The organism is Ruegeria sp. HKCCD8929, from assembly GCF_013031405.1.
In the GTDB taxonomy this organism is placed as follows: Bacteria; Pseudomonadota; Alphaproteobacteria; order Rhodobacterales; family Rhodobacteraceae; genus Ruegeria.
This window is the reverse complement of record NZ_WPZY01000002.1, coordinates 395,645-450,068: the sequence shown is the minus strand read 5'-3', so window position 1 is coordinate 450,068 and position 54,424 is coordinate 395,645. Positions and strand designations below refer to the sequence as shown.

At 63.0% G+C, this 54,424-nt stretch carries 55 protein-coding genes, 3 tRNA genes and 1 pseudogene (2 of these 59 cut by a window edge); 27 read left to right on the top strand and 32 right to left on the bottom strand.

All coding sequences use genetic code 11. The features are described 5' to 3' along the window. Together GOX53_RS04850 and ftsW are read right to left on the bottom strand one after the other, a co-directional pair. A protein-coding gene (locus GOX53_RS04850; RefSeq protein ID WP_171173937.1) for a UDP-N-acetylglucosamine--N-acetylmuramyl-(pentapeptide) pyrophosphoryl-undecaprenol N-acetylglucosamine transferase crosses the window boundary here: on the bottom strand, positions 1-830 show its 5' portion. Its footprint begins 268 nt before the window's first position; the window shows 830 of its 1,098 coding nt (coding positions 1-830); its start codon is at positions 828-830; the stop codon falls past the left edge of the window. After that, a complete protein-coding gene (gene ftsW, locus GOX53_RS04845; protein ID WP_171173935.1) occupies positions 830-1,993 on the bottom strand; it encodes a putative lipid II flippase FtsW in 1,164 nt (387 codons plus the stop codon). The genes GOX53_RS04850 and ftsW overlap by 1 nt, the downstream gene beginning before the upstream one ends. A gap of 130 nt (positions 1,994-2,123) precedes the next feature. Here ftsW and GOX53_RS04840 point away from each other — a divergent pair, with 130 nt between their 5' ends. After that, positions 2,124-3,314, top strand: coding sequence for an NAD(P)/FAD-dependent oxidoreductase (locus tag GOX53_RS04840; protein ID WP_171173933.1), 1,191 nt, complete (start codon positions 2,124-2,126; stop codon positions 3,312-3,314). Between the two features lie 66 nt (positions 3,315-3,380). On the opposite strand, the gene murD is transcribed toward GOX53_RS04840, so the two are convergent. The 9 genes from murD to mraZ all read right to left on the bottom strand — a co-directional run bounded on the left by murD (position 3,381) and on the right by mraZ (position 14,637). Next, positions 3,381-4,775, bottom strand: a complete 1,395-nt coding sequence (gene murD, locus GOX53_RS04835; RefSeq protein ID WP_171173931.1) for a UDP-N-acetylmuramoyl-L-alanine--D-glutamate ligase — start codon at positions 4,773-4,775, stop codon at positions 3,381-3,383. A gap of 72 nt (positions 4,776-4,847) precedes the next feature. Further along, positions 4,848-6,797 (bottom strand): tetratricopeptide repeat protein, encoded by a 1,950-nt coding sequence (locus GOX53_RS04830; protein WP_171173929.1) that lies wholly within the window; start codon positions 6,795-6,797, stop codon positions 4,848-4,850. A gap of 173 nt (positions 6,798-6,970) precedes the next feature. Then, on the bottom strand, positions 6,971-8,053 hold the full coding sequence (gene mraY / locus GOX53_RS04825) for a phospho-N-acetylmuramoyl-pentapeptide-transferase (RefSeq protein WP_171173927.1): 1,083 nt from the start codon (positions 8,051-8,053) through the stop codon (positions 6,971-6,973). Between the two features lie 27 nt (positions 8,054-8,080). Continuing rightward, on the bottom strand, positions 8,081-9,484 hold the full coding sequence (murF, locus tag GOX53_RS04820; protein ID WP_171173925.1) for a UDP-N-acetylmuramoyl-tripeptide--D-alanyl-D-alanine ligase: 1,404 nt from the start codon (positions 9,482-9,484) through the stop codon (positions 8,081-8,083). Then, positions 9,481-10,962: a UDP-N-acetylmuramoyl-L-alanyl-D-glutamate--2,6-diaminopimelate ligase gene (locus tag GOX53_RS04815; protein ID WP_171173923.1), complete on the bottom strand. Its 1,482-nt coding sequence runs from the start codon at positions 10,960-10,962 to the stop codon at positions 9,481-9,483. Before GOX53_RS04815 ends, murF begins: the two co-directional genes overlap by 4 nt. Positions 10,963-10,984: 22 nt before the next feature. Then, on the bottom strand, positions 10,985-12,772 hold the full coding sequence (locus GOX53_RS04810; RefSeq protein ID WP_171174034.1) for a penicillin-binding protein 2: 1,788 nt from the start codon (positions 12,770-12,772) through the stop codon (positions 10,985-10,987). After that, positions 12,769-13,137 (bottom strand): cell division protein FtsL, encoded by a 369-nt coding sequence (locus GOX53_RS04805; protein ID WP_171173921.1) that lies wholly within the window; start codon positions 13,135-13,137, stop codon positions 12,769-12,771. The genes GOX53_RS04810 and GOX53_RS04805 overlap by 4 nt, the downstream gene beginning before the upstream one ends. Further along, positions 13,134-14,129, bottom strand: coding sequence for a 16S rRNA (cytosine(1402)-N(4))-methyltransferase RsmH (rsmH, locus tag GOX53_RS04800; protein ID WP_171173919.1), 996 nt, complete (start codon positions 14,127-14,129; stop codon positions 13,134-13,136). The genes GOX53_RS04805 and rsmH overlap by 4 nt, the downstream gene beginning before the upstream one ends. A gap of 4 nt (positions 14,130-14,133) precedes the next feature. Beyond that, entirely contained in the window at positions 14,134-14,637 is a 504-nt protein-coding gene (gene mraZ, locus GOX53_RS04795) for a division/cell wall cluster transcriptional repressor MraZ (protein ID WP_171173917.1), read from the bottom strand. Positions 14,638-15,591: 954 nt separating this feature from the next. On the opposite strand from mraZ, the gene GOX53_RS04790 reads away from it, so the two are divergent. Continuing rightward, complete coding sequence (locus tag GOX53_RS04790; protein ID WP_171173916.1) at positions 15,592-15,816, top strand: DUF1127 domain-containing protein; 225 nt, start codon at positions 15,592-15,594, stop codon at positions 15,814-15,816. Between the two features lie 440 nt (positions 15,817-16,256). After that, a complete protein-coding gene (locus tag GOX53_RS04785) occupies positions 16,257-17,105 on the top strand; it encodes an endonuclease/exonuclease/phosphatase family protein (protein WP_171173914.1) in 849 nt (282 codons plus the stop codon). 9 nt (positions 17,106-17,114) lie between these two features. Here the strand turns inward: GOX53_RS04785 and GOX53_RS04780 are convergent, their stop codons facing one another. Beyond that, positions 17,115-19,517, bottom strand: a complete 2,403-nt coding sequence (locus GOX53_RS04780; RefSeq protein WP_171173912.1) for an ATP-dependent helicase — start codon at positions 19,515-19,517, stop codon at positions 17,115-17,117. 187 nt (positions 19,518-19,704) lie between these two features. On the opposite strand from GOX53_RS04780, the pseudogene GOX53_RS30265 reads away from it, so the two are divergent. From GOX53_RS30265 to GOX53_RS04765, 4 genes and pseudogenes are all read left to right on the top strand, one after another. Beyond that, a pseudogene (locus GOX53_RS30265) lies at positions 19,705-20,487 on the top strand (GGDEF domain-containing protein); the annotation flags it as partial. Positions 20,488-20,602: 115 nt separating this feature from the next. Further along, complete coding sequence (locus tag GOX53_RS29750) at positions 20,603-20,770, top strand: hypothetical protein (RefSeq protein ID WP_254446476.1); 168 nt, start codon at positions 20,603-20,605, stop codon at positions 20,768-20,770. 39 nt (positions 20,771-20,809) lie between these two features. Continuing rightward, positions 20,810-21,973 carry an alpha-hydroxy acid oxidase gene (locus GOX53_RS04770; protein WP_171173910.1) on the top strand — a complete coding sequence of 388 codons (1,164 nt, stop codon included), beginning with the start codon at positions 20,810-20,812 and terminating at the stop codon, positions 21,971-21,973. A gap of 121 nt (positions 21,974-22,094) precedes the next feature. Next, positions 22,095-25,532: a pyruvate carboxylase gene (locus GOX53_RS04765; protein ID WP_171173908.1), complete on the top strand. Its 3,438-nt coding sequence runs from the start codon at positions 22,095-22,097 to the stop codon at positions 25,530-25,532. A 60-nt stretch (positions 25,533-25,592) separates the two neighbouring features. Here GOX53_RS04765 and GOX53_RS04760 read toward each other — a convergent pair whose 3' ends face one another. Further along, positions 25,593-25,742 (bottom strand): hypothetical protein, encoded by a 150-nt coding sequence (locus tag GOX53_RS04760; RefSeq protein ID WP_171173906.1) that lies wholly within the window; start codon positions 25,740-25,742, stop codon positions 25,593-25,595. 151 nt (positions 25,743-25,893) lie between these two features. On the opposite strand from GOX53_RS04760, the gene GOX53_RS04755 reads away from it, so the two are divergent. The 3 genes from GOX53_RS04755 (at position 25,894) to GOX53_RS04745 (ending at position 26,792) form a co-directional block, all read left to right on the top strand. After that, positions 25,894-25,968: transfer RNA gene (locus GOX53_RS04755), tRNA-Gly, on the top strand. Positions 25,969-25,999: 31 nt separating this feature from the next. Next, positions 26,000-26,074 (top strand) — tRNA-Gly (locus GOX53_RS04750). Positions 26,075-26,189: 115 nt separating this feature from the next. Further along, complete coding sequence (locus GOX53_RS04745) at positions 26,190-26,792, top strand: hypothetical protein (protein ID WP_171173904.1); 603 nt, start codon at positions 26,190-26,192, stop codon at positions 26,790-26,792. A 6-nt stretch (positions 26,793-26,798) separates the two neighbouring features. Here GOX53_RS04745 and GOX53_RS04740 read toward each other — a convergent pair whose 3' ends face one another. Beyond that, positions 26,799-27,038, bottom strand: a complete 240-nt coding sequence (locus tag GOX53_RS04740; protein ID WP_171173903.1) for an Lrp/AsnC family transcriptional regulator — start codon at positions 27,036-27,038, stop codon at positions 26,799-26,801. Between the two features lie 173 nt (positions 27,039-27,211). Between GOX53_RS04740 and hisB the strand changes: the two genes are divergently transcribed. Further along, complete coding sequence (hisB, locus tag GOX53_RS04735) at positions 27,212-27,799, top strand: imidazoleglycerol-phosphate dehydratase HisB (protein WP_171173901.1); 588 nt, start codon at positions 27,212-27,214, stop codon at positions 27,797-27,799. Between the two features lie 54 nt (positions 27,800-27,853). Further along, positions 27,854-28,492 carry an imidazole glycerol phosphate synthase subunit HisH gene (gene hisH / locus GOX53_RS04730; protein WP_171173899.1) on the top strand — a complete coding sequence of 213 codons (639 nt, stop codon included), beginning with the start codon at positions 27,854-27,856 and terminating at the stop codon, positions 28,490-28,492. A gap of 55 nt (positions 28,493-28,547) precedes the next feature. Here the strand turns inward: hisH and GOX53_RS04725 are convergent, their stop codons facing one another. Next, positions 28,548-28,934 (bottom strand): DUF2147 domain-containing protein, encoded by a 387-nt coding sequence (locus GOX53_RS04725; protein ID WP_171173897.1) that lies wholly within the window; start codon positions 28,932-28,934, stop codon positions 28,548-28,550. 134 nt (positions 28,935-29,068) lie between these two features. On the opposite strand from GOX53_RS04725, the gene hisA reads away from it, so the two are divergent. Next, complete coding sequence (hisA, locus tag GOX53_RS04720) at positions 29,069-29,794, top strand: 1-(5-phosphoribosyl)-5-[(5-phosphoribosylamino)methylideneamino]imidazole-4-carboxamide isomerase (RefSeq protein WP_171173895.1); 726 nt, start codon at positions 29,069-29,071, stop codon at positions 29,792-29,794. On the opposite strand, the gene GOX53_RS04715 is transcribed toward hisA, so the two are convergent. Then, on the bottom strand, positions 29,791-30,237 hold the full coding sequence (locus tag GOX53_RS04715) for a DUF302 domain-containing protein (protein ID WP_171173894.1): 447 nt from the start codon (positions 30,235-30,237) through the stop codon (positions 29,791-29,793). The genes hisA and GOX53_RS04715 overlap by 4 nt on opposite strands. A gap of 119 nt (positions 30,238-30,356) precedes the next feature. On the opposite strand from GOX53_RS04715, the gene hisF reads away from it, so the two are divergent. The 3 genes from hisF (at position 30,357) to GOX53_RS04700 (ending at position 32,104) form a co-directional block, all read left to right on the top strand. Beyond that, positions 30,357-31,118: an imidazole glycerol phosphate synthase subunit HisF gene (hisF, locus tag GOX53_RS04710; RefSeq protein ID WP_171173892.1), complete on the top strand. Its 762-nt coding sequence runs from the start codon at positions 30,357-30,359 to the stop codon at positions 31,116-31,118. Then, complete coding sequence (locus tag GOX53_RS04705) at positions 31,115-31,432, top strand: phosphoribosyl-ATP diphosphatase (RefSeq protein ID WP_171173890.1); 318 nt, start codon at positions 31,115-31,117, stop codon at positions 31,430-31,432. The genes hisF and GOX53_RS04705 overlap by 4 nt, the downstream gene beginning before the upstream one ends. A gap of 96 nt (positions 31,433-31,528) precedes the next feature. Continuing rightward, a complete protein-coding gene (locus GOX53_RS04700) occupies positions 31,529-32,104 on the top strand; it encodes a hypothetical protein (RefSeq protein ID WP_171173888.1) in 576 nt (191 codons plus the stop codon). 4 nt (positions 32,105-32,108) lie between these two features. Here GOX53_RS04700 and GOX53_RS04695 read toward each other — a convergent pair whose 3' ends face one another. The 4 genes from GOX53_RS04695 to rlmB all read right to left on the bottom strand — a co-directional run bounded on the left by GOX53_RS04695 (position 32,109) and on the right by rlmB (position 34,400). Further along, positions 32,109-32,579, bottom strand: a complete 471-nt coding sequence (locus GOX53_RS04695; RefSeq protein WP_171173887.1) for a CoA-binding protein — start codon at positions 32,577-32,579, stop codon at positions 32,109-32,111. A gap of 198 nt (positions 32,580-32,777) precedes the next feature. Beyond that, positions 32,778-33,188, bottom strand: a complete 411-nt coding sequence (locus tag GOX53_RS04690; protein WP_371810252.1) for a YHS domain-containing (seleno)protein — start codon at positions 33,186-33,188, stop codon at positions 32,778-32,780. A gap of 135 nt (positions 33,189-33,323) precedes the next feature. Continuing rightward, positions 33,324-33,614, bottom strand: a complete 291-nt coding sequence (locus GOX53_RS04685) for a hypothetical protein (RefSeq protein WP_171174032.1) — start codon at positions 33,612-33,614, stop codon at positions 33,324-33,326. A gap of 12 nt (positions 33,615-33,626) precedes the next feature. Continuing rightward, positions 33,627-34,400, bottom strand: a complete 774-nt coding sequence (gene rlmB / locus GOX53_RS04680) for a 23S rRNA (guanosine(2251)-2'-O)-methyltransferase RlmB (protein WP_171173883.1) — start codon at positions 34,398-34,400, stop codon at positions 33,627-33,629. 116 nt (positions 34,401-34,516) lie between these two features. On the opposite strand from rlmB, the gene GOX53_RS04675 reads away from it, so the two are divergent. Further along, positions 34,517-34,600, top strand: a tRNA-Tyr gene (locus tag GOX53_RS04675). A 79-nt stretch (positions 34,601-34,679) separates the two neighbouring features. Here the strand turns inward: GOX53_RS04675 and GOX53_RS04670 are convergent. The 5 genes from GOX53_RS04670 to GOX53_RS04650 form a co-directional block, all read right to left on the bottom strand. Further along, the gene (locus GOX53_RS04670; RefSeq protein ID WP_171173881.1) at positions 34,680-35,198 is read right to left on the bottom strand and encodes a DUF2478 domain-containing protein; all 519 of its coding nucleotides are present in this window, start codon (positions 35,196-35,198) and stop codon (positions 34,680-34,682) included. 71 nt (positions 35,199-35,269) lie between these two features. Then, the gene (locus GOX53_RS04665) at positions 35,270-35,935 is read right to left on the bottom strand and encodes an NnrU family protein (protein WP_171173879.1); all 666 of its coding nucleotides are present in this window, start codon (positions 35,933-35,935) and stop codon (positions 35,270-35,272) included. Positions 35,936-36,039: 104 nt separating this feature from the next. Then, positions 36,040-38,106 carry a proline/glycine betaine ABC transporter permease gene (locus tag GOX53_RS04660; RefSeq protein ID WP_171173877.1) on the bottom strand — a complete coding sequence of 689 codons (2,067 nt, stop codon included), beginning with the start codon at positions 38,104-38,106 and terminating at the stop codon, positions 36,040-36,042. Then, complete coding sequence (locus GOX53_RS04655) at positions 38,103-39,155, bottom strand: betaine/proline/choline family ABC transporter ATP-binding protein (protein WP_171173875.1); 1,053 nt, start codon at positions 39,153-39,155, stop codon at positions 38,103-38,105. Before GOX53_RS04655 ends, GOX53_RS04660 begins: the two co-directional genes overlap by 4 nt. Positions 39,156-39,164: 9 nt before the next feature. Next, the gene (locus tag GOX53_RS04650) at positions 39,165-40,115 is read right to left on the bottom strand and encodes an ABC transporter substrate-binding protein (protein WP_171173873.1); all 951 of its coding nucleotides are present in this window, start codon (positions 40,113-40,115) and stop codon (positions 39,165-39,167) included. A gap of 382 nt (positions 40,116-40,497) precedes the next feature. Here GOX53_RS04650 and GOX53_RS04645 point away from each other — a divergent pair, with 382 nt between their 5' ends. From GOX53_RS04645 to GOX53_RS04635, 3 genes are all read left to right on the top strand, one after another. Then, the gene (locus GOX53_RS04645; protein ID WP_171173871.1) at positions 40,498-40,920 is read left to right on the top strand and encodes a PaaI family thioesterase; all 423 of its coding nucleotides are present in this window, start codon (positions 40,498-40,500) and stop codon (positions 40,918-40,920) included. Between the two features lie 59 nt (positions 40,921-40,979). Then, entirely contained in the window at positions 40,980-41,642 is a 663-nt protein-coding gene (locus tag GOX53_RS04640; RefSeq protein WP_171173869.1) for a DNA-3-methyladenine glycosylase I, read from the top strand. 144 nt (positions 41,643-41,786) lie between these two features. Further along, entirely contained in the window at positions 41,787-42,470 is a 684-nt protein-coding gene (locus tag GOX53_RS04635; protein WP_171173867.1) for a hypothetical protein, read from the top strand. 1 nt (position 42,471) lies between these two features. Here GOX53_RS04635 and GOX53_RS04630 read toward each other — a convergent pair whose 3' ends face one another. Next, complete coding sequence (locus tag GOX53_RS04630) at positions 42,472-42,873, bottom strand: cytochrome c (protein ID WP_171173866.1); 402 nt, start codon at positions 42,871-42,873, stop codon at positions 42,472-42,474. An 18-nt stretch (positions 42,874-42,891) separates the two neighbouring features. Further along, complete coding sequence (locus GOX53_RS04625) at positions 42,892-43,308, bottom strand: cytochrome c (protein ID WP_171173864.1); 417 nt, start codon at positions 43,306-43,308, stop codon at positions 42,892-42,894. A gap of 141 nt (positions 43,309-43,449) precedes the next feature. Here GOX53_RS04625 and GOX53_RS04620 point away from each other — a divergent pair, with 141 nt between their 5' ends. Beyond that, entirely contained in the window at positions 43,450-43,887 is a 438-nt protein-coding gene (locus tag GOX53_RS04620) for a DMT family transporter (protein WP_171173862.1), read from the top strand. On the opposite strand, the gene GOX53_RS04615 is transcribed toward GOX53_RS04620, so the two are convergent. Together GOX53_RS04615 and GOX53_RS04610 are read right to left on the bottom strand one after the other, a co-directional pair. Next, positions 43,871-44,557 carry an ABC transporter ATP-binding protein gene (locus GOX53_RS04615; protein WP_171173860.1) on the bottom strand — a complete coding sequence of 229 codons (687 nt, stop codon included), beginning with the start codon at positions 44,555-44,557 and terminating at the stop codon, positions 43,871-43,873. The two genes, GOX53_RS04620 and GOX53_RS04615, sit on opposite strands and share 17 nt — an antisense overlap. After that, positions 44,550-45,836 (bottom strand): ABC transporter permease, encoded by a 1,287-nt coding sequence (locus tag GOX53_RS04610; protein ID WP_171173858.1) that lies wholly within the window; start codon positions 45,834-45,836, stop codon positions 44,550-44,552. The genes GOX53_RS04615 and GOX53_RS04610 overlap by 8 nt, the downstream gene beginning before the upstream one ends. Before the next feature lie 296 nt (positions 45,837-46,132). Here GOX53_RS04610 and GOX53_RS04605 point away from each other — a divergent pair, with 296 nt between their 5' ends. Next, complete coding sequence (locus tag GOX53_RS04605; protein ID WP_254446458.1) at positions 46,133-46,468, top strand: hypothetical protein; 336 nt, start codon at positions 46,133-46,135, stop codon at positions 46,466-46,468. Positions 46,469-46,624: 156 nt separating this feature from the next. Here the strand turns inward: GOX53_RS04605 and proS are convergent, their stop codons facing one another. Then, a complete protein-coding gene (proS, locus tag GOX53_RS04600) occupies positions 46,625-47,965 on the bottom strand; it encodes a proline--tRNA ligase (protein ID WP_171173854.1) in 1,341 nt (446 codons plus the stop codon). Between the two features lie 168 nt (positions 47,966-48,133). Here proS and GOX53_RS04595 point away from each other — a divergent pair, with 168 nt between their 5' ends. The 5 genes from GOX53_RS04595 to GOX53_RS04575 all read left to right on the top strand — a co-directional run bounded on the left by GOX53_RS04595 (position 48,134) and on the right by GOX53_RS04575 (position 53,111). Continuing rightward, on the top strand, positions 48,134-48,670 hold the full coding sequence (locus GOX53_RS04595; protein WP_171173852.1) for an FAD-dependent oxidoreductase: 537 nt from the start codon (positions 48,134-48,136) through the stop codon (positions 48,668-48,670). Next, positions 48,670-49,644 (top strand): isopenicillin N synthase family oxygenase, encoded by a 975-nt coding sequence (locus GOX53_RS04590; protein WP_171173850.1) that lies wholly within the window; start codon positions 48,670-48,672, stop codon positions 49,642-49,644. The genes GOX53_RS04595 and GOX53_RS04590 overlap by 1 nt, the downstream gene beginning before the upstream one ends. A gap of 88 nt (positions 49,645-49,732) precedes the next feature. After that, on the top strand, positions 49,733-50,824 hold the full coding sequence (locus GOX53_RS04585; RefSeq protein WP_171173848.1) for an AI-2E family transporter: 1,092 nt from the start codon (positions 49,733-49,735) through the stop codon (positions 50,822-50,824). After that, a complete protein-coding gene (locus GOX53_RS04580; protein WP_171173846.1) occupies positions 50,825-51,502 on the top strand; it encodes a DnaA/Hda family protein in 678 nt (225 codons plus the stop codon). Between the two features lie 64 nt (positions 51,503-51,566). Further along, positions 51,567-53,111, top strand: a complete 1,545-nt coding sequence (locus tag GOX53_RS04575; RefSeq protein ID WP_171173844.1) for a Ppx/GppA family phosphatase — start codon at positions 51,567-51,569, stop codon at positions 53,109-53,111. Positions 53,112-53,125: 14 nt separating this feature from the next. On the opposite strand, the gene GOX53_RS04570 is transcribed toward GOX53_RS04575, so the two are convergent. Both GOX53_RS04570 and GOX53_RS04565 read right to left on the bottom strand, forming a co-directional pair. Next, positions 53,126-53,545, bottom strand: a complete 420-nt coding sequence (locus GOX53_RS04570; protein WP_254446457.1) for a hypothetical protein — start codon at positions 53,543-53,545, stop codon at positions 53,126-53,128. Further along, positions 53,542-54,424, bottom strand: partial view of an endonuclease/exonuclease/phosphatase family protein gene (locus GOX53_RS04565; protein WP_171173842.1) — the 3' portion only. The gene runs 131 nt beyond the window's last position; the window shows 883 of its 1,014 coding nt (coding positions 132-1,014); the start codon falls outside the window, past its right edge — the gene reads right to left on this strand; its stop codon occupies positions 53,542-53,544. Before GOX53_RS04565 ends, GOX53_RS04570 begins: the two co-directional genes overlap by 4 nt.

The following is a 54,424-nucleotide window of genomic DNA, read 5'->3' as shown; positions in this document are numbered from 1 at the left end:
CCGATCACCGAGATATCCGCCACGCTGGAGGCGCCTGAGCGGCTGATCACCAGCTGCGCCTCGGACATGCGGCGCGGCACATCCTGGAAGAAAGGTTTCACCTCGGCCTTGATGCCGTGTTCGGCGTAATAGGCCGCGACCCGCTCGCCATCCTCATTCCGGGCCTGATGAGCAACGCGCACATATTGGCGCAGGTCCTCGGGCAGCGAGGCAACCGCACCCGGCACCTTGTCGCTGAGGATGCGCGCACCCTGCGAGCCGCCCATCACCAGGATCGACATCGGATACTCGCCCGGCGGGATATAGCCCGCCGCCGCCCGGTCCAGCACGGCGGCACGCACCGGGTTGCCCACATGAACGCCATCGGCGCCCTCTGGCAGATCGGTGGGCCAGGCGCCACAGGCCACATGCGCGACCCGGGTGGCAAAGATCTGGTTCACCCGTCCCAGAATGCCGTTCTGTTCGTGGATCATCCGCGGCACGCCCAGCATCGTCGCTGCGCCCAATGCCGGGATCGACGGATACCCGCCAAAGCCCACGACAACGTCCGGCCTGTTGCGCAGCATCTGCAAGGCCATGCTGGTCACGCCGCCCGCGATCCTCGGCGCCACCATCGCCTTGGCCACCGGCCCGCCGCGCGCGAAGGTGGCGGATGATGCCTCGACAATCTCGGTCGTATGGGGAAAACCGCCGGTGTACCGCGCCCCACGCGCATCGGTGGACAGGCGCACGCGCCAGCCACGATGCAGCATCGCCTCGGCCAGCGCCTGCGCCGGAAACATGTGGCCACCGGTCCCGCCCGCTGCAATCAATATGTAAGGTTGCGCCATCATCCCCGTCCGCGAAGAATGTCACCCAACTCGCCTTGCGGCCGCGTCCGCGTAAAGGCCAGCAGCATACCGACCGCGATCCCGCCCGCAATCAGGGACGAACCGCCGTAACTGACGAAAGGCAGCGTCATGCCCTTGGCGGGCAACAACCGAACGGCCACGCCCATGTTGATCATCGCCTGCACCCCGAACATGCAGGCCAGCCCTGTACCCGCGAGGCGGATGAACATGTCCCGCTCGCGCATCAGCCGCAACAGCGAGCGCACCACCACAAGCGCATAGAGCGCGATGATGATCAGCACCAGGATCAGGCCGTACTCTTCGGCCGCGACCGCGATGATGAAGTCGGTATGTGCGTCGGGCAACGACCATTTCACCTGCCCCTCGCCGACACCCACGCCGAACAGCCCGCCCTCGCGGATCGCATTGGTGGCATAGCCAAGCTGGGTGGTCGGGTCCACATCCGGGTTCAGGAACCCGTCGATCCGGCGCGCGAAATGCTCCGAGTTCGAATAGGCCAGCATACCGCCCAGCACCACGACAGCCGCCATGCCCACCAGCAGCAGCATCGGCGCTCCGGCCACGAAATACATCACGCCCCAGCCGAACAGCATCAGACAGGCCTGCCCGAAATCCGGCTGCATCACCAGCATCGCCACGATCGCCATGCACAGCAGAAAGGACCAGAGCCGCCCGGGCGGCCCGTTGATCTCCTGACTGGCGGCAAAGAGCCAGGCAGCGACCACCACGAAACCGGGCTTGAGAAACTCCGACGGCTGGACCGAAGCAAAGCCCAAGCTGTACCACCGCACCGCGCCTTTGCCGAAATCGGTGCCAAAGACCGGCAGCAGCGCCAGCGCCACGAAGGCGCCCAGAAAACCCAGCACCGCCAGCCGCCGCACCAGCGTCGGCGACATCATCGAGGTCAGCAGCATCGCCACCAGCGCCATGACGCCGAAAAAGGCCTGCCGCTCGACATAGTGAAACGGATCGAACCCGTTGCGCGCCGCCAGCGGCGGAGACGAGGCAAGCCCCAGCAGCAGCCCCACGACGAACAGCAGCATCACGCAGGACATCGACCATTTGTCCAGCGTCCGCCACCATTTCGGAAGGATTGGTTCGCCGCGCTGGTCCGGGACCGCGCCATACACCATCTCAGTCATGAGATTACCGCCACTATCTGCCTCGTAAACGTCCCGTTTTCGGGATCTGAGCCAGAGTCTACAGGCAAATTCGCTGTCAGACCAGCCTCTTCCTCTTGTCATTGGCGTCAAACCGCGCCAAGGGCGGGGCATGAGGTTCGACACGATCATCCTGGGTGCAGGCGCCGCCGGCATGATGTGCGCCGCCCATTGCGGCGGCCGCACTCTGGTGATCGATCACGCCCGTGCGCCCGGGGAAAAGATCCGCATTTCCGGCGGCGGGCGCTGCAATTTCACCAACATGTTTGCCGAGCCCGCCAATTTCCTGTCGCAGAACCCGCATTTCTGCAAATCGGCACTGGCGCGCTACACGCAATGGGATTTCATCGACCTGGTGAACCGCCACGACATCGCCTGGCACGAAAAGACGCTGGGGCAACTGTTCTGCGACGGCTCCTCGAAACAGGTCGTGGCGATGCTGGTGGCCGAGTTGGAGCGCACAGGGGCCGAGCTGTGGCTGCACACCGCGCTGAAAGACCTTCACAAGACCGAAAGCGGCTTCGCTCTGGAGGTCGAGCGCGAAGGCCAGCGCCAGGCGCTCACCTGCCGCGCCCTGGTGCTGGCCACGGGCGGCAAGTCGATCCCCAAGATGGGCGCCACCGGGCTGGCCTACGACATCGCACGCCAGTTCGCCCTGCCGATCACCGAAACCCGCCCCGCGCTGGTCCCCTTCACCTTCAGCGATGGCCGCTTCAAACCGCTCTCCGGCGTGTCCATCCCCGCCCGGCTCTCGAACGCACGCACCTCCTTCGACGAAGCGCTGCTCTTCACCCATCGCGGCCTTTCCGGCCCATCGGTGCTGCAACTCTCCTCCTACTGGCGCGAGGGCGAGGAGATCACCGTGAACCTGATCCCCGATCTGCCGCTGCTCGACACGCTGCGCGATCAACGCCAGAACTCCGGCCGCAAGGCGCTCAGCACCGAACTGGCCCGTCACCTACCCGCAAGGCTGGTCGAGGCGCTGAAATCCGACCTGCCGCTCGACGGCAACCTGGCCGACCAGCCAGACGCAAAGCTCGAAACCCTCTGCACCGCCTTGGCCAACTGGCGCCTCACCCCGTCGGGCACCGAGGGCTACCGCACCGCCGAGGTCACGCTGGGCGGCATCGACACGGATGCATTGTCCTCAAAAACCATGGAGGCCAAATCCGTCCCCGGTCTCTACATCATCGGCGAGGCGGTGGACGTCACCGGTTGGCTCGGCGGCTACAATTTCCAATGGGCCTGGTCCTCGGGTTACGCTGCTGGAACCGCCATCGCCGCCCGCACGCCCGCACCCTGACCCCTTCATCTTTTCCCAAATACTCCGGGGGAGCCGCGCCCCGCGCGGCGGGGGCAGAGCCCCCAGCTACAGCCGCCGCCGCACCTCGGCCACGAAATCCTCACCGCGCTGTTCGAAATTGTCATACTGATCGAAACTCGCCGCCGCAGGCGCCAGCAGAACCGTCTCCCCCTCCTGCGCGTCGGCCATGGCCCTCTCGACCGCCGCCGCCATGGTAGTGCACACTTCGGCCTCGGCCTGCAACTGCATCGCAAACCCGGCTGCCTCGCGCCCGATCACATAGGCCTTGACCACCTCCCCGGCCGCCCCGTTCAACGCAGACAGCCCACCTTCCTTCTCCAAACCGCCACAGATCCAGCGAATGCGCTTGAACGCGCTCAGCGCCTTGACCGCAGCATCCACATTGGTGGCCTTGGAGTCGTTCACGTAAGTAACCCCGCCCGCCTCGGCGATGATCTGGCTGCGATGCGGCAGACCGGGATAGGAGTGCAGCGCCGACTCGATCACCTTCGGCGCCAGCCCCAGCGCGCGGCAGGCCGCATAGGCCGAACAGGCGTTCTGGTGGTTGTGACTGCCCGGCAACCCCTTGATCTGGCGCAGATCGATCGAGGCCGCCTGCCGTCCCTTGCGATACTCGGCCAGATACCCCTTGCGGGCAAAGACCTGCCAGCCGGGCCCGGTCAGCTTGCGTGCCACCGACACCCGGATCACCCGGTCATCGGCAGGGCCCTCGGACATCTGCCCGGCCAGAAACACGCCCTCGGCCTCGTCCACACCGATCACCGCCCGGTCCGGCCCGCCTTCGGCAAAGAGGCGCCGCTTGGCCGCGAAATACCCGCCCATGCCGCCATGCCGGTCCAAGTGATCGGGCGAGAGATTGGTGAACACCGCCACATCCGGCGTCAGCGCCCGCGCCAGATCTGTCTGATAGCTGCTGAGTTCCAGCACCACGACCGAGCCATCGCCACCGGGCTCGATATCCAGCACCCCGCGCCCGATATTGCCCGCCAGCTGCGACGGGCGCCCCGCCTCGGTCAGGATGTGATCGATCAGCGCGGCGGTGGTGGATTTGCCATTCGATCCGGTCACCGCAACCACGCGCGGCGGGGTATCGAGGCGGTTCCACTCCGCCCCGGCAAAGCTGCGAAAGAACAGCCCAATATCGTTGTCTACCGGCACGCCGGCCTCTTGCGCGGCGGCCACGACCGGGTTCGGTTCGGGGTAGAGATGCGGAATGCCCGGCGAGACGATGAGCGCAGAGACACCCTCGAACGCCCCTTGCCGCCGCAGATCGGTGCAGGCAAAACCCTCCGCCTCCGCCGCCTCGCGCGCCTCCCGGTTGTCATCCCAGCACACCGGCTCGGCGCCACCGGCCCGCAGCGCCCGTGCCGAGGCCAGACCCGACCGGCCAAGCCCCAGAACCGCAACCTTCTGCCCTGCAAACCCTTTGACCGGGATCATCCGCGCACTCCATCCTCGCCACCTGCTGCGGGAACCACCCTGTACAGACAGCAGGCCGGAATGCAAGCAAGGCTAGCCGGGCTTGCTGGCAAGGAAGGCGTCCAGGTTCTCGCGCGCGCCTTTTGTATGGGGATGCTCTGCTCCAAGGGCCTGTTCAAGAATCTCCAATGCCTCCAGAAACAGCGGTTCGGCCTCGTCATAGCGGCCCGTCGCATGCAGCAACATGGCAAGGTTGTTGAGGTCGACGGCGTAACCGGGATGCGCGGTACCAAGCGCTTTGCCATCAATCTTCAGCACCTCCCGGAACAGCGGCTCGGCCTCATCATAGCGACCCGTCGCGTGCAGCAACATGGCGAGGTTGTTGAGACGGACGGCATAATCAGGATGCCCGATACCAATCGTCTTACGGCTGATGTCCAGCGCCTGACGATAGAGTGGCTCGGCCTCATCATAACGGCCCGTCGCCCGTAGCACCGCCGCAAGGTTGTTGAGACCAGTGGCATAGCCGGGGTGCTCGATACCAAGCGCTTTGCGGTCAATCTTCAGCACCTCCCGGTGGAGCGGCTCGGCCTCATCATAGCGGCCCGCCGCATGCAGCAACATGGCGAGGTTGTTGAGACGGATGGCATAGTCGGGATGCTCGACACCGATCGTCTTGCGGTCAATCTCCAGCGCCTCGCGATAGTGCGCCTCGGCTTCATCACGGCGACCCGTGGCCCGCAGCAACCCGGCGAGGTTGCTGAGACGGGTGGCATAAGCGGGATGTTCGACACCTACCGTGTTTCGACCGATCTCCAGCGCCTCACGATAGAGCGGCTCGGCCTCATCATAGCGGCCTGTCGCCTGCAGCAACCCCGCGAGGTTGTTGAGACGAATGGCATAAGCGGGATGTTCGACACCGACCGTCTTGCGACTGATCTCCAACGCCTCGCGATAAAGCGGCTCGGCCTCATCATAGCGGCCCGCCGCTTGCAGCAACCCGGCGAGGTTGTTGAGACGGATGGCATAGTCAGGATGCTCGACACCTATCGTCGTACGACCAATTTCCAACGCCTCGCGATAGAGAGGCTCAGCCTTTGCGTAATACCCTAGTGAGTCGATGGAAATCGCATGTTCATTCAAAGCCTTTGCCAGTTGGTATGGATCCCCAAGACTGCGGGCCAATTCCAGCAGGTCTTCACTATACCGGAGTGCTTTGCGATATTGCCCGGCTTTCCAAGTCAAGGCGTGTGCATTCAGCAGCGTAACGAATGTCGGGTTCAACCGGGCCGCATCCGCGTAATGTTTGGCCGCGTCCGCCCAGCGGATTTCCTGTTCTGCAATCTCGCCCCGCAGAAACGCCGCATCCGCCGCCAGAACCACCGCATCGGTGCTCTGTTCCTGCACCTCAGCCAGCAATTCATCGGCCAGTTTCCGGTTGCCTTCGAACAGCGCCTGCTGGGCCGCCTCAAGCTGGGTGCGCGGCACCGCATCTTCGAATTCCGTCAAACGCAGACGCAGCTGACGCAGCTCTTCAACCGTTTGCGCATAGGCCTCCTCGACATTCGCCATTTTCAGGCGGATGATCTCCAACTCCTGGTTCAGCACCGTCTTTTCGGCACTCGAGGCGCGCTCAAGATCAGCGCGGATTTCACCCTCGCGCCGTTCCAGTTCGGCAAAGAACTTCTCCTGCGTCAGGCCGATGATCACCGTGCCGTCACCGCAGTTCTGGATCAGATTGCCGTCGCCGTCCTGCCGGAACTGGCTGTTGCAGGTAATGGTGTCGTCGCCCGCCTGCCCGTCGACCTGTACGTCACCGCCGCAATTTTGCACGACCGTGCCATTGTCGCTCTGGGTGAATGTGCTGTTGCACTCGATGGAAGAGGGGCCGTTATCATCATCGTCTTTGCTGGTAATCCCCAACCACCCGGCAACGACCACCGTGACGACCAGCACAGCCGGCACGACCACTTTCAATACATCGATGATCGCGGTGGCGCCGTCGCGATTATCCTTGTCGCGCCACCAGTTGAATTTGAACAAAACTATATCCTCGTCGGCAATGAGACGAGAATACCATGGCGGCTCAATTTGTGTCACGCTGCGACGCGGCGGTGCATCTGGGGCGGTCAGGACGGCGCCAAGGGGTGCCGCCGGTCTTGTACAAAACGGTCACTCCCCTCCCGGAGGCCGGTACAAGATAGCCAGAACGCGGCTCAGCGCACTTTGAGTGTCGCCAGCCCGATCATCGCCAGGATCAGCGAGATGATCCAGAAGCGGATCACGATGGTGGGCTCGGCCCAGCCTTTTTTTTCATAGTGATGATGGATCGGCGCCATCAGGAACACACGCTTGCCGGTGCGTTTGAAATAGAGCACCTGAACGATCACGCTCAGCGCCTCGACCACGAAGAGCCCGCCCACGATGGCCAGCACCAACTCGTGTTTCGTCGCAACCGCAATGGCCCCCAACGCACCACCCAAGGCCAGCGATCCCGTATCGCCCATGAACACAGCCGCCGGCGGCGCGTTATACCAGAGAAAGCCGAGCCCGGCGCCAAACAGTGCAGCCGTGAAAATCAACAGTTCACCGGTTCCCGGAACGTAGTGCACGTCCAGATACTCGGTGAAGTCGACCCGTCCGACCGCGTAGGCGATCACCCCAAGCGTCGAGGCTGCAATCATCGCCGGCATGATCGCCAGCCCGTCCAGACCATCGGTCAGGTTCACCGCATTGGCCGCGCCCACGATCACGCAGATCGAGAACGGAATATAGAACACACCCAGATTGATCAGCGTATCCTTGAAAACCGGCAGGGCCAGTTGGTATTGCAGCGCCTCGGGATGGTTCAGCGAGGCCCAGGTCGCCGCCGCAACCGCGATCATGATGCCCAACGCCAGCCGCAGCCTGCCCGGCACACCCTTTGTGTTCTGTTTCGAAACCTTCGCGTAATCGTCGGCAAATCCGATCGCCGCATAGGCCAGTGTCACGAAGAGGACCAGCCAGACATAGGGGTTCTCCCACCGCGCCCAGAGCAGTGTCGAGGTGAGCAACGCGCCCACGACCAGCAGCCCGCCCATGGTCGGCGTGCCCGCCTTCACGAAATGCCCCTCCGGTCCGTCATCCCGGATCGGCTGGCCCTTGCCCTGTTTCTTGCGCAATACGTCAATCAGCGGGCGCCCGAACAGGAACCCGAACACCAGAGCGGTCAGAAAGGCGCCGCCTGCACGGAAGGTGATGTAGCGGAAGAGGTTCCAGAAATCCCCTCCATCCGACAAGGCGGTCAACCAATAGAGCATTTCAATACGATCCTTACTCGTGAGTCGTCATTCAGACAGGGAGGCATCCGCGGGGCCATCGCTCATTTTGCGTATTCCGTCAACAATCCGCGCTAGATCCATGCTGAGCGACCCTTTGGCCAGCACAATGTCGCCCGCCCAGAGCAGATCGGGCAGATGTGTGGCCATCTCGGCACTGGTCTCGGTCCAGAGCCCGCGCTTATCCTCGGGCAGCGCGGCGTGCAGTGCGCGCATCAGCGGACCGATGCAATGCACCTGGTCGACCTGCTCCATCGCGTCAAGCTCGGCAAGGCCCGCGTGCAGCGCTTCGGCCTGTACTCCCAGCTCTTTCATGTCGCCCAGAAACGCCACCCGGCGCCGGCCTTCGGTGCCCGCCAGCACGTCCAGCGCCGCACCGGTCGAGGTGGGGTTGGCATTGTAGCTGTCATCCAGAAGGGTCAGATATCCGCCGGTCACCAGATCGACCCGTTCGCGCACTCCGCGCCCCTTGTAGGGGGTCCATTCGCGAAGGCTGACGAGGGACTGGATCAAATCCGCCCCGAGTGCGGCACAGGCGGCCAAGGCGCCCAGCCCGTTCATGGCGAAATGCGTGCCCGCCGAGCGGATGCGGAACCCAAGGACCGAGCCATAGACATTGGTCTTGACCCGGGTCAACTCGCCCTCGGTGTCGACCTCGATCAGCTTGAAGTCGCGGGCGGTTCGTCCAAAGGTCAGCACGCGTGCGCCCCGCTGACGGGCCTGATCGCGCAGGATGTCGACCTGTTCGATGTCAGAATTGACGATGGCCACTCCGCCTTGCGGCAGACCTTCGAAGATCGCCGCCTTTTCGCGGGCGATGGCATCCACCGACTCGAAGGCCTCAAGATGCGCGGCCGCCACGGTGGTGATGAGCGCCACATGAGGGCGCGCCTGCCGCGCCAGCGGCGCGATCTCGCCAGGGTGGTTCATGCCGATCTCGATAATGGCGAACTCGGTATCGGCGGGCATCCGCGCCAGCGTCAGCGGCACGCCCCAGTGGTTGTTGTAGCTGGCCACACTGGCATGGGTCTGGCCCTGATCGCCCAGCATGGTGACCAGCATTTCCTTGGTCGAGGTCTTGCCGACGCTGCCGGTCACCGCCGCCACCCGCGCATTGCAGCGCGCCCGTCCGGCGCGACCCAACGCCTCCAGCGCGGCCTGTACATCGTCCACGATCAAAAGCGGCGCATCCTCTGCAACACCCTCGGGGACGCGCGAAACCAGTGCGGCGCTGGCACCCTTTTCCAGCGCCTGAGCGACAAAATCATGCCCATCGCGCGTGTCCTTTAGTGCGACGAACAGGTCGCCGGGCCGGATGGTGCGGGTGTCGATCGAGACGCCGCTGGCGGTCCAGTCGGTCGTGGCGCGGCCGACTGTGGCCTCGGCGGCGTCTGCTGCGGTCCAGAGTATCATGCGTATCTCCCGTCCAGCGCGGCAACCGCGATGCTGGCTTGTTCGGCGTCGTCGAAGGGCAGCACCTGGTCGCCCACGATTTGCCCGGTTTCATGCCCCTTGCCCGCGATCAGTAGCGCATCGCCCGGTTGTAGCGCGTCGATGCCCCGCAGGATGGCCTCGGCCCGGTCGCCCACCTCGGTGGCGTCCGGCGCTCCCTCCATGACTGCGGCGCGGATCGTGCCCGGGTCTTCGCTGCGTGGGTTGTCGTCGGTGACAAAGACGATATCCGCATTCTCGGCCGCTGCCTGCCCCATCAGCGGGCGTTTGCCCGCATCCCGGTCGCCGCCTGCGCCGACAATGGCGATGAGGCGGCCCATCACATGCGGGCGCAGCGCCTTTAGCGCGGTCGAAACCGCATCCGGCGTATGCGCGTAATCGACAAAGACCGCAGCCCCGTTGCCGCGCGTGGCCGCGAGCTGCATCCGCCCGCGCACGGTGGTCAGATGCGGCAGGGTCTCGAACACCTGCTCGGGTTCGTCGCCGCTGGCGATCGCCAGCCCGCAGGCGAGCAGCACGTTCTCGGCCTGAAACCCGCCGATCAGATTCAGGCGGGTCTGATGCACGCTGCCCCGCCATGAGAACCGCAGGTCCTGCCCGGTGGCATCGAAACGCTGGTTCAGCAGGCACAGATCGCCGATACCCTGCCCGACCGTCAGTACCTCCTGCCCGCGCGCGGTGGCCACGGCGCGCATTTCGGCGCCCTTGGGGTCGTCCAGATTGATCACCGCCTTGCCGTCGGGGGGCAGCACCCGGCGGAACAGGCCGGCCTTGGCGGCGAAATAGGCCTCGAACGTGTCGTGATAGTCAAGATGGTCCTGGGTGAAGTTGGAGAACCCAGCGGCGGTCAGGTTCACGCCATCCAGGCGGCGCTGTTCCAGCCCGTGCGACGACGCCTCCATCGCCGCATGGGTGACGCCATTCGCCGCGGCCTCGGCCAGGCAGCGATGCAGAGTGATCGGTTCGGGCGTGGTGTGGGCCAAAGGGGCGGTCCATGCGCCTTCGACCCCCGTGGTGCCCAGATTGACGGCGGAATGGCCTAGTTCAGCCCAGATCTGGCGGACGAAGGTGGCGACGGAAGTCTTCCCATTGGTGCCGGTGACGGCGACCATGGTCTCAGGCTGGGCGCCGAACCACAGCGCCGCAGTGAAAGCGAGCGCTTGACGCGGATCCTCGACCACCACCAGCGCGGCCTCGGACGCGGCCAGTTCGGCGCTTGCAATCTCGGCCCCTTTGGCGTCGGTCAGCACGGCGGCGGCGCCCATGCGCAGCGCGTATTGGATGAACTCGCCGCCATGGACGCGGGTGCCGGGGAGGGCGGCGAACAGGAACCCGTCCTTGACCTCGCGGCTGTCCACGGCCAGCCCGGTGATCTCGGGGTCGCGTCCGCCGCGTGCCGTCAGGGCCAGTTGGCTGAGTTTCTTTGACCGTGTGCCCATGACGCTCCTGCTTTTGCGCTGCCTAGTTCGAGGTCAGCGTTATAGCAGCGCCCTCATCATGCTCAAGCCGGGGACGCAGGCCAAGCAGCGGCGCCACCCGTCCGATCAGTTCCGCCGCGACCGGAACGGCGGTCCAGCCCGCGGTGCGACGCTTTTCACCGTAAGCGACGATCGAGGGTTCATCCAGCGTGACGATCAGCACATATTGCGGATCGCTTGCCGGAAAGAGCGAGGCGAAAGTGGCGATCACCTTGTCCTCGTAATACCCGCCGCGCGGCTTGGGTTTGTCGGCGGTGCCGGTCTTGCCCGCCACCTCATAGCCCGGCACCTCGCCAAAGCTGGCGGTGCCGCTGGTGACCACCTTCCGCAGCATCTGCTGGGCCTGGCTGGCGGCATTCTCGGACATGACCCGGGGCCCGTATTGCGGACCCTTCTGTTTCAGGATCGTCGGGCTGACATAGCGCCCGCCATTGGCAATCGCCGCATAGCCCGCCGCCAGATGCATCGGGCTGGTCGACAGGCCATGGCCGTAGGAGATGGTGACAGTGCTCAGTTCACCCCATTTCTTGGGTTTCAGCGGCTGACCGCCCGCCGCTTCGACGATTTCGAACGGAGTCGGCTCGAACATGCCGAGCCTGCCCAGGAAATCCTGCTGCCGTTTTGCGCCGATCTGCAGCGCCAGCCGTCCGGTCCCCCGGTTCGAGCTTTTGACGATCACGTCGGCAACACTCAGCTTGCCATAGTTCTTGCCCTGAAACTCTCCGATGGGAAAACGACCGATCCGCATCGGGCCGGACGTGTCGATGATGGTCCCGGAATTCACCAGCCCCAGGTTCACAGCCTGCGCGGCGGTGAAAATCTTGAAGACCGAACCAAGCTCGTAAACCCCTTGCACGTAACGATTAAAGAGGGGGCTGTCGGACGGATCGAAGCCGGAGGTCGGCGGGCGGGGCCGGTCGTTGGGATCGAACGAGGGCAGCGAGGCGGCCGAGATCACCTCTCCCGTATGGGCATTCATCAGCACGGCAGAGGCGCCCTTGGCGTTCATGATCTTCATGCCGCCGAACAGCACCTGCTCGACCGCCGCCTGCACGGTCAGGTCCAGCGAGAGGCGCAGCGGCTTGGCGCCGTTGGATGGATCGCGCAGATAGCCGTCGAACTGTTTCTCGACGCCGGCGACGCCGATGACCTCGGCAGCGCTCACGCCTTCGCGGCCAAACCCGGCGCCGCCCAGCACATGGGCTGCAAGCTGGCCGTTGGGATAAAGACGCATCTCGCGCGGGCCGAACAGGATGCCGGGATCGCCGATATCATGCGCCGCCTGTTTCTGCTCGGGCGAGATACGCTTCTTGATCCACAGGAACTTGCGCTTGCCGGTGAAATCCTTGACCAGCCGGTCCTTGTCGAGATCGGGAAAGACCTTGACCAGACCCTCGGCGGCGGCGACCGGGTCCACCATCAGCGGCGGTTGGGCGTAAACCGAGTAGGTTTCGAGATTGGTGGCCAGAATGCGCCCTTCGCGGTCCACGATATCGGCGCGCTGCATGGCGATTGTGGCACCGGGTGCGCTGGCCAAAGGCTCCTGCGCCTCGGATGTGGCCAGCATCCCCATGCGTACCCCCACAACGGCAAAAGCGCAGAAGAAGAAGGCGCCAAGCACCAGCAACCGCCCCTCGGCCCGGGCGCGGGAGCGGTCCTGCATGTCCTCGTGACGTTTGCGGATGTTCTCGCGCTCGATGGCGTCGGGGTTTTCGCCCTTGGCGCGGGCATCGAGAACACGGGCGAGCGGGCGCAGCGGGGTTCGGATCATGGCCATTCAAGCTCCGTCAGCGCCTGCACATCTGTGATCCCCTGCACGTCGATGGGGTCGATGATCGGCAGGTCGGGATCTTCGGCATAGGTAATCTCGTCCACCCGCCCGAACTGATCTGGACGCAGCGGCAGCAGGCCGAGTCGTTCGAAATTCAGATCCGCCAGTTCGCGCAGCCGGTCGGGGCGATTGAGATAGGCCCATTCGGCGCGCAATACGCTCAGGCGCACCTGCGCGGCGCCGATCTGGCGTTGCAGCGCCTGAGTTTCCTTGAGCACCTGCTGGGTGCGGTAATTCTCCTGATACGCCCAAAGCGCCAGACCGAACACGGCCAGCGCGGTCAGGACATAGATCACACCCCTCATCGCATCCCCCCCTTGAGCTGCGGCATTCCAATGGATCGCGGATCGACCGGCCCCGCCGGAGCATCCGTCCGCACGGCGACCCGCAGCTTGGCCGAGCGGGACCGTGGGTTTTCTTCCAGTTCCTGTTCGTCCGGCCCTACCGCCTTGCGGGTTTTCAGCGCGAATTGTGGCTGTTCCTGCTGCAGTTCCGGCGCATGGCGACTGGCCCGCCCGGTCTTGCCTGCGCGTGCTTGCAGAAAGCGTTTGACCATCCGGTCCTCGATGGAGTGGAAGGTCACCACCGCCAGTTGCCCACCCGGCTTCAGCGCGCGCTCTGCGGCCATCAGCCCCTCAAACAGCTCGTCATATTCAGCATTCACCGCGATCCGCAGCGCCTGAAACGAGCGGGTCGCGGGATGCGACTGCCCCGGCTTGGCTCGTGGCAGGCAGGATTCGATGATCTCGGCCAGGTGTAGAGTAGTGGTGATCGGCGCTTCGGCCCGGGCCTTGACGATGGCCTTGGCGATGCGGCGGCTGGCACGTTCCTCGCCGTAATGGAACAGAATATCGGCCAGCTGCACCTCGGCCGCGGTGTTGACCAGATCGGCGGCGCTTTCACCCTCCTGGCTCATGCGCATGTCGAGGGGGCCGTCCTTCATGAAGGAAAACCCGCGTTCCGCCTGATCGAGCTGCATCGAGGACACGCCCAGATCGAGCACCACACCGTCGAGATCCTGCGCATAGTCATCCATGCGTGAGAACACGCCCGACTGCATCACCAGCCGATCGCCATAGTCTCCGGCCCAATCCGCCGCCATCTCAAAGGCCAGCGGATCGCGGTCGACGCCGATCACACGCGCGGCACCGGCGGCCAGCAGGCCACGGGTATAGCCGCCCGCGCCGAAAGTGCCGTCCAGCCAAATGCCCGAAACGGGAGCCACCGCGTCAAGCAAAGGCCGCAACAGGACCGGAATATGCGGATCGTCGGAAGAAGGGGAGGCAGCGGCGGCCATGCCGTCACCCATCCCCGGGGCCGTCGAGATACTGCATCGGATCGAAATCGCCCGGCAATTCGTCCAGCCACTCTTCGGCGGCGGCAAGCTCTACGCTGTCGTAGGTCTCGGGTTTCCAGATCTGGAACGTGTCACCGGCGGCAATGAAGAAGGCCTCGTTGTCCAGATCGATCTTCTTGCGCAGCTTGGCGGGCAGCACCAGACGGCCGGTTTCGTCCACATTGGTGGGAAAGGACTGACCGTGGAACATGCGCTGCAGCATCTTACGCTGCATCGAGCCGCGCGGCAGGGCGTCGATCTTGGCATCGACCTCGTCGATCGCCTCCATCGTGTAGCATTCCAGGTATTTGCGGCGGTGATCGCCATAGACGATCACAAGTTCGGGGTTATCGCCGGATTGCCAGTTGGGATCGCCCGCCTCAAGCACACGGCGAAACGAGGCCGGGATCGACACCCTGCCCTTCGCATCCACCTTGTGGTGGCTTTCACCTCTGAACCTGCGCGCCAAGCCGACTGTCCCTTTCGCCTGCGCCCCCGTTAAAACTCACACACCCCCAGATGCTAAAAACGGCAGGTTGATCTGCTGCCACCGATCAACCCGCCGCATTTGCCCGCTGTGCGGGAAGTCCAGCTGCGCGCGCCACCTGGGGGGATGTCTGCTCGCCCGCGCGCCGGATCTCTTTGTTCTGATGAAAGCGAGATGCCTGTATGAAACCTGTTTGTTATTGGTTGGGGTCGTTGACTGCCCCTACTGCCTCGTCCTCATCGGATGTATTAGGGATGCCATGGGAATTCATGGAAATCAATAGGTTTTTGAGGGAAGATTTTAAACATGGCCTTGTTTGACTACTGATTTTGACTGGAAATGCAGAAGATTCGCTGTCAATTGCGGCCTTGATAGCGGGTCGCGCTATTCAAGGCACAACATATTGTGACGCAGATGCGAAGCCGCAATCTCCCATTATTTCCCAATATTTTTCGATGCGCCGGCAAACGCTTGCTTTTGTTCTATATTTGTTCACGCAAATCACACGAATCGTGCATCATATCCCGTCCCACGAACATTAGACCACGCCTCTTCGGGACCAGCCGTCCATTCTTATCCCACGGTTTCCCATGTCCCGCGATTTCCCAGACACCAATCCCATGATGTCCCAAATCCGTCTTGGTGTCGCGCAACCCAATTCAAGGCCTGTTCTTCGTTCACGTTGCCTAAGAACGTAGCCGTAAATACCAAATACCCACCCAAAACTGAGGCGGCGGCCCAAGAGCATTGCCGCGAAACCCCAACAAAACAGGCGTTCCGAGGCTGCCGCACCGATTTCCCAGCCAATCTATGCACTTGCTGCATAGCGGCATTGCCGATGTCAGCCATTGTGCACCTGCAGCATTTGCCTATTTTCAGTCTCAAGCAAACGCCGCAGCACCGCGGCACCATCCGAGACGAATACAGGTTACGAACATGGCCGTTACGAGCGAACACACCGCCCTGAAGGGCACTCAGACCTTTGGCTTCTTTGCACTGATCGAAGCCGCCAAGACCCGTTACACCCGTCACCGGGTCTACCGCCAGACCGTCAATGAACTGTCGGCGCTGTCGGGACGCGAGCTGGCCGATCTGGGCCTGCACCGCTCGATGATCAGGCGGGTTGCGCAGCAGGCGGCGCACGAGTTCACCGCGCGCTAACCACCAGGAATACACGGGATCAGGCCCTTACTCCTCCTCCCTTGAGGGTCTGAACTTAGGCGGCGGCATTCTCCTCCTCCCTGTGCCGCCGCACCTCATACCGGCCCTGAACGCCGGAAGCCGATACACCGGGTTCTCCTCCTCCCTACCCGGTGTTGAAAGCGCGCGGCGGTGTCCTCCTCCTCCCTGACACCGCCGCGACTTCATACCGGGGTCAAACCCGGGTTCGGATACATCGGGGCCTTCCTCCTCCCTGCCCTGATGTTGCAAAGAACGGCGGTTCCCCCTCCTCCTCCCTGGGAACCGCCGTTTTTCTTTGTCTTGCACCGCCGTCCGTTCCAAACGGCACGCGCCTTGACCCACCGCGCATTGCCGGGGCACGCTGGTTTCATTCCTATATTTGACTTTCGAATTCTCACTCTCGATTGGAGGCCCGTGCCATGAAATTCACGCTTGCGACGTTCAACACATTCTGGCTGTTCGACAACGAGGCGCCCCTGAAGCGATGGGGCGAGCGCCTGCCGGATGGCGGGTTCGAGGAAAAGGCCGACCTGATTGCCGAGGCCATTCGCGGCATCGGGCCGGAAGGGCCGGACATCGTGGGCTTGCAGGAGGTCGAAGGGCCGCATGTTGTCGAGGCGGTTCAGCAGAGGCTTGCCGCCGCAGGTCACGCGATGCCATTTCTTTACTGCGGCGAGACGCTGGACCCCTACACCGGGCAGAACGTGGCGGTGCTGAGCAAGTATCAGGCGTCGATCAGCCCGGTCACCCGGCTGGATCAGACCGCCGTGACTTATATCGACGCGCGCGAACGCGAGCGGGTCGGAAGCCTGGGTAAATTCGTGCGGGCAGATATCGAAGTGGGTAGCGAGGTCATCTCGCTCTTTGTCGTCCATCTGAAATCCCGCCGCGGCGGAACCGAGGAAACCAGACTGCTCAGAAACGCGCAGGCGCAGATCGTGCGACATCTGTCCCGGCCCCGGGTCGAACAGGGCAATTCCGCATCCCCCTCGTTCACCGCGATTCTCGGGGACATGAATGACGAGCCCAAGACCAAACCGCTCGACATCATGCAGGGCAAGTTGGACACCAGTTACAACCTGATTTCAGCGACTGAACATCTGCCTGAGGAAGAGCAGTTCACCTATGAGTTCGAGGGTCGTAAGCAGCAGCTCGACCACATCCTGCTCAGCAAGTTCACCCATGACCGGATGCAGGACGCCGGGTTCACGCGAGTCGACCGGCCCGCATCCGATCATGATGCGGTCTGGGTGACGCTGGATCTTTGAGGCTCTGGCTCAGAACGGCACGTCATCGCTGGCGGTGAGAAAGCGGGCCACCACTTTCTTGGTCCCGGCCTTCTCGAAGTCCACCTCGACCTTGTCGCCCTCGATACCGATCACGGCGCCATACCCGAATTTCTGGTGAAACACCCGCTCGCCCAGCGTAAAACTGGCCACCGCGTCCAGGTCGATCACCGTATTCCGGCTCTCGCGCGGCTGCGACACGCCGTATTGGCCCTGCCGCGCCTGCAGGCGTTTCCAGCCAGGGGAGTTGTAGACATTGGCCTCGGCCGCGCGGGTCTCGATGCCCTGCGCGCTGTAACCGCCGCCGCCGTAAAGGCCCGGCGGTGTCAGCACCTCCACATGATCCTCGGGCAGTTCGTCGATGAAGCGCGACGGCAGCGCGTTCTGCCATTGCCCGAACACCCGCCGGTTGGCAGCGAACGAGATTGTACAGACCTCTTCGGCACGGGTGATGCCGACATAGGCCAGCCGCCGCTCCTCTTCGAGGCCCTTGAGGCCCGATTCGTCCATCGAGCGCTGGGACGGAAACAGCCCGTCCTCCCATCCCGGCAGGAACACGGTGGGGAATTCCAGACCTTTGGCCGCGTGCAGCGTCATGATCGAGACTTTGGCCCCGTCCTCACTCTGATCGTTGTCCATGATCAGGCTGACATGTTCCAGAAATCCTTGCAGGTTGTCGAACGATTCCAGCGCCTTGACCAGTTCCTTGAGGTTTTCCAATCGCCCCGGCGCCTCGGGCGTTTTCTCGTTCTGCCAATGGGCGGTATAGCCGGATTCGTCCAGCACGATCTGCGCCAGCTCGATGTGAGAGACCTCGGGCTCGCCATAGGTAAGCTGCGGTGTCGCGCCGTCGTCGATCACCGCGCCATCATCGATCTCGATCACCGGTCCGCGCGTCATCCCGTTCCAGCGGGCCAGATTATCGACCAGTTGACGCAAGGCCGCGCCGCCCTTGCCCTTAATCGCGCCCTGATCCACCGCGATTCGCGCGCCTTCGACCAGCGACACGCTGTGGGATCGCGCGGTCATCTGGATCGTCTGCTGCGCCTTGTCGCCGAGACCCCGCTTGGGCGTGTTCACGATCCGCTCGAACGCCAGATCGTCCTCGGGGCTGACCACCAGCCGGAAATAAGCCATGGCATCGCGGATCTCCATACGCTCGTAGAATCGCGGGCCGCCGATCACCTTGTAGGGCAGGCCGATGGTCAGGAACCGGTCCTCGAAGGCCCGCATCTGGTGCGAGGCACGAACAAGGATGGCAATGTCATCGAGGTTCATGGGCCGCACGCCGCGCGTGCCGCCCTGCATCGCGTCGATCTCTTCCCCGATCCAGCGCGCCTCTTCCTCGCCATCCCAATGGCCGATCAGGCGCACCTTTTCGCCGGTCTCGGCTTCGGTCCACAGCGTCTTGCCCAGCCGCCCCTCATTGCCGCGAATGACGTTCGAGGCAGCAGCGAGGATATGGGGGGTCGAGCGGTAGTTCTGCTCCAGCCGCACCACATGGGCGCCCGGGAAATCCTTTTCGAACCGCAGGATATTGCCGACCTCGGCACCGCGCCACCCATAGATCGACTGGTCATCATCGCCGACGCAGCAGATGTTCTTATGCGCCCCGGCCAGCAGCCGCAGCCACAGATACTGTGCGACGTTGGTGTCCTGATACTCGTCCACCAGGATGTAGCGGAACCAGCGCTGGTACTGCTCCAGAACATCCGGATGGGTCTGAAAGATCGTGACCATGTTCAAGAGCAGATCGCCAAAATCCACCGCGTTCAGCTCACGCAGACGGGTCTGGTATTGGGCATAAAGCTCGACACCCTTGTGGTTATACGCGCCCGCATCCGCCGTCGGCACCTTGTCGGGGGTAAAGGCGCGGTTCTTCCAGCCGTCGATGATGTTGGCGAGCAGCCGCGCAGGCCAGCGCTTGTCGTCGATATTGGCCGCCTGCACCAGTTGCTTGAGCAGGCGCAACTGGTCGTCGGTATCCAGAATGGTGAAGTTCGATTTCAGCCCCGCCAGTTCCGCGTGACGGCGCAGCAGCTTGACGCAGATCGAGTGGAACGTGCCCAGCCAAGGCATCCCCTCGGCGGGCTGGCCCAGCAAACGACCCACCCGTTCCTTCATCTCGCGCGCGGCCTTGTTGGTGAAGGTGACGGCAAGGATCTCGTTGGGACGCGCCCGTGCGGTACTCAGCAGGTGCACGATCCGGGTGGTCAGCGCCTTGGTCTTGCCGGTGCCCGCCCCCGCCAGCATCAGCACCGGGCCGTCCAACCGCTCCACCGCCTCACGCTGGGCTGGGTTGAGATCGTCGAGATAAGGCATCGGCCGCGCCGCCATGGCCCGCGCCGACAGCGATGCGCCCTCGAAGGCGTCCATTTCATCGAAGCTGCTCATGCCGTCAAACTACGCCGGAACGCGCCTGAGGGAAAGAGTTTGTTCACGACTTGTTCCAGCTCATTTCCGACTTATCCACAGCAATCGGCCAAATTTGACCGAAAGATGAACCGTGTGCTCCGGGTGGTATTAACCGATTGTCAAACCCGGTCCCGGAAGATCCGCCCAGGAATGGGAGCGCGGCATAATGAGCGGAACGGAGACGGGGCCGGCCACGGGGCGGCTGAAATGGATCGGCATTTGCATCGGTCTGATCGGGCTCGGCGTCGCCGCAGGTTGGGGCATTTACAGAATTCCGGCGCCGATCGTGGACCGGATGCTCGAGGCGAATCTGCGGCACCAGGCCGACCTGTGGAACCGCCGGGTGATGCTGCATCTGGAAGATGCGGAGGTCACGTTCCGCACCGGCATGCTGGACGAACACGATCGCGAGTTTCTGGCGCTGATGCCCAAGGCCTCGGATGTCTATCGCTTCAAACTGCTCAATGCTGATGGCCGAGTGTTCTGGCCCACCCGAGCGTCCGATATGGGCAGCACCGTCGACACCTCGCATTTTCACTCCGTCGTGGCAGCGGGGAGCGTCTATTACAAGCATGAGGAAAAACCGGTCTCGGAGGTCGATGGGCTCCGCATACAACCGGCATCCGCTGATATCGGGACCCGACATGTGGCCGAACTCTACACGCCGGTGATGACGAACGACCAGTTTGTCCGCGCGGTCGAGTGCTATTCGGACATCACCGATCTGCGCAATCTGTTCATCATGCGGGTGCGCCTGTCGCCGGCGATGGACGTGGATCATTTTAAGAAGTTCAACGACACCCACGGCCATGACGCAGGCGACATGGTGCTGCGAGCGGTGGGCTCGGTGCTGGTTCAGGGCTGCGACGGCGATGAGGTCGCCTGCAGAATGGGAGGTGAGGAATTCACCCTGATCCTGCCCGACTGCATGCCCGAGGATGCGATCACCCGCGCCGAGCATCTGCCGCAGGCGGTTGAGGCGGTGACGGTGCACTACGGGAAAAAGACTTTGCCGCGAATTCACGATTTCGCTGGGCGTCGCGCATTACCCCTCGCATGGAACCATGCCGCAGGACATGATGCGGGCCGCCGACGATGCGCTTTATCTTGCCCAGGACAAAGGCCGCAATCAGGTGCAGGTAGCCACCCATTCGCCATTGGCTGCCGAGGCCGGGCCTGCCGAGGATCGGGATGTTGCCAAAAGGAAGCCCCGGAAAGACGCCGCCGCCTGAGTCTCTTGCCGAATCGCCAGGCAGGCCCGATCAAACCGCATGGACCTGCACAGCACTTACCCTAGCATCGAGGATCTGAAACGGCGCGCCCGACGCAGGTTGCCGCGATTCGTGTGGGACTATCTGGACAGCGGCACCGGGGCCGAGGCAACTACGGCCCGCAATCGCGCCGCGCTAGACCGGGTCGGTTTCGCGCCCTCGATCTTGCATGGCACGCTTGAGATGTCGCTCGGCACCCGTTTTCTGGGGCTGGATTATCCCCTGCCCTTCGGCATCGCACCCATCGGCATGTCCGGGCTGATATGGCCCGGGGCCGAACGCATTTTGGCGCAGCAAGCGGCGCGCGCGGGCATTCCGTACACCCTCTCCACCGTTGCCAGTCAGAGCCCCGAGGATCTGGTGCCACATCTTGGGCCGAACGCGTGGTTCCAACTCTACCCGCCCAGGGATCCCGAAATTCGCCGTGATATTCTAGAGCGTGCACACGCTGCCGGGTTCCAGGCACTGGTGCTGACCGTGGACGTCCCCGTCGCATCACGGCGCGAGCGGCAGGTACGCTCGGGCCTGACCCACCCGCCACGACTGTCCCCGCGCCTGCTGGCGCAGGTGGCGATGCGGCCCCAATGGGCCATGGGCATGGCGCAGGCCGGGATGCCTCGGATGCGGACGCTCGATAAATACATCGGTAATCGGCAAAATCTGCCGCCGACGGCCCATATCGGATACCTACTGCGCACTTCGCCGGACATGGATTATGTCAAATGGTTGCGCGATCACTGGGACGGTCCCTTCATCATCAAAGGCGTGATGCGCGCCGAAGACGCGGCCCCGCTCGAGGCAGCGGGGATCGATGCGCTCTGGGTGTCGAACCATGGCGGGCGGCAATTCGACGGCGCCCCGGCCAGTATCGAAGCGCTACCCGCGATCCGCGCCGCCACGACCCTGCCGCTGATTTTCGACAGCGGCATCGCCGGCGGGCTGGATATACTGCGCGCGCTGGCGCTTGGCGCCGATTTCGTGATGTCGGGCCGCGCCTTTCTCTATGGCCTTGCCGCACTGGGAGAGGCGGGCCCGGCGCATGTGATCGAGATCCTGCAACAGGACATGGAGGCCAACATGGGCCAGATCGGCGCTGCTACGCTGTCGGACCTGCCGCCTCCGTTGACGTTGACCGACGCTGCACCGCAGCATATTGTGCCGTGAAATCCGTGCCCCTGCGGCGTTTGCGAGCGATAACATGCCGGTTCTACCCAGAAATACAGATGTACCTGCACGTATTGTCCGCCTAAAACCACCGCCAAGCTGAAAGAGACCGGGACCTGCCATGACCGACTTCAATAAAATCCTGATCGCCAACCGCGGTGAGATTGCGATCCGCGTGATGCGCGCGGCAAACGAGATGGGCAAGCGCACCGTCGCCGTGTTTGCCGAGGAGGATAAGCTCGGCCTGCACCGCTTCAAGGCGGATGAGGCCTATCGCATCGGCGAGGGGATGGGGCCGGTGGCCGCGTATCTGAGCATCGACGAAATCATACGCGTGGCCAAGGAATGCGGCGCGGATGCGATCCACCCGGGTTATGGCCTGCTGTCCGAGAACCCGGATTTCGTAGATGCCTGCGTGCAGAACGGCATCACTTTCATCGGCCCCAAGGCCGAGACCATGCGCGCCCTTGGCGACAAGGCCAGCGCCCGGCGCGTGGCCATCGCAGCCGACGTACCGGTGATTCCGGCGACCGAAGTGCTGGGCGATGACATGGATGCCATTCGAGCCGAAGCCAAAGAGATCGGCTATCCGCTGATGCTCAAGGCGTCCTGGGGTGGCGGTGGTCGGGGTATGCGCCCGATCAATTCGGAAGACGAACTGGAAGAGAAGGTCCTGGAAGGCCGCCGTGAGGCCGAGGCCGCGTTTGGCAATGGCGAGGGGTATCTGGAAAAGATGATCACCCGCGCCCGCCATGTCGAAGTGCAGATTCTGGGCGACAAGCATGGTGAGATCTATCACCTCTATGAGCGTGATTGTTCGGTCCAGCGCCGCAACCAGAAAGTGGTGGAACGGGCGCCCGCGCCGTACCTGACCGAGGAGCAGCGTGCCGAGATCTGTGAACTGGGCCGCAAGATCTGCGCCCATGTGAACTATGAATGCGCGGGCACGGTCGAGTTCCTGATGGATATGGAGTCGGGCAAGTTCTACTTCATCGAGGTGAACCCTCGGGTGCAGGTGGAGCATACCGTCACCGAAGAGGTGACCGGCATTGACATCGTGCGCTCGCAGATCCTGATCGCCGAAGGCAAGACGATTGCGGAGGCGACCGGTAAGGTGTCGCAGGATGAAATTCGGCTCAACGGCCACGCGCTGCAAACCCGCATCACTACCGAGGACCCGCAGAACAATTTCATCCCCGATTATGGCCGCATCACCGCCTATCGCTCGGCCACCGGCATGGGTATCCGGCTGGATGGCGGCACAGCTTATGCGGGGGGCGTGATTACGCGGTATTACGACTCGCTCTTGACCAAGGTCACCGCTTGGGCGCCGACGCCGGACATGGCGATTGCCCGCATGGACCGGGCACTGCGCGAGTTCCGTATCCGGGGTGTCAGCACAAATATCGACTTTGTCATCAACCTGCTGAAACATCCCACGTTTTTGTCGAACGAATACACCACCAAGTTCATCGACACGACACCGGATCTGTTTACCTTCAAGCGCCGCCGCGACCGGGGCACCAAGGTGCTGACCTACATCGCGGACATCACCGTGAACGGGCATCCCGAGACCAAGGACCGCCCCCTGCCCCGGGCCGACCTGAAAGAGGCGAAGGCGCCGGCGCAGAAGGCCGAACCGATGATGGGCACCCGCAACCTGCTGGAACAAAAAGGCCCGCAGGCGGTGGCCGACTGGATGAAGGCGCAGCGGCAACTTCTGATCACCGACACAACCATGCGCGACGGGCACCAGTCGCTGCTGGCCACCCGGATGCGCTCGATCGACATGATCAAGGTGGCGCCGAGCTATGCCGCCAACCTGCCGCAGCTGTTCTCGGTGGAATGCTGGGGCGGCGCGACGTTCGACGTCGCCTATCGCTTCCTGCAGGAATGCCCCTGGCAACGCTTGCGCGATCTGCGCGAGGCGATGCCGAATCTGATGACCCAGATGCTGCTGCGGGGCTCGAACGGCGTGGGTTACACCAACTACCCCGACAATGTGGTGCGGGAGTTCGTGCGCCAGGCCTCGCAGAATATCGACGTGTTCCGCGTCTTCGACTCGCTCAACTGGGTCGAGAACATGCGCGTGGCGATGGATGCCGTCGTCGACAACGGTAAGATCTGCGAGGGCACCGTCTGTTATACCGGCGACATTCTCGATCCGGACCGGGCCAAGTACGACCTGAAATACTATGTCGGCATGGCGAAGGAGCTGCGCGATGCGGGTGCGCATGTTCTGGGCCTCAAGGACATGGCCGGGCTGCTGAAACCGGCCGCCGCGCGGGCGCTGATCCGGGTGCTGAAGGAAGAGGTGGGCCTGCCGATCCACTTCCACACCCATGACACGGCCGGTGTCGCCTGCGCCACCATCCTCGCCGCCTCGGAAGCGGGCGTGGATGCGGTCGATTGCGCGATGGACAGCTTCTCGGGCAACACCAGCCAGGCGACGCTGGGTACCGTGGTCGAGGCGCTGCGCCATACCGACCGCGACACCGGGCTGGATATCAAGGCGATCCGCGAGATCAGCGATTATTTCGAAGCCGTGCGCGGCCAGTACGCGGCGTTCGAGAGCGGTCTGCAAGCCCCGGCATCCGAGGTCTATCTGCACGAAATGCCCGGTGGTCAGTTCACCAACCTCAAGGCTCAGGCGCGTTCACTGGGGCTGGAGGAGCGCTGGCACGAGGTGGCGCAGATGTATGCCGACGTGAACCGGATGTTCGGCGATATCGTCAAGGTGACACCGTCCTCGAAAGTGGTCGGCGACATGGCGCTGATGATGGTCAGCCAGGGCCTGACCCGCGAGCAGGTCGAGGACCCGGGCACCGAAGTGGCCTTCCCCGACTCGGTCATCGACATGATGCGCGGCAATCTGGGCCAGCCTCCGGGCGGGTTCCCCGACAGCATCGTCGGCAAGGTGCTCAAGGGTGAGGTACCCAACACCGAGCGTCCGGGCAAACATGTCGATGCGGTCGATCTGGAGGCCACCCGCGCCGATCTGTCGAAACAGCTCGAAGGCAAGGAGGTCGATGACGAGGACCTGAACGGCTACCTGATGTATCCCAAGGTTTTCCTCGACTACATGGGCCGTCACCGCACTTATGGCCCGGTCCGCACCTTGCCCACGCGCACCTTCTTCTACGGTATGGAGCCGGGTGAGGAGATCACGGCCGAGATCGACCCCGGCAAGACGCTGGAAATCCGCTGCCAGGCCATCGGCGAGACGGACGAGAAGGGTGAGGTCAAGGTGTTCTTTGAACTCAACGGCCAGCCGCGTGTAATTCGGGTGCCGAACCGCCTGGTCAAGTCCTCGACCGTGCAGCGGCCCAAGGCCGAAGCGGGCAATGCCAATCACATCGGCGCGCCGATGCCGGGGGTCGTGGCGACCATTGCCGCTGGCGCTGGACAAGAGGTCAAGGAAGGCGACCTGCTGCTGACCATCGAGGCGATGAAGATGGAAACCGGCATCCACGCCGAGCGCGATGCCACCGTCAAGGCCGTGCATGTGCAACCCGGTGGCCAGATCGACGCAAAGGACCTGCTGGTGGAGTTGGAATAGGCTCAGCCACAAAGCGGCATGACAAAACGGGTGGGGCCTTGCAGCTCCGCCCGTTTTCGTTCAACCGGCCAGTATGTGGGTCATAACGGTCGGAACAGGCGTCACCATCGGCTGCGCCTCGACCGTTTTGCTGCCATCACAAACCGCCAACGCGGCGATCACGATCAAGCCCGCAAGCAGTGTCGATTTTACGGTTTCAACCCCGGGCATCCCTCACCTCCGCCAAAGCTATTTTTGTCCGGTCTGATCCTTCAACGGGCGGGCATTGGTTTTCCGTCGCGGCAAAGATTTTTTCCCGATGTGGCGTTTTTCCTCTTGCAGCTTTCCGCCAGAATTTATACTTCACGCCTCACTCAACCGGGCGGGCGTAGCTCAGGGGTAGAGCATTACCTTGCCAAGGTAAGGGTCGTGAGTTCGAATCTCATCGCCCGCTCCAGGTTGAGATATCAGGCCGATGGCCAATGGATGCGGGCGTAGCTCAGGGGTAGAGCATTACCTTGCCAAGGTAAGGGTCGTGAGTTCGAATCTCATCGCCCGCTCCAATATCTCAAGGAAACAATCTAAGTGGACCACTGAGTTCCGAAGAGGCCGCACAGGTCTTGACGCGTGGGCCGTGATGCACACCCAATAGCCTGAGGCTATTGGAGGGTTCGGGCAATGCCAGGCACACAGCAGAAAAGGTTGCTATTGGGCATTTTCGAAAACCTGCCCGGGCTGTCTTTCCTGATATTGTCTCAGGCAACAGGCGATTTGCGCCTGGCGGGCTGGATCGGAGCAATCCTGGCGGGGTTTGTCTGTGCCACATACGTCAAGCGTATCTTGGACCCGCATCCGATCCTTCTGGGCATCAACGTATTTACAGTGGGAATCACTCCGCTGATCGAGGGTTTGTTCCTGCTGGACATGCCCCATCAAGCTCAGTTGCTTGTCCAGAACGTGGACACCGCCGTTCTGAGCAGCGTGTTTTTGATCGGACTGGCGCTTACCCTATTCGCGCCGAACGGATTTCTCGCATGCCGCACCGAAACACGGAGACAGACGTTGATCTATTCCGCCGTCCTGCTGGCCGCGAGTGGCACCGGCATCATCTGGTCGGCATTTGTGGACGCCAACCCCTTGCTGTCGCTAGCGATGCCATTGTCGCTGCTGTTCGGACTGCGCCAATATCTGTGCGCCGGACTGAGCGACCGTCAGTCGCTGAACAGCGGGCTGACCGCGCTCCCAGGCGCGGCGGCGCCATCGGCTGACCTTACGGTTTGACGCGGATCAGAACGCCTTGAAAGTCATGGTGGTCAGCGACCGTTCGATGTTCGGAATGATCAACAGGTGCTCGTTGATGTAGTGCCCCACATCCTCGCCTTCGGGGACGTAGAGTTTCATCAGCAAGTCGTATTCGCCGCTGGTCGAATACAGTTCGGAATGGATCTCGCGCAGTGCGATCTCTTCGGCCACCTTATAGGTCGTGCCGGGTTTGCAGCGGATCTGGATGAAAACGCAGGTGGTCATGCCGGGAGGGTCCAGTTGATTGAGCCGATGATCTGGCGCCAAAGCTGGCATGGGGGCCCAGCGGGTGCAATCCCCTGATTTTGGCGCAACACATCGCCGCGCGTGCTGCACGCGGGCTGGAAATCCGTCGTGCCCCATGCCTATAAGCCCTCCGGTATCAAGAGGATTTGCCCATGCGCCGCGCCACCATCAGCCGCAAGACCGCCGAGACCGATATCTCGGTCGAGGTCAATCTCGACGGAACCGGGGTTTATGACAACCAGACCGGGGTCGGCTTCTTCGATCACATGCTGGACCAACTGGCGCGCCATTCGCTGATCGACATGACCATCCGTGCGCAAGGCGATTATCACATCGATGACCACCACACGGTCGAGGATACGGGCATCACGCTGGGGCAGGCCCTGACCGCCGCTTTGGGCGACAAGACGGGCATCCGCCGCTATGGCGAGTGCCACTTGCCCATGGACGACACACAGGTGCGTTGTGCGCTGGATCTGTCGGGGCGTCCGTTTCTGGTGTGGAACGTGGACCTGCCCACGCAGAAGATCGGCAGTTTCGACACCGAGCTGGTGCGCGAGTTCTTTCAGGCGCTCAGCACCCATGGCGGCATCACGCTGCATGTGGACCAGTTGCACGGGTTCAACAGCCACCACATTGCCGAGGCCGCGTTCAAGGCCGTCGCCCGCGCCCTGCGGCTGGCGGTCGAGACCGACCCGCGCAAGGCGGATGCGATCCCGTCGACCAAGGGCGCGCTGTAGGCACAGCCCAAAAATGGGAACCGGTTTTTCGACGAGCCGCGCAGAGGGGATCACATGCTGACCGCCATCATCGACTATGAAAGCGGTAACCTGCACTCCGCCGAAAAGGCGTTCCAGCGCATGGCGCAGGAGGTGGATGCGGGCGAGGTCGTGGTGACCTCGGACGCCGACGTGGTCGCCCGCGCCGACCGTCTGGTGCTACCCGGCGACGGCGCCTTCCCTGCCTGTGCCGCCGAACTGCGCGGGCATAAGGGCATTTATGACGCCATGGTCGAGGCGGTCGAGCAGAAGGGCCGCCCGTTTCTGGGCATCTGCGTTGGCATGCAGCTTATGGCAACAACCGGCCATGAGTATGAGGAAACCACCGGTTTAGGCTGGGTCGCGGGCGATGTGGTTCGGATCGAGCCCGAAGACAGTACGCTGAAAGTGCCGCATATGGGCTGGAACGATCTGGTGATCGAGAGCGATCACCCGGTCTTTGCCGGAGTAAAAACCGGCGATCACACCTATTTCGTGCACTCTTACCAGTTCCGCGTCGCCAATCCGGCAGAACGGCTGGCGCATGTGGAATATGGCGGGCCGGTGACAGCGGTGATCGGGCGGGACACGATGGTGGGGATGCAGTTTCACCCCGAGAAGAGTCAGGATGTGGGCCTGCGTCTGATCGGCAACTTCCTCACCTGGACCCCATGAAAAAGGCAGGCCCCGAGGGCCTGCCATGCCGTTCGTTGCGGACGCCCGAGCTCGCCTACTTCACTCGGCTCCAGTTCTGTTTTGAACAGATCAGGCCGCCGGCGACGCATCCGCGCAACGCCAGACTGTCGCCGCTCAGATTCATCTTTCCGATGTAAATCTTGTCATTGGAGGGGCGCCAGACCTTACCGGCATAGCTGCCGTCACCATTGGGCACCATGTCGATCACCAGCGTTTTTCCGATGTTCGGTGATTTATACTCGCCCCCATCGTTGAAGGTGCGGGCAATCTTGCCGCAGACCGCCGCGCCACATTTCTGCATTTCGATATGTGCGTAGGACCCATCGTCGGGTTGCGTCTTCCAGGTGCCAAGCACCGGATCGGCCATGGCCGTCCCAGCAATACCCAGCCCCATCGCTGCTGCCAGAATCATTCGTTTCATCACAAAACCTCCCGTTTTGCCGCACTGTGGCGCGTGGCCGGGGTGACAGGCAAGCATGACTTAGGGTCGCGTTGCATCCCCTGCCCCTCTCGTGCCATATCGCGCGTCAAATCCAGCAGAAGGTTGCGCATATCATGATCCTCTATCCCGCCATCGACCTCAAAGACGGCCAGGCCGTGCGCCTTTTGCGTGGCGAGATGGACAAGGCCACCGTGTTCAACGAGGATCCGGCGGCCCAGGCCAAGGCGTTTGTTGAAGCAGGCTGCGAATGGCTGCATCTGGTCGACCTGAACGGTGCCTTTGCCGGTGAGCCGGTGAACGCCGCCCCGGTCGAAGCAATCCTCAAGGCCTGCAACGTACCCGCCCAACTCGGCGGCGGCATCCGCGACATGGCAACGATTGAGCGGTGGCTGGACAAGGGGCTGGCTCGGGTGATTCTGGGCACTGTGGCGGTCGAGAACCCCAGCCTGGTACGCGAAGCGGCCAAAGCCTTCCCGGGCAAGGTCGCTGTGGGCATCGACGCGCGGGGCGGCATGGTCGCCACCAAGGGCTGGGCCGAAGAGACCGATGTGCATGTCACAGATCTGGCCCGCAGCTTCGAGGATGCGGGTGTCGCCGCCATCATCTACACCGACATCAACCGCGACGGCGCGATGCAGGGCCCAAACGTTGAGGCCACCGCCGACCTGGCCCGCGCCGTCTCGATCCCGGTCATCGCATCGGGCGGCGTCAGCTCCCTGACCGACCTGATCGCCTTGCGCGATTGCGGCGCGGACCTCGATGGCGCGATCTCGGGCCGTGCGCTTTATGATGGCGCCTTGGATCTGGCCGAGGCAATCCGCATCCTCAAGACCGATTAATTCGCGGCGGCGCCCGTCAGCTTTTTCAGCGCGCCCTGCATCTTTCCGAGGACGGGCGCATCGCCGGATATCTCCACATCATCCAGCATTTCGGCCGGGTCCTCGTAGACGAGCCAGACCTGTCCGTCCGCGTCCGAATAGGCCAGCACCTTGAGCGGCAGGTAGAGCCCCGCCAAGGGATCGGCCTGCATGGCCGGCGTTCCCAGCTTGGGATTGCCAAAGATCAACAGCTGCGCGTCCCCAAGTTCCATTCCAACCTTTTGCGCACCAGCCGCGTGATCGACGCGGGCAAAGACGGTCGCCCCGGCGTTGCCGACCGCGGCCTCCAACGCATCCATCACCTCCGCCACGGATTTTTCCGTTTTCACTTTGATCAGATCATCGGCCAAGGCAGAGGCAGCGCCCAAGAATGTCAAAAGCCCGGCGCAAAGAAGAACACGCATGTCAAATCTCCCATTGTGATTATTCCCGCTAAATCTCCACGACTGAGACGTTTCCGCCAGTCACAACTCTGGCATAAGCGGGGCTTTGCCGCTAGGACGGCACCAATAGAGGATCGCCCATGCTGAAAACCCGCATCATCCCCTGCCTGGACGTCGCCGATGGCCGCGTGGTCAAGGGCGTGAACTTTGTCGGCCTGCGCGATGCGGGCGATCCGGTGGAATCGGCCAAGGCCTATGATGCGGCGGGTGCGGATGAGATCTGTTTCCTCGATATCCATGCCACCCACGAAAACCGCGGCACTATGTTCGATGTGGTGCAACGCACCGCCGAGCAGTGCTTTGTACCGCTGACTGTGGGCGGTGGCGTGCGGTTGCGCGAGGATGTGCGCAACCTGCTGCTGGCGGGCGCCGACAAGGTTAGCTTCAACTCTGCCGCCGTGGCCAACCCGGATGTGGTGGCCAAGGCCGCCGACCAGTTTGGCAGCCAGTGCATCGTGGTCGCCATCGATGCCAAGACCGTCAGCCCGGGCAAGTGGGAGATCTTCACCCATGGCGGGCGCAAGGCAACCGGCATCGACGCGGTGGAGTTCGCCCGAACCGTCGTCGCAAAAGGGGCCGGAGAGATATTGCTGACCTCGATGGACCGGGACGGTACCAAGGCGGGGTTCAACCTGCCTCTGACCCGCGCCATTTCCGACGCGGTGGACGTGCCGGTGATCGCCAGCGGTGGCGTCGGAAATCTGGATCACCTGGTCGAAGGTGTCACCAAGGGCGGCGCCAGCGCGGTGCTGGCGGCCTCGATCTTTCATTTCGGCGAATACACCATTCAGGAGGCCAAACAGCACATGGCCGCCGCAGGCATCCCGATGAGGCTGACATGAGCGTTCTGCACGACCTCGCCGCTACCATTTCCGATCGCAAGGGCGCGGACCCGGACTCGAGCTGGACTGCCAAGCTGCTGTCCAAGGGGCCCGAAAAGTGCGCCGAGAAGTTCGGGGAAGAGGCGGTCGAGGCGATCATCGAGGCGGTGAAGGGCGACACCGAGAAACTGACGGCCGAGGCGGCGGACGTGCTTTACCACCTGCTGGTGATGCTGGCGGCGCGCGACGTGCCGCTGGATGCGGTTTTGGCAGAGCTGGCACGCAGGCAGGGCACCAGCGGCATCGCGGAAAAGGCCAGCCGAACGGGCGGGTGACGCCGGGCGCGTGATGGGTTTCGGAGCCGCCGCGCTCATTCTATAGTCCGCTGTCAAAGCGCCGGGAACACCCCGGTATCCAGAGGGTTTTTAAGGATGAAGAAACCATTCGCTTGCGTGTTCGCGGTGCTGGCGGCCCTGATCGTTGGCGCCTGCTCGGTGCCCGACACGGTGGATCGGCGGGATGTCGCCGGGCTGGCGACCGAGATTCGCGGGCTGGGCCCAGATATCGACCCCGAAGAAGCCGAGCGGGCGGCACGTATTGCCTATGACTACACCAGTCAGTTGGCGGCGGAGTATCAGATCACCGACCCGCCGCTGATCCACAACACCAAGGTCAACCGGGGCCTGCGCCCGCGCGGGCTGTGCTGGCACTGGGCCGAGGATATGGAGGCACGGCTGAAGCAGGAGAACTTTCAGACCCTGACCCTACACCGCGCCATTGCCAATGCGGACAACCCGTTCCGGATCGACCACAGCACCGCAATCATCAGCCGCCGGGGCGATTCCATGTTCGAAGGAGTGGTTCTGGACCCGTGGCGCTATGGCGGCAAGCTGTACTGGTCGCAGCTTCAGGCCGATACCCGCTACAATTGGCGGCCTCGCATGGAGGTGCTGGAGTGGAAACGCCAGCGCCGCGAGGAAAAGCAACGGTTAGCATTCATCGAGTAGCTGGCTATAGCTTGGACGAGATGATGCCGGTGGCAAAGCCGCCCATGCGCAGTTCACCAAACAGGCGCTGATACTCGATCTTGGGACAGCGGTTCATCACAACGTCGATGCCGCGCACCTGCGCCTTGTCCGCCGCCTGTTCATTCTCGACCCCGATCTGCATCCAGATCGTGCGCAAGCGGGGAAAGCGCTCCAGCGCCTCATCCACGATGGGCGGCACCGCCTCGGAGCGGCGGAAGATATCGACCATGTCCACCGGTTCGGAAATCTCGGACAGGCTGCCCCGCACCGTCTCACCAAAAAGCGCCTTGCCGGCATGGCCGGGATTGACCGGGATGACCCGAAATCCCTTGAGCCCCAGATAGCGCGCTACGTAATAGCTGGGCCGCACCGGGTTCATCGACACCCCCACCACGGCAATCACCTTGGTGCGCTGCAGGATGCCCTTGAGAAAATCGTCGGAATAGTCTGGCATGGCCGTCACCCTAGCCACATGCCGGACAAGAAAAAAGCGCCCAAGAAACTCTTGGGCGCCAGGTATGGAACGAGGGACAGTGAAATGACCCGCGGCAGTTCCGTTCCGCGGTCACTGTGACATTTAAGCACGCATTTTCAGAAAAAAAGAGGGTGCGCGCGTTTTTGTGATGACAGAGGGAGATTTTCTCGCGGCCGCTCAGTCAAACAGTGCGTCTGGCCAGTTCTGCTCGGCCATGGCGATGTTTCCGGCGATATCCTGTTGCCACAGCCGCTGGATCTGCGGCGAATGAACCAGGTAAAGCTTGCCGGCCACGATCTCCCACGCCTCGGGGTCGGTCGAGGACAGACGCCCCTTGGACATGGCATAAGCGCAATAGCCGCCAAATTGTGGGGCGAAGGCCCGTGGATTTGCCTCGAACGCCTCGCGATTGCCCTGCGACGCGAATTGCCAGACTGCGCCCTTCCACATGACGGCAATGTCAGAGCGCCCGGGAACGGGATGACCGCCATTGAAATAGGACACGGTGTCGTATCCGCTGAGCGCCATGCCCTCGCGGGCGTGAAAGAGCGGCGAGTCCGCATAGGCGGCGGGGGAAACAAGTGACAAGGCCAGTCCGGCCAACAGGGAACGACGAGAAAGCATGGGCCTCAGAGTGCTGATTGCGGCCCCTAAGATGCCTCTGAAACGGCAAACACGTAACCCCGGCTGACGCGGATGTGATCCGGTTGTGTTATTGCCGGATCAGTCGAAGATATCCTCGACCACATCCCAGGCCTCGTCCAGAAACCGGGCCATAACCCCCTTACGCCGCTTAACTTTTTTGACCTTCTTTCGCTTGGCCATGGTTGGCGGCGGCGTGGCAACACGCGGTCTGACGGGTTCCGGAGCCTTTTCCTTGCGCAGCATCTTGAGGTTATGCAGCGGCGCACCGCAGGCAGAGCAGCTCAACTCATGCCGCTCGCGGCCTTTCAGCACCAGTGCTGCGCGCGTGCCGCAATAACAGCAGGTTGCAATCTTGGTCGGGGTGGAAATGGGACGCTCCTGTTATTTGTGTCTGGATGCATATAGGGCAATTGCGGCAGCATTTGAGACGTTGAGTGATCCAAACCCGCCCGCCGCGTCGATTTTCACCAGTTGGTCCACAGTTTCCTTGGTCTTTTGCCGCAGCCCCGGCCCCTCGGCCCCCAGCACCAGCGCCACCGGGCGGTCGGTGCCTTCTCCCAGTGCTGCCTCAATTGTGTTTTCGGCCTCGCCATCGAGACCCAGCACCAGAAATCCCATGCGCTGCAACTCGGTAATGGCATCGGCCAGATTGCGCACCCGCAGATAGGGTTGCCGCTCCAGCGCACCGCTGGCGGTCTTGGCCAGCGCCCCGGTTTCGGGCGCGGAATGATGCCGCGTTCCGATCACGGCGCTGGCGCCCAGAACTTCGGCTGAGCGCAGGATCGCGCCCACGTTATGCGGGTCGGTCACCCGGTCCAGCAGAATCACCCGTGGATGCTCGCGCGCGATGCACACCTCGTCCAGACTGCCCCAGTCGAGTGGCTTGACCTCCAGCGCAGCCCCCTGATGGACCGAGCCCGGGTCGATCGGTGCAGTGAATTTGCGTGGGTCAGCCAGTTCGGGCTCAATCCCGGATGCCGCGATGGCCTCGACCAGCTTATCTTGCGCATTGCGGGTCACGATCAGGCGCAGTTTGGTGCGGTTCGGGTTCAGCAAAGCATCGCGCACGGCGTGCAGACCGAACAGCCAGACGGTCTCGGAGGCCGCCGCCTTACGGGCCTGTTCCTTTTCGACCACCCATTTGGGTTTCTTCATTTTACCGGCCTCCGGGACCCGAAATCAGTTTCCTGCGCCCAGGCGGAATTTTCCTGTTGACGCTTCTTTGGAGCGCTAGTAATCACGCCTCCACGTCAGGCGCAACGCCTGACAGTGGGCGACAGGCCGCAAGGTGTGGCAGGGGACTGTAACTCCCTCGCGGAGACGCACGCCTGGTTCGATTCCAGGGTCGCCCACCACTTTCCTATGAATTCAGCACCTTAGTTGTGGTCCGCGTTACGGGCGTTTATCTGTCACGCCGAAACGATGCGGCCTGACTCAGGCCGCGTTCCGTTCTGCCGTGATCTGATCCAGCCAGCGCTCGATCGCGTCGATATCGGCGGGCACCTGCTGGGCGGCACCATCAGTAAAGGCAAGGAACTTTTCCTCATTCAAACCGTTCACACCCACCAGCACCGGGATGTCGCGCGCCAGGGCCTCGCCGATGACCGGACGAAATCCGCGCCCATCGGCCTCATGTTTGCCGAACTTGTTGACGATCAGCAGATCCGGCCCGGCGTCCAGCGAGGCAGTGACATACGCCACTGCCTGTTCCAGCGCAGCCGGGTCCAGCCGACAGCCCCGCGATTGGCTGCCCAGCGATTGCGAGATACGGATGGTCTCACCTGCGGGCAGGACCCGCAGGTCCATATCGCATTTGCTGCTATCGGCGCATTCGGTGTTGGTCTGCACCACCCCGGCCAGAAAGACGTCTCGGGCCAGCAGACGCTCGGCCACGGCACTGAGAAGGCGGTCGGTCGCGCCCCGGTCGGTGGTGGTGATATAGGCCAGATGCATGTTCGGGCTCCGGTAAGTCGTAGCGTTTCACAGCAGATAGCACGGGTATGGGCCTCCGACCACTCCTGCCGTCATGGCCAAGGTGACAGCCCAATCACGGGCGCGTGCAGATGGACGGCGGCCTCGAACACGACAAAGGCCACCAGCCAGACCCAGAGGCGAGGAAGTGGTTTTGGCAGGCGCAACGACATGCGGGCGGTGTTTTTGGCCAGACGGCCCCAGTCCGCCCCCATTTCGCGCATCTTGCGGCGGTCGATCAGCATCATGCCCAGACCGGCAAAGCCGGCGAATAAGCCAAACAGGATGACATGAGCCAGGCTGCCATTGGCCAGCAGATGCGCCAATGCCCAGAGCAGCAAGGCCAGCAGGATCGGATGTCGAGTGAGGCGGAGGATGCCGGGGTGTTCTGGATCGAATGGTGCGCGACCCAGCCCGCCGAACGAGAACGGATTGCGGATTGCCATCCCGGCCACTGCCAGAAGACAGGCCACGGGCATCACCAGAAGCGGTACCCAGCGCAGCGCCGGAAGCGGGGGGATGACCTCGACATAAGGCGCGCGGGCGGCAGCCACGATCAGCCAGCCAAGAATGGCCAGGGAGAGCAGTGAATAGGCGGCGAAATAGGCGCGCTTGCCCAGTCGATCGATCAACCACGGGCGCACGGGCGGGCGCACCGGGATGACGTGGCTCAGCATGAAAACACTCAACGCCAGAAGGAATTCGGCCCAACCGCCCATGGTTCTATCCTTTGTCTTTCCGGCTGAACTCTAGGCGCCGTCCCGGCCCCGATCCTTGCTTTATGTCAAGCGTTTGCGGCAGGAAGTCCCCACCGCCGCCAAGCTTAAAGACCCAGCGCCTTGCGCCGTTCTTCGGCAAAACCCTGCACCATGCGGTCGGCAATCAGCGCCAGGATCGCCATCGCCGCACCGGCCGAGATGCCCAGCCCCACATCCGCTTGCCCCAGCGCCAGATAGATCGACTGGCCCAGACCAGTGGTCCCGATCAGCGCCGCGATCACCAGCATGGCAAACGCATAGAGGATGGTCTGATTGAGCCCCAGCAGGATGGTCGGCGCCGCATAAGGCGCGCGCACGTCGCGTAGGATCTGCCACTCGTTCGCGCCGCTGGAAATCGCGGCCTCCATCATCTCGTCTGGCGTGTTGACCAGCCCGTGGCGGGTGTAGCGGATCATCGGCACCACCGCATAGGCGCAGATCGCCAGAAAGGCCGAGAACTCGCCGATCTGGAACACCATCAGCACCGGGATCAGGAAGACGAACAGAGGGATGGTCTGCAACATGTCGCAGATCGGGCGGACGATTTTCCACACCGGCGCCCACACCGCGCTGGCCAGGCCGATCATGCCGCCGACCACAGCGCAGGCAAAAACCGCGGCACCGCTGAGATAGAGTGACAGCAGCGCCCTCTCCCACAGACCCGAGACGAGGATGGTGGCCAAAAGCCCCACCGAGAGCGCTGCCAGACGCCAGCCGCCCGCGACCCAGCCCAGCGCGGCGGCTCCGGTCAGGACGAAGGGCCAGGGCAGATTGGCAATCCCGGTCTCCAGCATCCCCAACGCGATCAGCACGGTCAGACCACCGGTGATGTGTCCACGCCACGCCATCAGTAGCGCGATCAGCGCAGCGGCGGCGAAGAGGCCATAGCTCATCGCCGGCGTCCAGGCGAAACCCCAGGTGAAGGGCAGCACCGCCTGATCCAAACCGATCCGCAGTGGCAGCAGCACGTAGAACATCGAGTTGTTCTTGAGCGCATCCAGCCACGGCCCGTTGCTCTGGGTGAAAGCTGTCAGCCCCTGATCGACGGCTTCCGCCATGGGATCGAGCAGGGTCAGGTCCGACGGGTTCGGCAGGCGTGACCAGAAAGCGGCGGTGAACAGCACCGCAAAGCCAAGCATCGCCCAGACCACACGGGTGTCGTAACGTTTGCGCTCGGTCGCCAGCACGCCGCTCATCCGGTCGATCACCACGGCAAAGACCACGATCACAAGGCCCGCCAGCAGTGACTCGCCGAACTGCGCCTTGCGCATGGTCAGCAGCACCTCCCAGCCGATATCGTTGAACCCGCCGATGACGGCGGCGATGATCACCATCGACAGCGCAGCCATCAGGCACTGGTTCACGCCCACCATGATCTGGGTGGTGGCCGAGGGGATCTCGACCTGAAACAGTTGCTGGAACCGGGTGCCGCCGGACATGATGGCGGCCTCTTTCACCTCATGCTCGACCCGTTCCAACCCCAGCATCACGTTGCGCGCCATGGGTGGGGCGGCATAGATCGCAGACGCGATGAGGCCCACGACGGGGCCGAAGCCGAAGAGCAACAGCAATGGTGTGAGATAGGCGAATGTCGGCACCGTCTGCATGACATCCAGCACCGCCTGCACAAAAGCTTTCACCTTCGGCACCTCGTTGGCGAGAATACCGATGGCTCCACCAATCACCAGCGCCAACGGCACCGAGACTGCGACCAGCGCCAGCGTGTTCATGCTCTCGGCCCAATAGCCCGAGGCCAGCACGAAGCTGAGCCCTAGGAAACCCAACGCCGCCATCGGCAGCCCGCCCAGATACCAGCCCAGCGCGGTCACGATGCCGATGACGATCGGCCAGGGTGTCGAACCCAGCACGAAATTGGCCCAGTTCATCGGATGGGCCATCACGTCGGAGAAGAGCCGGGCAACCGGTTTGATCCCGTTCAGAAACCACGCCAGGAAAGACCCGACCCAATCGGTCGCGGGCAGTTCCCATGCGGCGGGCCATTTTACCAGCCACGGAGCGATGGGCTCCAGCGCCAGACAGATCGCGCCGACCAGAACCGTAATCAGCGCCGCCTGCGCCCCTGCCGTCAGCCGTGCGGCACGGGCGGGTGTCACATCCGCAAGCGCGCTCATGCGTTTTCGACCTGCAGGGCGGCGGCCAGATCGGACGGGTGCACCGTGCCGACGATGGCACCGCTGGCATCGCGAACCGGCACCGGCTCGTACAGCTCCATGCAATGCGCCAGCGCCGCGTCCAACGTCATCGAGGTGGTCAGCCCCGGGTCGTCCGGCCCGCGCTCGGCATCGCCTTCGCGCATCACCGAGGCCACCTTGGCGTGCTGGCCTTTAGCCACGTCCTTGGAGAACTCGCGGACGTAATCGTCGACCGGGCGCAGCACGATATCCGAGGGCGTGCCGATCTGCACGATCTTGCCATCCCGCATGATCGCGATCCGATCCGCCAGTTTCAGCGCCTCGGCAATGTCATGGGTGATAAAGACGATGGATTTCTTCAGCGTCGCCTGAATGCGCAGGAACTCGTCCTGCAACTGCCGACGGATCAGTGGATCGAGCGCCGAAAACGGCTCATCCAGAAACCAGATATCGGGGTTCACGGCGAGGCTGCGCGCGATGCCCACGCGTTGCCGCTGCCCGCCCGAAAGCTGGCGTGGGAAACTGTCCTCGCGGCCCTCAAGACCCACGAGTGAAATCACTTCTTGCGCCCGGGCGCGGCGTTCCTTGCGGCCCACGCCCTGCACCCGCAGCGGATAGGCCACGTTCTCGGCCACGGTCATGTGCGGGAACAGGCCGAAATGCTGGAACACCATGCCCAGCGTCTTGCGGCGCAGTTCGGTCAGGCGCTTTTTGGTCGCGCCCACCACATTCTCACCCTCGATCCGGATCTCGCCACCTGTGCCCGGCAGCAGTTGCGAGATGCAACGGATCAGCGTGGATTTTCCGGATCCGGACAGGCCCATGATGACGAACAGCTCGCCATCCTTCACCTCGAAATTGGCGTCCTGCACGGCGGGGATGAACCCCTGCTCGCGCAGATCGGCGGCGGCCTGGTCGGCGTCTCCCCCTGACCGAGCCAGCGCGTCGGTCAGGGCCTTGTCGGCGCCCGGGCCAAAGACCTGCCAGAGATTCTGGCAGGCAATGGCCGGCGTATTTGCGTCAGTCACGTATGGGACTCACTTGGTTGCGGCGTCGACAACCGGACGCCATTTGCCTTCGTTGTCGGCCATCCACTTGGCCACGACTTCCTCAACCGCGCCACCATCGACGTCGATCGCGCCCATCATCGGCTGCTGGTCTTCAACCGCCAGCTGATAGTTGGTGAGGATCTCATAGGCGGCAGGCCATTTCGCCTCGAAGCCGTTCCAACCCGCCTTGAAGATGCGCGAGGGCGAGAAATCGCAATCGTTGACCGCGTTCGGGTTCGGACCCCAGGCCGGATCGGTAAAGCACGCCTCTTCGCCCGGCGGCAGGTCGACGAATTGCACATCATAGGCCGACATCGCCCAATGCGGCTGCCAGAAGGTGATGAGCAGCGGCGACTTGCGCTCGGTCGAGGCGCGCAGTTCGGCGATCAGCGCCCCTTCGGAACCCGCCGGAACCGCCTTGAACGGCAGCTCAAGCCCGGTCATCCGGTCCGCGCCGGGGGTGCCCCAATCCGCCGGGTAGTCCACCAGACGCCCGTTCGGAATGGTCTCGGCAGTGGCGAAGTTCTGCGCGCAATCCTTCAGCGCCTCCCACGCGGGCAGGCCCGGGCACAGTTCGGCCACATGAGCCGGATAGGCGATGCCCTCTTTGGCGTCGAGGCCCAGATCGCCGATCTCGACCACGGTGCCTTCATCGACCTTCTTGGCGTATTCGTCGGACACGTTGGACGACCAGATTTCCAGCGTCGCGTGAATGTCGCCATCGGCCAGCGCCTGGAACTGGTTCATCATGCCCGCGGTCACGTATTCCACATTGTACCCGGCGGCTTTCAGCATTTCACCGGCCACATGAGTGGTCACATGCTGGCCGGTCCATTCGTTGATGGCCAGCTTGATCGGCTCATCCACGGCGCCCATGTCGGCGGCATAGGCCGAACCGGCGACGGTTGCGGCCACAAGGCCAAGGCTAAGTTTCTTCATCCTTTGTCTCCCAGTTGGATTTGCTCGACATCTCCGGTCGAGGCAACATTCTGACCAAAGCGATCAGCGGCTAACCATGCCCACCCAAGACAAGCACCCAATCAGTCAATAAATGAAATGCGGGCGCATCCCGGTATCCGATCCCTCCCCATCTTGCGAAACGTGGTCCGTTTCTGTTTTTCGGTCGGCCCGATCCGTTTTACTATTCGCCAAAACCGATCATGTGTCACGGCTTAAGCAGGGCCACGGGATATTGACTGACGGATCAATCACAAACCCAAAACGCCTCTTTTGTCGAGAGTTTCTTTTGTGATCGGCGGTGAAACCATCGGCACTTGCAGTTTTTACTGGCACTGAACCGGGAAGCGGATAGCATTCCGCGATGGCATCCAAGCGCGTGATAACACCCGACACGGCACAGAGTTTTCTGGAAGAGAACTTTGCCGAGTGGGTTCTGGCATTGAATTTAAACGTCATTGCGACTGAGCGGGACCACACGGTGATCCGCATGCCGCTGGCCCCGCATCTCGCCCGCGTGGGCGGCATCGTATCGGGTCAGGCGCTGGCAGCCCTGGCCGACACCACAATGGTCATCGCCGCGATCTCACATTCCGGTGAGTTCAAGCCTTACGCCACCACCGATCTGCACACCCAGTTCCTGAGACCCGGTGTGGGCACCGCCATCCTCTGTCGTGCAGAGATCGTGCGTGCAGGCCGATCCCTGGTCTTTGCCCGCGCAGACATGACCGAAGAGAGCTCGAACAAAGCGGTTGCCTGCGCAACCGCCACCTTCCTGTCGCCCTGAAACCTGCCTTGCAAAATGAGAACAAATAGGCAACATTTATCCAAAGGGAGGACACGCCCATGCATCATTTCGATGAGATATTCGGCCTCGCCGCCGCGCGGCACGGCGGAGACGCAGCGCTGGAGGCCAAGTTGAGCAAGCCCAAACCGGTGGCGGAACTTGCCGCCCTGCCTGAGGACCGCTGGCTGTCGACCATCACCAAATGCGTGTTTCAGGCCGGGTTCAACTGGAAGGTCATCGAAAACAAGTGGGACGGGTTTGAGGAAGCCTTCGATGGCTTCGATGTGGGCCGCTGCACGTTCATGGATGACGAGAAATTCGACGCCCTGCTGCAGGATACGCGAATCGTGCGCAACGGCACAAAAATCGCCACCGTGCGCGACAATGCCGCCTTTCTGATGGAACTGCGCGAGGAAGGCGGCGCAGGTCATGTGCTGGGCGGATGGCCCTCGACCGACTATGCGGGTCTGCTGGCGATGCTGGGCAAGCGGGCCTCGCGGCTTGGCGGCACCACGGCACAATACGCGATGCGCTTTGTCGGGCGCGATAGTTTCATCCTGTCCCGGGACGTCACCGCACGCTTGATTGCCGAGGGCGTGGTGGACAAGCAGCCCACGTCAAAAAAAGCCATGGCGGCGGTGCAGCAGGCCTTCAACACATGGATGGATCAGTCTGGCCGCTCGCTAACGGAAATCAGCCGGGTTCTGGCCATGAGCCTTTAAGAGCAGGTCGGTGTAAGTCGAACTTTCCAACAACCGCGAACGCGTAGTACGTCGCCGACGCCTTCGGGTTCACAATTCCGAGCAAACGCGGCCGGCTCTGCAAAATCGCTTGCGGGCGGCGTGAGTGGCACTAGGGTCACTCCTATGATCCTGCGCGCGTTTCTGATCCTGCTGTTCGTCGCCGCCTGTGGCCGCCCGCTTACCGAGACCGAGCGCGCCTTTGCGGCCCGCGTGCATGGCGATGCGCTGAACCTGGACCGGGTGCGCCTGATCGAGGGCGCGCCGGTGGGCAACATCACCTTCAAGCGCGAACCGCGCCCGCGCCTTACCTGCCGCGAGCGCATCCTGCCGCCTGTGGAAGAAGAGATCGTGACCGGAAAACCCGCTGCGGTGGCCTTGTTCAACAGGGTTTTCTTTACCCGCGACTGGTATCTCGAAGATTACATGGCCGAATTCCCTCAGACCGTCGATCTGGTTGCGGCCATGCTGCTGGCCCATGAACTGACGCATGTCTGGCAGTGGCAAAACCGCAGGCGCACCGGGTATCACCCCCTGCGCGCGGCAGCCGAGCACGGGGTTTCAAACGATCCTTACCTGTTCGATCTGTCCGGTGACCCGGATTTCCTCGATTTCGGCTTTGAGCAACAAGGCGCGATTGTCGAGGAATATGTCTGCTGCCGTGCCCTGGCCCCGGATGCACCCCGCACCAGGCGTTTGCACGAAATGCTGAGCGAGGTCATGCCCGTGGCCGACCTGCCCGGCGCCCGCCGCGAGAATGACGTTCTGTTGCCTTGGAAAGGCGTACAGCTCAAGGGAATCTGCGGCTAGGCTACCGATTAACCTGGATGCTTTCGAGATAGGCAAGCAGGGCCGCCAGCGGGCGCGGTGTCGGTGTCAGAACGCCGTCCACCTCGACCGGAACAAGGTCACCCTGCAAGAGCGCACCGAATTCCGGCATGACCTCTGCCGGAACCTTGCCGCGGCCATAGCCGTCGATTTGCGACAGCACTTGGGCGCGTGGCAGTTCCCCGCCGTTCCTCGCCGCAATCCGGGTCAGGTCCGGGGCGGTCTGACCACCGACCAGAGTTCCCCCTTCGCCCCGGTATCCGTGGCAGGCGGTGCAGTTGTCGGCAAACAATACCGCGCCCTCCTGCGCGGTCGGCATCTCGGTTTCTGCAACTGTGCAAGCAGCCAGCAGCAAGGCTGCGCATCCGACTTTGATGTTCCGCATTGCTCGCGCCCTCCCGGCTCAGTTCCTTTGAAGGGTTTGCAGATAGGCGACCAGATCCACGATGGGTTCACTGGTCAGGATCGGCTGGCCAGCGGGTGTCTTGATCGCGGTGTCCCGCCCTTCGAAATAGGGCCCGTAGACCGGCATCGGGCTACCATGACTGACCAACGGGTCCCGCCCGTCGATTCGCTTGACCACACGCTCGGTGGGGAAAACACCGTCCTCACCCGTCAGGGCGGTCAGATCCACAGGCTGGATGATCAGCACCCCGGCCATCGGGCCGTGCCCGGTCGCCTCCCGGCCGTGACAGGCTGCGCAATGGTGGAAATAGAGTCCCTCCCCACGTTCGACATCCTGCGCATGGGCAGGCGGCGCCAGCAACGCACACGCTGCAAGGCCGGCCAATCCAAAGTGCTTTGTCACCAATCCGATCATCGCCACCTCCTACATGCTGCGCCATCCCTTCGCCGGGGGCATAAATCTTCGGCCTCCGGCGCATATGCAGGCTTGCCCAGCGGCGGACGGGCCGCAATGATCCAGATCAACACATTGGGGCAAGACGAGGAGTGAATACGTATGACCCAATACGCAGCCATCATGCTGGCCGCCGGGATCGGTGTGCCAATTCTTGCGGCCCTGAACGCCGCGCTTGGCAAGCTCATCGGCTCACCCACTGCCGCCGCCGTGGTGCTATTTGCGGTGGCTCTGGGCGCCTCGGCGCTGGTGCTGGCGCTGTTCCCCGGCCCGCAGGCGCTGGCTCAGGTCGGCGGATCGCCCAAACACCTGTTGCTGGGCGGAGTTCTGATCGCTTTCTACGTGCTGTCGATCACCCATGTCGCGCCGCATTTCGGGGTCGGCAACGCGGTGTTCTTCGTGTTGCTAGGTCAGCTCATCAGCACCGCTGCCATCGACCATTTCGGCCTGTTTGGCGCACAGGTGACACCGCTGACGCTGATCCGCGCGGGCGGTATCGCGATCATGGCGGTGGGGGTAGCGATCACTCAGCTGGCCTGAGCATCCCGCCCTCAAGCCGCACCACCCGGTCCATCCGTGCGGCCAACTCCAGATTGTGCGTGGCGATCAGCGCCGAAAGGCCAGTGCCCCGCACCAGAGCCATCAGCGCATCGAACACTTGATCCGAGGTATCGGGGTCGAGATTGCCTGTCGGCTCATCCGCCAGCAGCACCCGGGGCCGGTTGGCCAGCGCACGGCAAAAGGCAACCCGCTGCTGCTCCCCTCCCGACAGCGCCGCCGGACGGTGGTCGGCGCGAGCGGCCACACTGACGCGGCCCAGCAAGTCCTCGGCCCGATCACGCGCCTCACGCTCGGGAACACCGTTGGCCAGCTGCGGAAGGGTTACGTTTTCCAGCGCGGTGAATTCCGGCAACAGGTGGTGGAACTGATAGACAAACCCAACGTCCCGCCGCCGCACCGCCGTGCGGGTCCGGTCGCCCTTGCCGCTCACATCCTGCCCGGCCACCTCGACCGAGCCCGCGTCCGGCGTGTCCAGCAACCCAGCAATGTGCAGCAAGGTCGATTTGCCCGCCCCCGAGGGTGCGACCAGCGCCACCGCCTCACCAGCGCGCAAGTCCAGATCGGCGCCGCGCAGCACCTGCAACTCGCCCGGGGTACCCTTGAGATAGGTCTTGGTGAGGCCCGTCAGGCGCAATGTCACGTCATTCATAGCGCAGCGCCTCCACCGGGTTCAGCCGCGCCGCGCGGCGGGCCGGGAACAGGGTTATCAGCCAACTCAACCCGATGCTGAGCACCACGGTGGATGCCACATCCGAAACTGTGATGACGGCAGAGGGGAAGAAGAAACCACGGGCTTCCAGATCCCGCACCCCGCTGCCCGTCACCCAATCGACAAAGGAATAAACGCTGTCGATATTCATCGCAAAGATGACACCAAGAATGACGCCGAATACCGTTCCTGCGGTTCCGACTGACGCCCCGCACAAAAAGAACACCCGCAAGATCGACCCCTGGCTCAGCCCCATGGTGCGTAGAATCCCGATATCGCGCCCCTTGTTCTTGACCAGCATGATCAGCCCGGAAACGATATTCAGCGAGGCGATCAGCACCAGAATGGCGAGCACGATGAAAATCGCGTTGTCCTGCATCTTCAGCGCACGGATCATACCGCCTGCCCGGTCCTGCCAGGTGTAGACATAGGCGCGATCACCGCTCTCGCGGATCACCGGCAATGCAAGGTCTGCCACTGCAAGCGGCTCGGACAAACGCAAGTCGATCTGATCGACGGCCCCTTCCTTGTTGAAAAAACTCTGCGCCTCGGCCAGCGGCATGTAGAGGCGGCTCTGGTCGACGAATCCCTGTCCCGACGAAAAGATGAACACCACCTCATAGGCCGACACGCGTGGTGACGTTCCCATCGGTGTTCTCACCCCATCCGGAGAAATCAGCTTAAGCCGGTCTCCCACAGTCAGCCCCAATTGCTGTGCCAGCGTGGCGCCGATGGCCACACCGTCGTCAAAGCGTGTCAAGTCTCCCCACGCTTGCTCGGGTTCGGCAATCATCGGGTAGTCCAGCAAGTCCTCCAAGGCGAGGCCATAGACATCCACCGGCATGTTACGCCCGCGATAGCTGCCCATCACCTGATTTCGCACCAGCGGAGCCGCGTCGCTAACACCAGGCATCGCCTCGAGCCGCCGGGATAGATCGGTGTATTCGCGTACAAGATGGTCCTTCGGCACCTCACCCGTCAGATCGCGCTGAAAATGCACGCTCATATGGGCGTTGGCGCCCAGCATCGTGTTGACGAGATCGGATCGCAGCCCTTCCCGCACCGCCAGCGTCGCCACCAGCGCAAATACCGCCAGCGTGATGCCGATCAGCGAGATCCATGTCATCACGCTGACCCCGCCCTCGGCTTTGCGGGCGCGCAGGTATCGCCAGGCGATTTTCCACTCAAACGGGGCGAAAGGGGCTGGAGTTCCTGCCATGTCTTGTCCTGCTCTGTTGCCGCAGAACCTGTAGTCTCTGCCCCGGCGGCGTCAAGGTAGGTTTGGGTGCTAGTGGCGCCTCTCCGCTACCGAGAATGACGCCGATCACGAAACAGTTTGTTTTCGTTGGCGCTAACTGACTTCAAAATGCAACAGGCTTGCAGTAATATACTTGCGTACTTTGATTATTAAATGAAATTTTGTCACCCTGTTTGTGGGGGATTAACGAGTAAGTGCGAGGCACTAAGAAAATGGGATTTCAAACTGGAATTGAAGGATCGGTGTATGCCGGTCAAATGTCTAACCCCAACAATCTGGCCAACCAACTGGACTGCGAAACCGCAGCGCTGCTTCGGGCCGTGATCCGGCCCGTGTTCGAAGGCGCATCCAGCTGGACCACCTTGATGGATACTTTGCGTGTAAAAGGCTATCGTCTGGCCTTTCGTGAGGGACGGCTGTGCATCACCGACCGGACCACCGGCGACCGGGTATGCGGTCTGAGGTTCCTGGGCCTCGACCTGCGCGATCTGGTTGGACGTTTGGGCCGACCCATCGTGGTCGCCCGGCCGGGTGCTGGCGCTGACGGCGATCTGCTGATCACCCGCCCCGGCATGAACGCAAAGCCGGTCTAAGCAGGCCAGTCAGACTGCCGGTTCTTTGCGCTCCGGAGACAGGGCGATCCTGCGGATCGCAGCGCAAAGCAATGAGAACCGGCTTCAACAAAGCACGACGCGTTTCAGCACCGTGCTTTGCTTTGAAATCGAGTCCTCAAAACCAAAGCGACGCGATCAGGCGATCCCCTCGTAGATACCCGCGATCTTGGTGACGGCGGCCTCGGGGCTCAACTCCTCGTTTTCGCCGGTCCGCCGTGAGGTCAGTTCGACCACCCCGTTCTTCAGTCCACGCGGGCCAACCGTGATCCGCCAAGGCAGGCCGATCAGGTCCATGGTGGCGAACTTGCCCCCTGCCCGCTCGTTGCGGTCGTCATAGAGCGGCTCAAGCCCCAGAGCGGTCAGCGCGGCATAAAGCTTGTCGCAGGCCGCATCCGCCTCAGCGTCGCCCTGTTTCAGATTGACGATGCCGCAGCGGAACGGCGTCACGCCCTCGGGCCAGATGATGCCGTTGTCATCATGGCTGGCCTCGATGATGGCGCCGATCAGGCGACTGACACCAATGCCGTGGCTGCCCATATGCACCGCCACCGGCTTGCCGTCCGGCCCCTGCACGGTCGCGCCCAGCGGTTCGGAATACTTGGTGCCGAAATAGAAGATCTGCCCCACTTCAATCCCCCGGGCCGAGCGGCGGCGGTCTTCGGACACCTGATTGAACAGCGCCTCGTCATGGGTCTCATCCGTGCGGGCATAGAGCGACGTGAACTCCTCCATCACCGCCCGGCACTGCGCCTTGTCGTCATAGTCGATGTCGCGCTGCCCCAGCCGGATATCGGTCACGGCGCTGTCATAGAACACCTCGGATTCGCCGGTGTCGGCCAGAACCAGGAACTCATGCGTGTCGTCTCCACCGATCGGACCGGAGTCGGCGCGCATCGGGATGGCTTGCAGCCCCATCCGCTCATAGGTGCGCAGGTAACTCACCAGATGGCGGTTATAGGCGTGCAGCGCATCTTCCTTGGTCAGGTCGAAATTGTAGCCGTCCTTCATCAGGAATTCCCGCCCCCGCATCACGCCGAAACGCGGGCGGATCTCATCGCGGAACTTCCATTGGATCTGGTACAGGGTCAGCGGCATGTCCTTGTAGCTGCTGACATGACCCCGAAAAATGTCGGTCACCAGTTCCTCGGCCGTGGGCGTATAGAGCATGTCGCGCCCATGCCGGTCCTGCATCCGCAGCATCTCTTGCCCGTAATCGTCATAGCGGCCGGATTCACGCCACAGGTCCGCCGATTGCAGGACCGGCATCTGGATTGGGATGTGGCCCGCGCGCGCCTGTTCCTCGTGCACGATGTTTTCCAGCTTGCGCAGCACCTTGAAGCCCAGCGGAAGCCAGGAATAGATCCCCGCAGCGGCTTGCTTAATCATGCCGGCACGCAGCATCAGCCGATGGCTGACGATCTGCGCTTCCGAGGGGTTCTCTTTGAGAACGGGCAGGAAATAACGGGACAGGCGCATCGGCTCTCTCTTCTTCGTCAAAAACGCGGTTTTTCGGGGTCTAAGGCAAAGGGAAGCGGCAGGCAATCGGACTTTGGCGTTTTCGCGACGCGGGCGGCGTCGGTTTTGCGGTTGACCCGCGAACGGGCGATGCCGGAGGGTGCCCGGACCTAGATCGAAGAGGCGCCCATGGACAGCATTCTGGAACCGGCCCGGCAGATACCAGTCGTGCACCGCACCGACATTCTGGTCGTGGGCTCGGGGCCCGCCGGCCTCGCCGCCGCGCTGGCCGCCGCCCGCGCCGGGGCTGAGGTCACGCTGATGGACAGGTTCGGCTGTTTCGGCGGCAACATCACCGCCGTGGGGGTCGAGGGCTTTGCCTGGTACCGGCATGAAAAGACCGTCGAGGCGGGCGGCATCGGCGTCTACCCCGAGTTCGTCGACGGCTACGGCATCCTGATCCTGCCCACCACGGGTCGGTACACGCAGGTGCCCTACCGCTCGATGCTGCCCAAGGGGATCGAAGGGTTGTTGGTTGCCGACCGGTCGCACGGGGCCGACCGAATAGCCCATGCCGCCACCCGCAACATGGCCTGCTGCGCGGTCATGGGACAGGGCGCCGGAATCGCCGCCGGGCAAGCGCTGAACAGCAACCGGTTGCTGGACCAGGTCGACATTGGCACCATCCAAACCGAACTCGACCGGCAGGGCGTAAGGGTGAACTGATGCAAACCATACCCACAATCGACATCTCGCCGCTCGGCACCCCGAACCATCACGAACGGGACGCGGTGGTGCGCCAGATCCTCGACGCCTGCACAGGCATTGGGTTTCTCTCGATCACCGGCACCGGCATCGCGCCTGAAACGGTCGAAACCGTGCGCCGGACCGTCCGCGAGATCTTTGCCGTCGATGAGGCCAGCAAGTGGGATCAGGCGATAACTCGTGACAATTATCGCGGCTATATTCCGATGGGGTTCTTCACCCCCAACGATGGCAGCGGCACGGCGGACAAGTACGAAGGGTACAAGCTGCACCACGAGGTGGCCCCAGATGCGCCGATCCGCACGGCCTGCCCGCTTTATGGCCCGAACCTCTGGCCGCGCGAGGTACCGGGCGCACGCGAGGTTGTCCTGAGCTATTGGGCGCAGCTCGACACCGTGGCCGATCAGTTGCTGGGCGCGCTGGAGGGCGGGCTGGAGATCGCCCCCGGCACGCTGCGCGACGCTTTCTCCGATCCGCTGACCAACATGACGCTCCTGCACTACCCGCCGCAGGCCCCGGACGAGGCCGGGTTCGGCATCCATCCGCACAAAGACACCGACGCCCTGACCATCATCGCCCCTGATCCGGTCGGCGGGCTAGAGGTGCAGACCCGCAATGGCGGCTGGATCACGCCCGACTGCCCGCCCGGCGGTTTTGTGGTCAATATCGGCGACATGCTGGAGCTGTGGTCGGGCGGACGGCTGAAATCGACACCGCACCGGGTGGTGAACCGGTCGGGGCGGGAGCGGTACTCGTTCCCCTACTTCGCCGTGCCGCGCCACGATGTCGTTGTCGAACCGTTGCTAAGCCCGATACCGGGGTTCGACCGTCCCCCCGTTCATTGCGGCCACTGGTCAGCGGAAATCTGGCGTACCAACTGGCCGGACGAGCAAGCGGGCGCGGATACACCTGAGTTGGGAACGCTGCACATCTGAGCGCCTGACGGGCGCACTGCGAAATGCTTGCATCGCGTCCCTCCATGGGCCAAGAACGGGACAGATAGGTGTAACGAGGAAACCCGCCATGGCCTTGCCGGTGAAAGACCAGCTCAGATACTGGGGCATTGCGACTGCGGTTTTTGTCTTTGTGCTCTGGCTGTTGGGCGACGTTCTTCTACCGTTCGTGATCGGCGCGGCCATCGCCTATTTCCTCGATCCCGTGGCTGACCGGCTGGAACGGCTGGGCCTGTCCCGCGTTGCCGCGACGGCGCTGATCACGGTGGTCGCGGTGGCCCTGTTCGTCATCACCTTCCTGATGGTCGTACCAGCGCTGATCGCCCAGCTGATCGATCTCGTCGAGACCCTGCCCACCCTGTTCCAGGACCTGCGCGCCTTCATCGACAAACGCTTCCCCTCGCTGCTGGATACGGAATCGAACACCCATCAGTTCCTCGTGTCTTTCGGCGAAACGCTGAAATCCAAGACCGGAGAGGTTCTGCAAACCGTCGTCACCTCGGTGGGCTCGGCCATCAACGTGGTGGTTCTGCTGGTGATCGTGCCGGTTGTGGCGGTCTACCTGCTGCTCGACTGGGACCGGATGATTGCCCGCATCGACTCGCTCCTGCCACTCGATCATGCGCCGGTGATCCGCAAGCTGGCCGGTGAGATCGACGCGGTACTGGCCTCGTTCGTGCGTGGCATGGGCACTGTCTGCCTGATCCTCGGCATCTACTACGCCGTTGCGCTGATGATCGTCGGGCTGCAATTCGGCCTGATCGTGGGCTTCATTGCCGGGCTGGTCACCTTCATCCCCTATCTCGGCGCGCTCATCGGCGGCGCACTGGCCATCGGGCTGGCGCTGTTCCAGTTCTGGGGCGACTGGACCTCGATAGGGCTGGTCGCGGGCATCTTTGCCATCGGGCAGGTGATCGAGGGCAACTTCCTGACTCCCAAGTTGGTCGGCAGCTCGGTCGGGCTGCACCCGGTCTGGCTGCTGCTGGCGCTGTCGGTCTTTGGCGCGCTGTTCGGGTTTGTCGGGATGTTGATCGCGGTTCCGGTTGCCGCGGCCCTTGGCGTGCTTGCGCGTTTCGGCACCGGTCAATACTTGGTCAGCCGTCTCTACACCGGCCTGGTGGGTCAGGAATCGGCACAGGACAAGGCGCAGGACACCGACTGAATGGCCACACAGCTCAGCTTTGATCTGCCCGCCAAGACAGCACTCGGGCGGGAGGATTTCTTTGTCTCCCCCGCCAACGCCCTGGCGGTGGCGATGATCTCGGCCACGTCCTGGCCGGGTAACAAGCTGGTGCTGAGCGGGCCGGCAGGCGCAGGTAAGACCCATCTCGCCCATGTCTGGGCCGCGGAAACAAGTGGCCGCATCGTGCAGGCCGAAACGCTGCGATACGAGGATGTTCCAGATCTGGCCAGCGGCCCCATCGCGGTCGAAGACGTGCCGGGAATCGCCGACGATCTCGAACGGCAGAAGGCCCTGTTCCACCTGCACAATCTGGTGCTTGCCGAGGGTCATACATTGCTGATGACCGGACGGCTGGCCCCCAATCTGTGGCAACTTCCGCTGGCCGACCTACAAAGCCGCATTCAGGGCGCCCATCATGTTGCCCTTGGTCCGCCGGACGACGCGCTGCTGGGTGCGGTTCTGGCCAAGCTCTTCGTTGATCGACAACTCAGCCCCAAGCCTGAAGTCATCTCGTATCTCGTCAAACACATGGACCGCAGATTCGAAACCGCCGCCGAGGTTGTCGAACGCCTCGACCGCATCGCGCTGGCCGAAAAGCGTGAGATCACGCGGGCGCTGGCCAGTCGCGTGCTCCAAGATGACGCAGGTCCGGCCTGAACCAGCCGATTGACCCGTTCCCGGCGATTTCGCATCCTGCCGGGGACCAGACGCCGGGGGGAAGATGGAACAAGTAATCGAAACCGTCGCGCCGGACTGGGGGCCCTTTGGCAGACCCCTGTTCGACGACCCAAGTGTGCGGGCGCTGTCTCGGGTCGGTGTGGTGGATGTGGGATCGAACTCGGTCCGGATGGTCGTGTTTGACGGCGCGGCCCGCTCACCCGCTTATTTCTACAATGAGAAAATCATGTGTGCCCTCGGCGCGGGCCTGTCCGAAACCGGGCGATTGAACCCGTCGGGCCGTGACCGTGCCCTGGCGGCGCTGGGGCGCTTTCAGCATTTGGCGCGGGATCTGCACCTGCCACCGCTGCATGTTGTCGCCACCGCCGCCGTGCGCGACGCCACTGACGGGCCCGATTTCTGCGCCGAGGTCGAGCGCGAAACGGGTCTGCACATCTCGGTCGTGGATGGTGAGGAAGAGGCGCGGTTGTCGGCGCAGGGCGTGTTGTTGGGCTGGCCCGGTGCTTACGGATTGATCTGCGACATCGGCGGCTCGTCCATGGAACTGGCCGAAATCGGCGAAGGTGAGGTCGGACGCCGCCTCACCTCGGCGCTGGGTCCGCTGAAACTGCGCGACATCAAGGGCGGGCGCAGTGGGCGCAAGGCGCATATCAAGCAGGTGATGGAAGAGCTGCGCAGCCAGCTTGGCCCGCAACGGGACCGTCTGTTTCTGGTCGGCGGCAGCTGGCGCGCCTTTGCCCGCCTCGACATGCTGCGCCGGGGTTATCCGCTCAAGGTGCTGCACGAATACCGCATGACCACCAGACAGGTGCGCGAGACGGTCAAATTCATCGAGCAGAGCGACCCTGAAACGCTGCGCGCCGCCGCGGGCGTGTCCGGCTCGCGCATGGCGCTGGTACCTTATGCGATGGATGTGCTGACGCGCCTGATCCGCACCTTCAAGCCCAAGGATATCGCGATTTCAAGCTACGGCATTCGCGAAGGGCTGCTTTATGAACAGATGCCCCAGCGCCTGCGCGACCGCGACCCGCTGGTCGAGGCCAGCCGCTTTGCCGAGGCCAAGGATGCGCGCCTGCCGGGCTTCGGCAAAAAGCTGTTCGATTTCGTCATGCCGCTGTTCAAATCGGCCCCCGAGGCACAGATCCGCCTGATCAAGGCCGCCTGCCTACTGCATGACGTCAGCTGGCGCGCCCATCCCGATTATCGCGCCGAGATCTGCTTTGACAACGTCACCCGCGCCAATCTGAGCGGGCTAAAACACTCAGAACGCATCTTCATCGGGCTGGCCTTGCAGCATCGCTACCGCAACAAGCGCGAAGGCAACCAGTTCGATCCACTCTATGAGCTGCTGGATGAAAAAGGGCAGAAACAGGCGGAGATTCTGGGCAAGGCCATGCGGTTCGGCGCGATGCTGTGGATGCAGAACGACGCAAAGATGGGCAAGCTGCGCCTTTACCCCAAGAAAAAACTGCTCGAGGTGACCCTGCCCAGGGCCACCCTGCCGCTTTACAGCGAAGTGGCCGAGGCCCGGCTGAAATCACTGGCCGGCGCCCTGGATGTTGAAACCCGACTCATCACCCGCGGCTGACTCGGAACTAAGCGTTAGATATCGGTCGTCCCTTCGGGGGCCTCATCCTCTGCAGGCGCATCCTCCGGTTCTTCCGGCTTGGCCTTCTTGCGTATGATGATGTCGCCATTGGGCAGCATCTTGGGCATCTCATAGGCGCTCCAGTCCTGCACCTGGCCTGCGAGTTCTGCCAGTGCCGGACCCATCTCCTCAAAGAACGACCGCATCGAGGGGCCGAACTCCTCGGCCATGCCCAACAGATTGTCGAGCGCCGGTTCCATCTCCTGCCGCAGCCCCTCAAAGAACAGCTCGGCCCCCTGCTCCATCAAGGATTTGCCATTGTCCTCATCCTCGGCCAGCGCCGATGATGCGGCCAGGCAAGCGGTGAGGGTCAGGGCTGCGATCCGTGTCATAAGACGGATATAGGGTCGCAGTAGCTTGGGTTCAAAGGTCATATCTCGATATCCAGCGTGACCGGGAAGTGATCCGAGGCGGTCAGCAACGCCTCGCGCAGTTCCGGCATCCGCCAGCATTCCACGTCATCGAACGGGTGCCAAATCCGCCATGCTGGCCGCTTGGCACGCAGCCCCGGAGTGACCATCACATAATCCAGCAAAGCCTGCAGATAGCGCCCCTCGCCCTGCATCTCGAACCGCGCCGTCGTGGGCAGCGGCCCGGGCCGGACCTGAGCCGCTTTCGACGCATGGGGGTCGTAAAGCCCCGCCTCGAGCAGGATCTCGACCGAGGACCGCCCGAACAGGTGCTCGAACTCATCGAGCCCAGGGCCATCATTTAGATCCCCCATCAGGATCACCTCTTCCCCCGCCGTGCGATGCTCTTCCACCCGCGCCCTCAGCCAGATCGCCTGCGCCAGTTGTTTGCGGCGGTTGGCGATCGAAATCTGGATCACTTCGTCCCGCGTCTCGGCCCCGTGCGGCGCCTTGGATTTCAGATGCGCACCGATCAGGCGCAGATCGGTTCCCCCCTGCGTGCGCATGGCCAGTTCCAGGGGAGGCTTGGAAAACCGCACCAGATCCTCGGTTGTGTCGATATCCAGATCGATCCGGAAAGTACCGTCGAACCGGGGCGCCTGTGTGCTGCCCTTCTTGCCGGTCTCCTGCCCCTTGGGATCGTGGCGCACCTCCAGCCGGTCAGAATCATAGAGCAACGCCAGCTCCTGATGCGTGTCGTTGGCAAAGCCCATCGCTGCCTTTCGCGTACGCAGATCGAACGTATCGGCGAACCCTTCCAGCGCGCGGACCGTGTTTTGGTGCCGCCCGGTATTGGGCGCCTCGACGATCAGCAGCGCGTCGGCCTCAAGCGCGATCAGCACC

What these genes read in the sequence shown, in the direction of transcription:
- GOX53_RS04805 (WP_171173921.1), bottom strand. Translation starts at nt 13,137, where the DNA reads ATGAGGGGTGTGATCTATGTCCTGACCGCGCTGGCCGTGTTCGGTCTG.
- GOX53_RS04695 (WP_171173887.1), bottom strand. Translation starts at nt 32,579, where the DNA reads ATGCCAGACTATTCCGACGATTTTCTCAAGGGCATCCTGCAGCGCACC.
- GOX53_RS04620 (WP_171173862.1), top strand. Translation starts at nt 43,450, where the DNA reads ATGACCCAATACGCAGCCATCATGCTGGCCGCCGGGATCGGTGTGCCA.
- murD (WP_171173931.1), bottom strand. Translation starts at nt 4,775, where the DNA reads ATGATCCCGGTCAAAGGGTTTGCAGGGCAGAAGGTTGCGGTTCTGGGG.
- hisH (WP_171173899.1), top strand. Translation starts at nt 27,854, where the DNA reads ATGCTGACCGCCATCATCGACTATGAAAGCGGTAACCTGCACTCCGCC.
- hisA (WP_171173895.1), top strand. Translation starts at nt 29,069, where the DNA reads ATGATCCTCTATCCCGCCATCGACCTCAAAGACGGCCAGGCCGTGCGC.
- proS (WP_171173854.1), bottom strand. Translation starts at nt 47,965, where the DNA reads ATGCGCCTGTCCCGTTATTTCCTGCCCGTTCTCAAAGAGAACCCCTCG.
- GOX53_RS04780 (WP_171173912.1), bottom strand. Translation starts at nt 19,517, where the DNA reads ATGAGCAGCTTCGATGAAATGGACGCCTTCGAGGGCGCATCGCTGTCG.
- GOX53_RS04570 (WP_254446457.1), bottom strand. Translation starts at nt 53,545, where the DNA reads ATGACCTTTGAACCCAAGCTACTGCGACCCTATATCCGTCTTATGACA.
- GOX53_RS04785 (WP_171173914.1), top strand. Translation starts at nt 16,257, where the DNA reads ATGAAATTCACGCTTGCGACGTTCAACACATTCTGGCTGTTCGACAAC.
- hisB (WP_171173901.1), top strand. Translation starts at nt 27,212, where the DNA reads ATGCGCCGCGCCACCATCAGCCGCAAGACCGCCGAGACCGATATCTCG.
- GOX53_RS04840 (WP_171173933.1), top strand. Translation starts at nt 2,124, where the DNA reads ATGAGGTTCGACACGATCATCCTGGGTGCAGGCGCCGCCGGCATGATG.
- GOX53_RS04635 (WP_171173867.1), top strand. Translation starts at nt 41,787, where the DNA reads ATGATCCTGCGCGCGTTTCTGATCCTGCTGTTCGTCGCCGCCTGTGGC.
- GOX53_RS04705 (WP_171173890.1), top strand. Translation starts at nt 31,115, where the DNA reads ATGAGCGTTCTGCACGACCTCGCCGCTACCATTTCCGATCGCAAGGGC.
- GOX53_RS04590 (WP_171173850.1), top strand. Translation starts at nt 48,670, where the DNA reads ATGCAAACCATACCCACAATCGACATCTCGCCGCTCGGCACCCCGAAC.
- GOX53_RS04790 (WP_171173916.1), top strand. Translation starts at nt 15,592, where the DNA reads ATGGCCGTTACGAGCGAACACACCGCCCTGAAGGGCACTCAGACCTTT.
- GOX53_RS04745 (WP_171173904.1), top strand. Translation starts at nt 26,190, where the DNA reads ATGCCAGGCACACAGCAGAAAAGGTTGCTATTGGGCATTTTCGAAAAC.
- GOX53_RS04670 (WP_171173881.1), bottom strand. Translation starts at nt 35,198, where the DNA reads ATGCATCTGGCCTATATCACCACCACCGACCGGGGCGCGACCGACCGC.
- GOX53_RS04715 (WP_171173894.1), bottom strand. Translation starts at nt 30,237, where the DNA reads ATGCGTGTTCTTCTTTGCGCCGGGCTTTTGACATTCTTGGGCGCTGCC.
- GOX53_RS04575 (WP_171173844.1), top strand. Translation starts at nt 51,567, where the DNA reads ATGGAACAAGTAATCGAAACCGTCGCGCCGGACTGGGGGCCCTTTGGC.
- GOX53_RS04760 (WP_171173906.1), bottom strand. Translation starts at nt 25,742, where the DNA reads ATGCCCGGGGTTGAAACCGTAAAATCGACACTGCTTGCGGGCTTGATC.
- GOX53_RS04815 (WP_171173923.1), bottom strand. Translation starts at nt 10,962, where the DNA reads ATGGGCACACGGTCAAAGAAACTCAGCCAACTGGCCCTGACGGCACGC.
- GOX53_RS04645 (WP_171173871.1), top strand. Translation starts at nt 40,498, where the DNA reads ATGGCATCCAAGCGCGTGATAACACCCGACACGGCACAGAGTTTTCTG.
- GOX53_RS04765 (WP_171173908.1), top strand. Translation starts at nt 22,095, where the DNA reads ATGACCGACTTCAATAAAATCCTGATCGCCAACCGCGGTGAGATTGCG.
- rsmH (WP_171173919.1), bottom strand. Translation starts at nt 14,129, where the DNA reads ATGGCCGCCGCTGCCTCCCCTTCTTCCGACGATCCGCATATTCCGGTC.
- GOX53_RS04740 (WP_171173903.1), bottom strand. Translation starts at nt 27,038, where the DNA reads ATGACCACCTGCGTTTTCATCCAGATCCGCTGCAAACCCGGCACGACC.
- GOX53_RS04585 (WP_171173848.1), top strand. Translation starts at nt 49,733, where the DNA reads ATGGCCTTGCCGGTGAAAGACCAGCTCAGATACTGGGGCATTGCGACT.
- GOX53_RS04605 (WP_254446458.1), top strand. Translation starts at nt 46,133, where the DNA reads ATGTCTAACCCCAACAATCTGGCCAACCAACTGGACTGCGAAACCGCA.
- murF (WP_171173925.1), bottom strand. Translation starts at nt 9,484, where the DNA reads ATGATACTCTGGACCGCAGCAGACGCCGCCGAGGCCACAGTCGGCCGC.
- GOX53_RS04810 (WP_171174034.1), bottom strand. Translation starts at nt 12,772, where the DNA reads ATGATCCGAACCCCGCTGCGCCCGCTCGCCCGTGTTCTCGATGCCCGC.
- mraY (WP_171173927.1), bottom strand. Translation starts at nt 8,053, where the DNA reads ATGCTCTATTGGTTGACCGCCTTGTCGGATGGAGGGGATTTCTGGAAC.
- GOX53_RS04770 (WP_171173910.1), top strand. Translation starts at nt 20,810, where the DNA reads ATGGACCTGCACAGCACTTACCCTAGCATCGAGGATCTGAAACGGCGC.
- GOX53_RS04725 (WP_171173897.1), bottom strand. Translation starts at nt 28,934, where the DNA reads ATGAAACGAATGATTCTGGCAGCAGCGATGGGGCTGGGTATTGCTGGG.
- GOX53_RS04610 (WP_171173858.1), bottom strand. Translation starts at nt 45,836, where the DNA reads ATGGCAGGAACTCCAGCCCCTTTCGCCCCGTTTGAGTGGAAAATCGCC.
- GOX53_RS04630 (WP_171173866.1), bottom strand. Translation starts at nt 42,873, where the DNA reads ATGCGGAACATCAAAGTCGGATGCGCAGCCTTGCTGCTGGCTGCTTGC.
- GOX53_RS04660 (WP_171173877.1), bottom strand. Translation starts at nt 38,106, where the DNA reads ATGAGCGCGCTTGCGGATGTGACACCCGCCCGTGCCGCACGGCTGACG.
- hisF (WP_171173892.1), top strand. Translation starts at nt 30,357, where the DNA reads ATGCTGAAAACCCGCATCATCCCCTGCCTGGACGTCGCCGATGGCCGC.
- GOX53_RS29750 (WP_254446476.1), top strand. Translation starts at nt 20,603, where the DNA reads ATGCCGCAGGACATGATGCGGGCCGCCGACGATGCGCTTTATCTTGCC.
- rlmB (WP_171173883.1), bottom strand. Translation starts at nt 34,400, where the DNA reads ATGAAGAAACCCAAATGGGTGGTCGAAAAGGAACAGGCCCGTAAGGCG.
- GOX53_RS04650 (WP_171173873.1), bottom strand. Translation starts at nt 40,115, where the DNA reads ATGAAGAAACTTAGCCTTGGCCTTGTGGCCGCAACCGTCGCCGGTTCG.
- GOX53_RS04615 (WP_171173860.1), bottom strand. Translation starts at nt 44,557, where the DNA reads ATGAATGACGTGACATTGCGCCTGACGGGCCTCACCAAGACCTATCTC.
- GOX53_RS04580 (WP_171173846.1), top strand. Translation starts at nt 50,825, where the DNA reads ATGGCCACACAGCTCAGCTTTGATCTGCCCGCCAAGACAGCACTCGGG.
- GOX53_RS04625 (WP_171173864.1), bottom strand. Translation starts at nt 43,308, where the DNA reads ATGATCGGATTGGTGACAAAGCACTTTGGATTGGCCGGCCTTGCAGCG.
- GOX53_RS04700 (WP_171173888.1), top strand. Translation starts at nt 31,529, where the DNA reads ATGAAGAAACCATTCGCTTGCGTGTTCGCGGTGCTGGCGGCCCTGATC.
- GOX53_RS04640 (WP_171173869.1), top strand. Translation starts at nt 40,980, where the DNA reads ATGCATCATTTCGATGAGATATTCGGCCTCGCCGCCGCGCGGCACGGC.
- GOX53_RS04665 (WP_171173879.1), bottom strand. Translation starts at nt 35,935, where the DNA reads ATGGGCGGTTGGGCCGAATTCCTTCTGGCGTTGAGTGTTTTCATGCTG.
- ftsW (WP_171173935.1), bottom strand. Translation starts at nt 1,993, where the DNA reads ATGACTGAGATGGTGTATGGCGCGGTCCCGGACCAGCGCGGCGAACCA.
- GOX53_RS04595 (WP_171173852.1), top strand. Translation starts at nt 48,134, where the DNA reads ATGGACAGCATTCTGGAACCGGCCCGGCAGATACCAGTCGTGCACCGC.